The organism is Pseudomonas sp. UBA2684, assembly GCA_002354655.1.
Lineage (GTDB): Bacteria > Pseudomonadota > Gammaproteobacteria > Pseudomonadales > Pseudomonadaceae > Aquipseudomonas.
This window is the reverse complement of record DELY01000036.1, coordinates 261-57,931: the sequence shown is the minus strand read 5'-3', so window position 1 is coordinate 57,931 and position 57,671 is coordinate 261. Positions and strand designations below refer to the sequence as shown.

The following is a 57,671-nucleotide window of genomic DNA, read 5'->3' as shown; positions in this document are numbered from 1 at the left end:
ACGCCTGCTGTTGCTGCTGCGCGGCACCTTCCTGTTCGCGCGCCTGCTGCAGGCGGTTCTGTTCGGCACTGAGCTGCTCGATTTGCTGGCCGAGCTGCGCCTGCAAGGTGGCGATGCTGTCTTGCAACTGCTGCTGGCTCAGTTGCAGCTGGGCGATTTCCCCGGCCAATTGCTGGCGTGCCTTCAACTGCTCACCCCAACTGCCCAGTTGCTCACCCAGACGGCCATGCTGCGGCTGCGCGGCCAGTTGTTGCTGCAACTGTTGCAGGCGCTCGGCCAGTTGCTGACGTTGCGCCTGGCAATCGGCCAGCAGCAAGGCGCTGATTTCGCGGGCCTGCCAGCTGTGCTCGGCAATAGCCTGCTCAACCTGGCGCTGCTCGGCGGCATTCTGTTGTAGGCCTTGCTCGGTCTGCGTCAGGCTCTGGCGAGCCTGCTGCCAGTCATGGTGCAACGGTTGCAAACGCAGTGCCGGCTCGCTGGCGACCAGTTGCGCCAGCTGCGGCTGGGCCAGCTGTAAATCATCCTGCGCCGCCTGCTCGGCCTGCTGGCTGGCGTGCAACTGAGCCTGGATCTTGCCCAGTTCCTCGCACCAGCGGCGCTGGCGCTGCAACTCGGTTTGCTGGGTGCTCAGGGCGGTTTCATCAATAGCCAGTTGCTCGGCCTGCGCTTGCAACTCGGCGCGCTGTTCGTCGCCGAGCAACTCGACCCCTTCGGCGCGGGCGCGCAGCTGGTCAAGGCCGACCTTCACCTCGCGGGTCTGCTCGAACACCCGCTGAGAAATCTGCCCGTAGATCTCGGTGCCGGTCAGCTCTTCCAGCAGCTCGGCGCGCTGGTTGGCGTTGGCCTCGAGAAAAGCGGCGAAACCGCCCTGGGCCAGCAGCATGGATTTGGTAAAGCGCTCGAAATCCAGGCCGGTGAGGCGCTCGGTCTCGCGCAGCTTCTCGTTGATCTTGTCGGTGACGATCTGCCCGTCTGCCGCGGCCAGTTCGACCTTGGGCGCCTGCAACGCGCCATCGGCCTTGTCGCGGGCGCGGCGCTGGCTCCAGAAGGCGCGGTAGCCAATGCCCTTGACCTCGAATTCGACCTCGGCCAGGCAGTCGGCGGTGTGCCGGGTCATCAGCTCGTTGGCGCTGGCCGAGACCGTACTCATGCGCGGCGTGCGGTGATACAGCGCCAGGCAGATGGCATCGAGCAGCGTGGTCTTGCCCGCGCCGGTTGGCCCGGTAATGGCGAACAGGCCGTTGTCCTTGAACGGCTCGGCGGTGAAATCGATCTTCCACTCGCCTTTCAGCGAATTGAGGTTTTTCAGGCGCAGGCTCAGGATTTTCATGCCTCGCCCTCGCGCAGTTCACTGACCACCTGTTGATACAGCCCCAGCAGGCGTGTCTGCTCGGCGTCATCCAGGGCTTCGCTGCTTAGGCGTTGGGCGAACACATCGTCCACGCTCAGCTCATCCAGGGTTTCCTTGGCCTGGCCTTGCAGGCTGGCGCTGGCATTGCCGCGCTCGCGGCGGATACGCAGCACCTCCACCGGCAAGCCCTCGCACAGCGCGGCGATACGCAGTTGCAGGTCGCTCAGGTAATCGTCGGTGCCGACCAGCACTTCCAGCCACACCGGCTGCTCGGCACTGCCCTGCTCCGCCGCCTGCTTGATCAGGACTTCCAGCTCTTTAAGCGAACCGCGCAGCGATAACAGCGGCTGAAAACGCGGCACCGGCAACGCGCTGATCTGGCGCAAGCCGCAGCCATCCAGTTCCACCAGCAGCACTTCCTTCTGCTGCTTGGCCTCATCGAAACTCAGCGCAATGGGCGAGCCGCAGTAGCGGATATGCTCCAGGCCGCCCACCTTCTGCGGTCGGTGGATATGCCCCAGGGCGATATAGGCGGCCGGCGGAAAGGCGCTGGTGGGAAAGGCCTCCAGGCTGCCGACATAGATCTCGCGCACCGAATCGCTGGCGCTGGCCCCGACCGTGGTCAGATGGCCGGTGGCGATAATCGGCAGGTCACCGCCCAGCTCCGCGCACTTGGCTTCGGCCAGGGCATAGAGGTCCTGGTAGTGCTGCTGGATCGCCTGTTGCAGCGACTGCTGTTTGTCCTGGGCGCTCTGCCCGGCCTGGCTAAGCAAGACGTCGCGCGGGCGGATAAAGGGGATGCCACAGAGAATCGCACCGGGCGAACCATCGCGCCGATGCAGCACCAGCAGCTGCTCAGCCAGGTCTTCACAGACACCCGGAATCACCCGGGTGCCGAGCTGCGCCAGCAGGGTCTTGCTCTCGCCGAGCATGGCCACCGAATCATGGTTGCCGCCGAGCACCACCAGCTCGCAGCCGGTGGCGCGCAGTTCGACAATAAAACGGTTGTACTGCTCGCGGGCGTAACTGGGCGGCGCGCCGGTGTCGAAGATATCGCCGGCAATCAGCACGGCATCGACCGCCTGCGCGCGCACCTGCTCGATCAGCCAGGCGCAGAAGGCCTGATGCTCGGCTTGGCGGGTCTTGCCCATAAAGTGCTGACCGAGATGCCAGTCGGAGCTGTGCAAGATACGCATGGGCTGAGTCAAAAGGTCCAATCCTTGACCACCATATGGGTCTTCACTTTCTGCATACCGGGGAAGTTCTCGATTTCGCCGCGAATTTCGCTCAGGCGCTGCATCGACGCGGCCTCGATAACCACCAGCATATCGGTTTCGCCACTGATGCCGCTGCAACGGCGCACCTCGGGAAACACGCGCATTAGCTCGACATAGTGCTCGCAGCGCCCGCCCTGGTAGAACAGCTCCAGATAGGCCTTGATCCCGGCAGCGCCCGGCAGCGCCACTTGGGCGTGATAGCCGCTGATCACGCCGCCGTGTTCCAACTGGCGAATCCGCTCGCTGACCGCCGAACGCGACAGGTTGACCTCGCGGGCGATCTGGCTGACGGGTAAACGCGCATCGGCGCGCAACAGGGCGAGTATCTGCTGATCGAACTTGTCCACGCGGGGCTCTCGGAAAAGGCAGTTTGACGGGCAATAGCGCCAGATCGGCGGTAAAAGCCGACGCTTCGCCAGCAGCCTGCAACAGGTGGGCGATTTAACATGGCGAACGAAACGCCAGAGCATACAACATGAGCCGTCTGAACCAGGAATTGGGCCTGCTGCAAGGGATTGGCCTGCTGAGTACCTCACTGCTGGGCACCGGGATTTTCGTGATTCCGGCGCTGGCCGCCACCGCTGCCGGTGAGGCGTCGCTGTGGGCCTGGATGCTGCTGATCGCACTGGTGCTGCCGGTGGCTTTTACCTTCGCCCAACTGGGCCGCCACTTCCCCCATGCCGGTGGCGCGCCGCACCTGATCGGCCGCGCCTTCGGTGCACGGATGGAGCGCCTTAGCGCCCTGCTGTTTCTCGCCGTGCTACCAGTGGGTTTGCCCGCGGCGCTGAATATCGCCAGCGGTTTCTGGCAAGCGTTGTTCGATCTCAGCCGCGGCCAAGCCCTGGTCATTCAGCTGGCTACGCTCGTCGCCATGCTGTTGCTCGGCCAGCGTCCGGCCAAGGCCAGCGGGATGATTCAGGGCGCTATCGCCGTGGCGATTATCGCCACCATTGCGCTAATCTGGTGGGTCGGCGACCTGCCCGCCAGCAGCCAGCCGCTGCTGCCAGCGATCAGCGGTTCCTGGCACCTACTGCCAGCGGCACTGGGGGTGATGTTCTGGTGCTTTGTCGGCATCGAGGCCTTTACCCATATGGGCGAGGAGTTCAAAAACCCCGAGCGCGACTTCCCCCTGGCCCTGCTGTTTGGCGTGCTGCTGGCCGGCCTGGTGTACTGGGCCTGCTCGGTGGCGGTGCTGAGTTTTCAGGCCTACGGCGATGTGACAACAGATGCCGCATCGCTGCCGCGCATGCTCGACCTGCTGCTGGGCGACCAGGCGCGCTGGATCGCCGCCACTGTGGGCTATCTGGCCTGCTTCGCCTCGATGAACGTGTATATGCAGGGCTTCGCCCGGCTGATCTGGAGCCTGGCCGACGAAGGCAAACTGCCGGCTGCTCTGGCCCAACGCAACCAGCACGGCGTACCGGCCCGCGCGCTGTTGCTGGTGATCCTCAGCTGCGCCCTGTGCGCCGGCCTGGCCAACGTGCTCGACCTGACGGTGGACGACCTGATCCGCTACGCCAACGGCAACTTCGTGGTGATCTACCTGCTCAGCATGGCCGCCGGTTGGGTGCTGCTGCGCGGCATCTGGCGCTGGCTGGCCGGGCTCAGCACGCTGCTCTGCGCCGCGGTGCTGTCAATGCTCGGCAGCGATGCCGGCTATGCCTTGGGCCTGCTGGCGGTGATGGCGTTGCTCGATTACGCACGCATGCTGCACACCCGCAAACCGCTCGGCGAATCCGCTAGCCCGCAGGCTGGTAATCATTAGCTGGACGCGCGCCGTCAGCCTACACGTCGGCAACGCTGGGGTGACCGAACCCGCCGCCGGGTTCTATGCTTGGGGCGAACCCGCTGAAAGGAAGCCCCATGCGCCGCGTGCTCAACGACCTGAAAATCATGCTCCTGGCCAACCTGTGGATCGTCCCGGTGCTGGCCGCCTTGATTGGTGCAGTGTTCTATTTCGTCGCTCCGCCGCCGCCCATGCATGCGCGCATGGCCACCGGCCCGGAAGGCGGCGGGTACCGAGTGTTCGCCGAAAAGCTGCAAGAGGAGCTAAGCAAGCAGGGCTTCCGACTGGAGCTGGTGCCCAGCACCGGCTCGCGCGAGAACCTCGAACGCCTGCTGGCGGACGACCCCAGCGTCGAACTCGCACTGGTGCAGAGCGGCCTGGAGCGTCAGCTCAACGCCGCTGACAACGCACGCCTGCAAAGCCTCGGCGCGGTGTATCAGGAACCGCTGTGGCTGTTTTATCGCACGGGCATCACCCTCGATCGCATCGCCGACCTGCTGCCCTTGCGCCTCGCTGTCGGCAGCGCCGGCAGTGGCACCCACGCCGCCACCGCGGCCATTCTCAGCGCCAACGCGATCAATCCCGAGCAGTATCCGCTGCACTGGCACACCAGCGGCGGCAGTAAAGCGGCGGCGGCATTGATGGCCGGTGAACTGGATGCCGCCTTCGTCGTCGGCCCGGCGGAAAATGCGCTGGTACAACAACTCGCGGCACACCCTGCGCTGGCGCTGGCGACCTTCCGCCGCGCCGCGGCCTATGAAGCGCGCCTACCGTTTCTCACTCGCGTCGCGGTCGGCGAAGGCCTGCTTAATTTGGCGCAGAACAGCCCTCGGCAGGACATCGTCACCCTGTCGCCGGTGGCGATGCTGATCGTCAATCAGGCGTTTCACCCCGGCCTGGCGCCGTTGATTCTGCAAGCGGCGCGCGAAGTGATGAAGAGCGGCACGCTGCTCGACAAAGCCGGCGCCTACCCCAGCGCCGAACCGCGCACCCTGACGCTATCCAGCGACGCCGAGCACTACTACAGCAACGGCTTGCCGCTGCTGCAACGTTACCTGCCGTTTCGCATCGCCTCCCTCGCCGACCGTTACATCATTCTGCTGATCCCGTTACTGGTGGTGTTGATTCCCCTGTTCAAGGCCGTCGGCCCGCTGTACCGCTGGCGCATTCGCGCGCGCATCTACCGCTGGTACAAGTACCTGCGCGAGATCGACCGGCAGTTGGACGCCGGCACCCTGCCGGAGCGCCTGGATGCCGAAGTCGAGCGCCTGGAACAGCTGGAAGACAAGCTGGCCAAGGTTGACGTGCCGTTGTCGTACTCCAACGAACTCTACGAATTGCACGTGCATTTGCGCTATGTGATCGAGCGTTTGCAGGCGCTACAAAAGCGCCGGGCGACCCCGGGCGAGACTGTCGGGTAAACTGCGCGGCATTCACCACCGCATAGCCCGTTGCCACGCCCACAGCGCGCGGTTGCTTGCCACGGTCTGTTCACTGCTCACGATCTTCAAGAGAACGCGCCATGCCGATCCGCCACTGCATCGTCCACCTGATCGACAAGAAACCCGATGGCACGCCCGCCGTGCTGCACGCCCGCGACACCGAACTGGGCGCCTCGCAGGCCATCGAGAACATGCTCGCCGACCTCAACGAGAGCTACAACGCCAAGCAGGGCAAGGCCTGGGGCTTGTTTCACGCGGAGTCCGGCGCTTATCCGTTCAGCGGCTGGCTGAAAACCTACCTTGAGGACGGCCAGGATTTCGCCGCTTTCAGCCGCCAGGCGGTCGAGCACCTGCAAAAGCTCATGGAGGAGTCCAACCTGTCGGTCGGCGGCCACGTGCTGTTCGCCCACTACCAGCAAGGCATGACCGACTACCTGGCGATCGCCCTGCTGCACCACAGCGAAGGCGTGGCGGTGAACGACGCGCTCGACGTGACCCCGGCCAAGCACCTGGACCTCGGCCAGCTGCACCTGGCGGCGCGGATCAATATTTCCGAGTGGCGCAACAACGCCCACTCCAAGCAGTACATCTCCTTTATCAAGGGCAAGAACGGCAAGAAGGTCTCGGAATACTTCCGCGACTTTATCGGCTGCCAGGAAGGCGTCGACGGGCCGGGCGAGACCCGCACCCTGCTCAAGGCCTTCAGCGACTTCGTCGAAAGCGAAGACCTGCCGGAAGAACAGGCCCGCGAGAAGACCAAGACCCTGGTCAGCTATGCCGCAAACCAGGCTAAACAAGGCGAGCCAATCACCCTCGACGAGCTATCCGGACTGATCGACGAAGAACGGCCCAAGGCCTTCTTTGAGCATATCCGCAACAAGGATTACGGCATGGCCCCGGAATTTCCGGCGGACAAACGCACCCTCAGCCAGTTCCAGCGCTTCACCGGGCGCGCCGAAGGCCTGTCGATCAGCTTCGAGGCGCACCTGCTCGGTTCGAAGATCGAGTACGACGAAAGCAGCGACACCCTGGTGATTCGCAACCTGCCAACGCAACTGACCGATCAGCTGAAACGCCGCAAGGGCTGATCGGCCTGGCCAACGGCTGAGCTAGAGTCAGGAGAAACGCTCCATCGCCCACCGCGAGGGGTTGCGCATGAGCCTACTCCGCCTCCCGCTAGCCACGCCTCGGTTCTGCCTGCTGTGCCTGAGCCTGGTGCTCGGCACAGCGGCCTGGGCCTCGGATCAGCCGCCACCGGCGGCACTGCGCAGCGACAGTGGCCGCTTCGTTGCGGCCAACGCCGAGTTCACTCTGCTGCACGAGATGGGCCACCTGCTGATTGCCGAGCTGGACCTGCCGGTGCTCGGCCGCGAGGAGGACGCCGCCGATCAGTTGGGCTTCATCAGCCTGTTCCTGTCCTATGGGCGCCAACGCGACGCCGATTTCTACGCCAAGCTGTTGGACATCGCCGATTACTGGCGCCTGGAATGGCAACGGCCGAAACCCGACTATGAAGAAGTGTATGCCTGGGCCAGCCACGGTCTCGACGCCCAGCGCTTCTACAACCTGGCCTGTCTGATCTACGGCAGCGATCCGGATCAATTGGAATGGGTGCCCAAGGTCACCGGGTTGCCGGTGGAGCGCGCACTCTATTGCGATCAGGAATACACCCAAGTGCGCGAAGCACTGGCCTGGGTCGAACGGCAACACGGACGTCCGCCGCATGAGCCGCTCCGCCACCGCATCCAGGTGATCTACGAGCCGCCCAGCCTGCGCGTGGAAGATGGCCAGCGCCTACTCGAACAGATCCGCCGCTCCGGCGAAGTGGAAGCCATCGCCGCCCGCGCCAGCCAGGCCTACCGCCTGCCCCGCAGCCTGACGTTGCGCCTGGCCAATTGCGGCGCACCGGACGCCTGGTACAACCGCAACAGCGGTGAATTGGTGCTCTGTTACGAGCGCCTGGCGCACTTCCAAATGCTCGCCGAACAGCTGCCGCGTCTGCGGCAGGCGGCCTCACAGAGCTGTGAAACCTGCAGCAAGCCGTAGCACCCGAGGGTGCTACAACCCCGACTTAGCGCGCTTGGATGCGGAAGCCCAGGCGCGGGAAATGCACATGTACAGTGCCGGCGCGCGGGTCTTCACGGCGCAGGATCAGTTCTTCGCTGCCGCTGAAGAGCAACTCGCCTTCTACTGCATCGACACCGTAATCGATGGCCGAAATCGCCACCTGCTGACCTGGCTTGAAGCCATTCGGGTCGACCAAGGTTTCGCTCGGCAAGGCCACCGGCGTCGCCTCGCGGGCAATCGCCAGCGCCTCTTCGCCGCTCATCTCGCTGAGCGAGCCATGGCCGAAACCCAGCACGCGGGCCAACCAGGCCGCAACAGCCGGGTACTCGTCAACCAATGGCGCGGTTACCGGCGTGCCACGCAGGAACCACAGCGGGTGGGCCAGGGCAATGTCGGCCAACGACGGCTCGCCGAACAGGAAGTCGCCTTGCTCACGCTCAAGCTGTTGCTGCAAACGAGCTATCAATGTCGGCCACTGATGCTTGGCCTGCTCGGCCGGCAAACGGGTAGCCAGGCCACCGTTGAACAGGGTCGAACGGTCGGCGACAAACGCCTTGAGGAACTCCGGCGGCAACTTGCCGAAACGCGCGGCGATGGATTCCGGTTGGAACACCAGACTCACCGCATGCAGGAACACCACCGAGTCGGCCCACTGGGCAAAGCAGGCGACATTGAACTCCTGACCTTCGGGGAACAGCGTTGGGGTGGCTTTTTCCGCCTCCAGACGGCGGGCGATCAGCGCGGTATCGCAGTAGATGTCGGCCCCCACTTGCAGCACCGGGGTCTTGCGGTAACCGCCGGTCAGCGCGGTCAGATCCGGCTTGGGCATGATCGGCGGGATCGTCACCGAGCGCCAGGACAGTTGCTTGAAACCCAACAGCAGACGCGCCTTCTCGGCAAACGGCGAGGTTGGGTAATGGTGCAGGATCAACTCGTGCATGACTGGCTCCGCAACGGTGAAGGAAGCCGCCAGCTTAACCGCGCACGGCGCAGCGGCCTACCCGCTCAGCTTGATAGCTCGCTATCAACCACACCGATAAGGTCATGAGCCGCGACCAAGACTTCCTTGGCGGCCTTGCCCAGGCGCTTGATCGCCCGCTCGCGGCGCAGCGCATCGCCCTTGCCCGCGCAGGCCTCGATATAGACCAGGGCCACTGCGGGGCTGGAGTAGAAAAAGCGTGCGCCTTTACCGCTCTGGTGCTGGGCGAAGCGGCGCTGTGGGTCGTCGCTGATACCGCAGTACAGGGCACCGTTCTGTGCCCTCACCAGGTAGACGAACCAGGCTTTGCGCGCTGGCTCATTCATCGGCGGCAGCTCTCGTCAGGCCAACCATTCGCGGACGGTGCGCCACACGCACACGCCCACAAAATAAGCCGACGCCAGCAACCAGACCACCAGCAACCAGGTTGGGTGCAGCGGGTGCTGCAGGATCAGCACGGCACAGGCGAGCATCCACACCATGGTCGCTGCGATATTAAGCGGCATCAGCTCCTTGACCCGGAACGGGTGGAGGAACTTCATCTGCGTCAGGGTCAGCCCCGACAGCAGCAGGATGGTGGCAAACGTCAGCCAGGGGCCGAAATCGAGCAGGTAGAAATACACCACCACCACGTTCCACGCCGCCGGGAAGCCGACAAAGTAGTTGTCCTTGCTCTTCATGTTGACGTTGCAGAAACAGAACAACGAAGACAGGAGAATCAACCCGACCGACAGCAGCAGGGTGTACTCCGGCAGTGGGATAAAGCGATAAACGAAGATGGCCGGAATGAACACGTAGGTGAGGTAGTCGATCACCAGATCCAGGGTCGACCCATCGAACTGCGGCAACACGCCCTTGACGTCGAACTTGCGCGCCAGGGTGCCGTCCAGGCCATCCACCAGCAGCGCCAAGCCCAGCCAAAGCAGGCAAACCTGCGGTTGATTGTCGAGTACCGCGAGCAACGCCAGCAGCGCAAGAATCACACCGCTGGCAGTCACGGCGTGCACGCTCCAGGCTTTAGCCTTATTCATGGTTAGCAGCATTTCACTCACGGTCGGCTCCCTGAGGGACGCGGGTCTTATTCAACAAATAGTCCAGATTCGCACCTGGTGCCCATCGTCGATCACAGTTCAGACCCGAAAGCCTACCACTCCGTTCGCTGTTGCGGCTAAAAGCCTTGAAACTGCGGCTATCGGGCCGCCCGGAACTGCGCCAGCCCCTTGGCCGCCTGTCGGCGAATGGCGTTCTGCACCACTGGTGCCCAGCCGAGCAACAGCCCCTTCATGCCCAGGGCTTGCCGCGCCCAGCGCCACAGGTCGAAGTGGTCGTGGTGTTCGACGATCTTGCCTTCGCGAAAGATGAAAGCGGCCTCGATGTGGTTGACCACCGTGTTGCCGGTTTGGCTGAACAGATACGTCGCCACCCAGCGCGCGCGGCCTTGTCGATCGTCGGCCTGCACCGCATCGAAGGTCAGCGAGAATTGTTGCGCACGCGCGGCCAGCATCCGCCACATATCCGCCGCCTCGTCACCGCGCAGGTCCTGGAACACCGGGTCGCTGAAACGTACATCGCTGGCGTAACACGCCGCCATCGTCTCGGCATCCAGGTGCTGGAACGCCTGGTAGAAACGCGTGATCAACTCGGCATTGGGGTGGCTCATGGCAGCGCAACTCCGTAGGGAAGACAGTCACCAGTATTGCGCTAAAAACGCCGAACGACGATTGGCGTATACGCCAACTTTGTGTCAATAATCGCCAAACTTTCAGACGCTCGAGCCATATGCCTACCCTCGCACTTTACGTCTGCCGGCAAACGGTGTGCTCCAGCCTGAGCATGGCCTGCGATGCCTTTGCCCTGGCCAACCAAATAGCCGGACAACCGCTGTTCAGGCTGCTGCGTTTCAGCTTGGATGGCCAACCTGTCGAACTGGATTTTGCACGGTTTCAAGTGGACGGCGGCCTGGCGCTGGCCGAGCAGGCCGACATACTGATCCTGCCCGCCACCGGCAGCGCCATCGACATAAGCCTGGCGGCCAATGCCGCCCTGCTGCCCTGGCTGGCGCAACGCCCAGCCCATCAGCAAATCGCCAGCCTGTGCAGCAGCGCATGCTTGCTCGCCGCGGCAGGCATACTCGATGGCCGCCGAGCGACCACGCATTGGGCGCTGGCCCAGCAGTTCCGCCAGCGCTTCCCACAAGTACACCTGGCAATCGACGAGTTGCTGTGCCACGACGGCAACCTGCTCAGCTCCGGTGGTGCCCATGCCGGCGTGGATCTGTGCCTGCATCTGATCGGCCAGCAGGCCAGCGAACGCTTGGCGCAGCAGGTGGCCAATGCACTGGTGTTCGATACCCGGCGCGGCCGCCAATCGCGTTTCGCCCCGCTGCTGCCCAGCCATGCGGACGACGCTAAAATCGCCCCGCTGCTGCTGTGGATGCAGCGTCATCACGCCGAAGCGATCGACCTCGGCCGGTTGGCCGAACAAGCCAACTGCTCAGCGCGCACCCTGCTGCGACGCTTCAAGGCCAGCACCGGACTGACGCCCAACGATTACCTGCAACGCTTGCGCATCAGCCGCGCGCAAACCGCCCTGCACGACCCGGCGCGCTCTCTGCAGCAGGTAGCCGAACAGGTCGGCTACACGGATCGCGCCACCTTCGCCAAACTGTTCAAGCACCTGTGCGGCGAAACCCCCGGGGCGTTCCGCCGCCGCATGCGCCAGCCGCTCGATCACGCACGCTGAGCGCCGCCGGCCAGCGCATGGCACCGCATGGCACCGCATGGCACCGCATGGCGGACAAGCCTACGGCATATCCGCCCTACAACAGTCACCTCACCGATAACCCGCTCGACCAAGCGCTTTGTATGCCTATACCCGTTAAATGTTGATGCGCTCCAGCGCCGCATGCGGCTTTGATCGCGATAAAGCGGCAGATTAAATCCGCATGCAAAGGCCTTGCGGTAGCTGGCTAGCAGAGACCTTGGTCGCGAGCGCGCGGGCCTGCCTTGACGCGTTGCCTGGACAGCTCGCGATCAAGGCCGCGCCCAGAAAAATCTGACTGTTCATGCAACACCTCATAGGCACATAGCCATAAAAAAAGGAGCCCGAAGGCTCCTTTTTCAATGCACGCACACCTCAGTGGATGATCTGACTGAGGAACAGCTTGGTGCGTTCGTTCTGCGGGTTGGTGAAGAAGGCGTTCGGTTCGTTCTGTTCGACGATTTCACCTTTGTCCATGAAGATCACCCGGTTCGCCACGGTGCGGGCAAAGCCCATTTCGTGGGTTACGCAGAGCATGGTCATGCCGTCCTCAGCCAGACCGATCATGGTGTCCAGCACTTCCTTGACCATTTCCGGGTCGAGGGCCGAAGTCGGCTCGTCGAACAGCATGATCTTCGGCTTCATGCACAGCGCGCGGGCAATCGCCACGCGTTGCTGCTGGCCACCGGAGAGCTGACCCGGGTACTTGAGCGCCTGTTCCGGGATGCGCACGCGCTCGAGAAAGTGCATGGCGATTTCCTCGGCCTGACGCTTGGGCATCTTGCGTACCCACATCGGCGCCAGGGTGCAGTTCTGCAACACGGTGAGGTGTGGGAACAGGTTGAAGTGCTGGAACACCATGCCGACTTCACGGCGCACGGTTTCAATGTGCTTGAGGTCGTGGGTCAACTCGGTGCCGTCGACCACAATGCGCCCCTGCTGGTGTTCTTCCAGACGGTTAAGGCAGCGAATGGTGGTCGATTTGCCGGAGCCGGACGGACCGCAAAGGACGATACGCTCGCCGGCCTGCACGTTCAGGTTGATGTCTTTCAACACGTGGAACTGGCCGTACCATTTGTGCACGCCCTGCATCTGGATCATGCCGTCAGCAGGCGCAGGTTGCTTGTTTGCTTCGCTCATCGATTAGCTCCTAACGCTTGTGGCCAGTGTCCAGCTTGCGCTCCAAATGCAGGGAGTAGCGGGACATACCAAAACAGAAAATCCAGAACACCAGGGCCGCGAACACATAGCCTTCGGTGGCCATGCCCAGCCAAGCCGGGTCGGTGGTGGCTTGCTTGATGCTGTTGAGCAGGTCAAACAGGCCGATGATGATCACCAGGCTGGTGTCCTTGAACAGCGCGATAAAGGTGTTGACGATGCCGGGGATCACCAGTTTCAGGGCTTGCGGCAGAATCACCAGGCCCATCATCCGCCAGTAGCCCAGGCCCATCGCCGCGGCCGCTTCGTACTGCCCCTTGGGAATGGCTTGCAGGCCACCGCGCACCACTTCGGCGATGTACGCCGACTGGAACAGGATCACCCCGATCAACGCGCGCATCAGCTTGTCGAAGCTCATCCCTTCCGGGAGGAACAGCGGCAGCATCACCGAGGACATAAACAGCACGGTGATCAACGGCACACCGCGCCAGAACTCGATGAACGTCACGCAGATCACGCGGATCGCCGGCAGATCGGAGCGCCGACCCAGCGCCAGCATGATGCCCAACGGCAACGCACCGGCGATACCGACAGCGGCAATCACCAGGGTCAGCATCAAGCCGCCCCACTGGCTGGTCGATACCGTCGACAGACCGAAGAAGCCACCGTGCAACAGCCAGTAAGCCAGCAGCGGGTAGATCACCAGGAAGCCAAGGCCATACAGGGCCTTGCGCGGCATCTGCGGCACGAACAACGGTGCAGCACCGATGATCGCCAACCACAGGGTCAGGTCGACGCGCCAACGCAGTTCAGTCGGGTAGAAACCGTACATGAACTGACCGAAGCGCTGCTGCACGAACACCCAGCAGGCGCCCCCGGAGGTACAGTCGGCACGGGTGGTACCGACCCAGTCGGCATCGATAAGCGCCCACTGGATCAGCGGCGGTACGATCAGCCAGACCAGGTAAGCGGCGAACAGGGTCAGCAGGCTGTTAAACCAACTGGAAAACAGGTTGGCGCGCAGCCAACCAATCACCCCGACGCTGAGCGCCGGTGGCGGCAGATCGGGTTTGAACGTATGAATTTGCATGGCTGCTCCTTACCGCTCGATCAGCGCAATGCGCTTGTTGTACCAGTTCATCAGCATGGAAATACTGATACTGATCGCCAGGTACACGCTCATGGTGATGGCAATCACCTCGATGGCCTGGCCGGTCTGGTTGAGTACCGTGCCGGCGAACAGCGAGACCATGTCCGGATAACCGATACCGGCGGCCAGCGAGGAGTTCTTCGCCAGGTTGAGGTACTGGCTGGTCAGCGGCGGGATGATCACCCGTAGCGCCTGCGGAATGATCACCAGGCGTAGCGTCTTGCCAGCCGGCAGGCCCAGCGAACGCGCGGCCTCGGTCTGGCCATGGCTGACCGCCATGATCCCGGAGCGCACGTTCTCGGCGATGAAAGCCGCGGTGTAGATGGTCAACGCCAGGGTCAACGCCATCAGCTCGGGAATCAGTACCCAACCGCCACGGAAGTTGAAACCGCTCAGCTCCGGTATGCTCCATTGCAGCGGATTGCCGGTCAGCAAGACCGCCAGCCCTGGCAGCACGATCAGCAAGGGAATGGCGCCCAGGGAAATCGGGAAGAACTTGCCGGTCGCCTCGAAGCGTTTTTTCGACCAACGCGACAGCAGCACGATACCGATCACCGCCACCACAATGGCGCCGAAGAAGGGAGCAAAGTTCTCCGAGGGGATCGGCGACGGCATATACAGACCGCGGCTGTTGAGGAAGAAGCTGTCAGCGATGCCCATGCTCTGCCGTGGCCCTGGCAGTGAGAGCATCACCGCGAAGTACCAGAAGAAGATTTGCAGCAGCGGCGGGATATTGCGGAAGGTTTCGATGTAGATGGTGGCCAGCTTGCTGATCAGCCAGTTGGGCGACAGCCGTGCGACACCAAGGATAAAACCCAGCAGCGTCGCCAGCACGATACCGATCACCGACACCAGCAAGGTGTTGAGCAACCCGACGAAGAACACCCGCCCGTAGGAGTGACTCTCGTTGTAATCGATCAGGTGTTGGGCGATGCCAAAACCGGCGCTGTTATTAAGGAAGCTGAAGCCGGAAATGATGCCGCGCTTCTCGAGGTTGGTCTGGGTGTTGTCGAACAGGAACCAGCCGAGCGCCACGACGGCGATAACGGCGAGAATCTGGAATAGCCACGCACGCACCTTGGGGTCGGTCCAGACCGATCCACCTGGGCGCGGGGCATTTACAGTAGTTTGCATAAGAGCCCTCTTGGAACCCTCACGCCCGCATCGGCGGGCATGAGGTTCACATCAATCAGAACGATGCTAGCGCCCCAGGACGGGACGCTAGCAAAGACGGTCAGCGCACCGGCGGTGCGTATTGCAGACCACCTTTGTTCCACAGGGCGTTGAGGCCACGTTCGATCTTCAGCTCGCTGCCGGCACCGACGTTGCGCTCGAAGCTCTCACCGTAGTTACCCACTTGCTTGACGATCTGCACGGCCCAGTCTTTCGGCAGTTTCAGATCCTTACCGAACTCGCCTTCGGCACCCAACAGACGGGCGACATCGGGGTTCTTGGTGGATTTAGCCTGTTCTTCGACGTTCTTCGAGTCGACGCCCAGCTCTTCGGCGTTGACCATGGCGAACAGCGACCAGCGCACGATGTCGAACCACTCTTCGTCACCCTGGCGCACGACCGGGCCCAATGGCTCTTTCGAGATCACTTCCGGCAGCACCACGTACTCGTCCGGATTGGCCAACTTGATACGCTGAGCGTACAGCTGCGACTGGTCGGAGGTCAGCACGTCGCAACGGCCGGCTTCAACCGACTTGGCGCTCTCGTCGGAGGTATCGTAAGTGATGGGGGTGTACTTCAGGCCATTGGCGCGGAAGTAGTCGGAGAGGTTCAGCTCGGTGGTCGTACCGGCCTGGATGCACACGGTAGCGCCATCCAGTTCTTTAGCGCTGGAAACGCCGAGCTTCTTGTTAACCAGGAAGCCTTGGCCGTCGTAATAGTTGGTACCGGTGAAGTTCAGGCCCAGTGCGGCATCGCGCGAGCTGGTCCAGGTGGTGTTACGCGAGAGGATGTCGACTTCGCCGGACTGCAGCGCGGTGAAACGCTCTTTAGCGGTCAACGGGCTGTACTTGACCTTGGTGGCGTCGCCAAATACGGCTGCGGCTACAGCGCGGCACACATCGACGTCGAGACCCAGGTAGTTGCCTTTTTCATCGGCGTAGGAGAAGCCAGGCAGACCATCGCTGATACCGCACTGAACGAAACCTTTCTTCTGTACCGCGTCCAGGGTAGCGCCCGCTTGTGCGAAGCCGCTAACACCGAGAACAGCTGCGGTAGTGAGCATAGCCAGGGTGGATTTCACCATCTTCATTAAAACCTCCAGTTGCTTTTGTTGTGTTGGAGTCTCGGCCCTACCACCGTACCCTTATGGGGCACGTCGACCGCGTCGGCAGCAACGCGGTCAACCGGGGATCAGACCTCAGCGAGAGTTTAGTAGCCGATCGTTTTATCAGCCATTCACTCACGCCCGCCCATTGGTCGAATGGACTAGAGACGGTTAGCAATTTGCTAATCGCCAAGCATGCAGCGCCTGACGAACCTGTTGGAAACCCCCATCAAATTGGCTTCCCGTCTGCTACGTACCCGGTTTGATAATAGTGTTACCGCTACCGGGCACGTCATCAGTCCCGATTGGTTATAGCAAAGCCCATACCAGCACCTCGCTTTACGCACCATACGGACAGGTCAACAGCAAAACTTGTACCCTTGCGACATCTTCTTCACAGATTAGCCACCCCCTGGAAATTCAGGCGCCCTAAATAAGCGCGCCCGCACCACACTGGAGCCCCCTATGAGCGAGCCCTTGATTCTTCAGCCCACACTCAGCGCCGACGCGTGCGTCATCTGGTTGCACGGGCTGGGTGCCGATCGCTATGACTTCCTGCCCGTAGCCGAGGCGCTGCAAGCGCAGTTGCGCAGTACGCGTTTCGTTCTGCCACAAGCCCCGACCCAGGCAGTGACTATTAATGGCGGCTGGGCCATGCCCAGCTGGTACGACATTCTTGCCATGAGCCCGGCCCGGGCGATCAACCGCGACCAGCTGGAGGCCTCGGCCCAACAGGTCATCGGCCTGATCGAAGCGCAGCGCGACAGCGGCATCGACCCGGCACGCATCTTCCTCGCCGGTTTCTCGCAAGGCGGCGCCGTGGTTCTGCACAGCGCCTTCCTGCGCTGGCAGGGACCCCTCGGTGGCGTGCTAGCGCTGTCGACCTACGCACCGACCTTCAGCGATGAGCTGCAACTGGACCCAAGCAAACAGCAGTTGCCGGTGTATTGCCTGCATGGCAGCCAAGACGACGTGGTACTGCCGAGCATGGGCCGCGCCGCGCATGACTGGCTGGCCGAGCGTGGGGTTAATGTCGCGTGGCAGGAATACCCGATGGCTCATGAGGTGCTGCCGCAGGAGATTCGTGACATTGGCCTGTGGCTCGGCACACAGCTAGCCCGCTAGCCTCGCCCTCGGGGTAACAAGCACATAAGCAAAAGGCCGGGCGGGCAAAGCGGATCATCGCCAAGCCGTCCAGGTGATTTTTGTGACGGGGCAAGCAACTTCGCTCAACCATTGGTCGGCCGAACTTTTGGCGAGGATTGCCAGCCCCAACGCGCAGGAATACTGTCGTTCCAGGTGTTCGCCCACACGACAGGAAGCGTTTGCGATGCCCCCCACATGTCCTGATCAACGCCACGCGTGGTTGCAATGAAAAGCGCACAGTGGCAGGCAGACCTGCAACAAATTCGCCACCTGCGCCTGTTCAATAACGTGGCCGCCAGCAGCATCAATCAACTGCTCAAGGAATTTCGCGCCTGCGATCTGGACGCAGGCGAAGTGCTGCTCTCGCCCTTCAATCGTAACCAGTACCTCTACCTGCTGCTCAAAGGCCAGTTCAAGGTCTATCTCGGCTCGCTGGACAACCAGCCCGTCAGCACCCTGAAAATGGGCGACTGCGCCGGGGAAGTCAGCTTCATCGACAACGAGCACCCTTGCGCCTACGTGGTCGCGAGCGAACCGAGCAGCGTGCTACGCCTGCACCGCGAGTCACTGCTCAACCTGTTCCAGCAATCGCCGCAGCTGATGCACAACCTGCTGGAATTGCTCTGCGAGCGGGTGCGCCAAGGCAACCGGCTGATTCTCGACAGCGAACAGAACGCCAATATCGACACCCTTACCGGCTCGTTCAACCGGCGCTGGCTGGAGCACGTGTTCGAGCGCGAAAGCACCCGCTGCGCGTTCAACCAACAACCGCTGTGCATGCTGATGCTGGATGTCGATCACTTCAAAGCCTACAACGACCAACATGGCCACCTCGCTGGCGACTATGCGCTGTGCCTGGTTGCCCACACCCTGCGCAACCAACTGCGCCCCAAAGACAGCCTGGTGCGTTTCGGCGGCGAAGAATTTGTCATCGTGCTGCCGGAGCTTGCCGACGAGGAAGGCCGCCGTATTGGCGAACGCCTACGCCAGAGCCTGCAGCAAATCACCTCCTTCTATTCACCGCTCGGCGTATTGCCGGGCGTGACGGTCTCCATCGGCTTAGCGCAACTGCACGCCAACGACAGCCTGCACAGCCTGATCGCCCGCGCCGACAGTGCCCTCTACCAAGCCAAGCAACAAGGCCGCAACTGCCTCTGCTAGCAGGCCGGTTTTAACGCCGTATCGGTAGCCTGCTAGAGTCGATTCATACCCACAACGCCCGGTAGGCACTGTATGCGCAAGCCCCTGCTCGCCCTGCTGATCCTGATCGTGATTGGCGCGGGGCTTTTCTTCAGCCTGCCCAACCTGCTCGACCGCTACATGAACAGCGTCGAAACACCGCCGCCCTACCCCGCCAGCCCCGCGGCGCAACAGGTTCACAACCACCTGTTTATCGCCGACCTGCATGACGACGCGCTGCTCTGGGAGCGCGACCTGCTCAACCGCTATGGCTACGGCCACTCCGACCTGCCGCGCCTGCTCGAAGGTCGCGTTGGCTTGCAGGTGTTCTCCACCGTGACCAAAACCCCGCGCGGCTTGAACTACCAGAGCAACGCCGCCGACAGCGACAACATCACCCTGCTGGCAATGGCCCAGCGCTGGCCACGCGCGACCTGGAGCAGCCTGCTGCAACGGGCGTTGTACCAGGCTGAAAAACTCCAGCAGGCCGCTGCCGGCGGCGCAGGTCGCCTGCGGCTGATCAGAACCCGCAGCGACCTGGCGACGTTTATCCAGGCCTGGCAGCAAGATCCACAACAGCTCGCCGCGCTGCTCGCCACCGAAGGCCTGCACCCGCTGGAAGGCCAACTGGAGAATGTCGACCGGCTGTATGACGCCGGCTTTCGCATTGCCGGCCTGACCCACTTCTTCGATAACGAAGTCGGTGGCTCGGCCCACGGCCTGGAAAAAGGCGGCCTCACACCGTTTGGCCGGCGGGTGATCAAACGCCTGGAAGATAGAGCCATGCTGATCGATCTGGCCCACGCCTCGCGTCGCTTGATCGACGACGTACTGGCCATCGCCAGCCGACCACTGCTGGTTTCGCACAGTGGAGTCGAAGGCACCTGCGCCGGCCCGCGCAACCTCAGCGACAGCCACCTCAAGGCCATCGCCGCGACTGGCGGGGTGATCGGCATCGGCTACTGGGATGCGGCGGTATGCGCCACTTCGGTCACGGCCATCGTCCAGGCGATCCGCTACAGCGTCGACCTGATCGGCGTCGAACACGTTGCCCTGGGCTCGGATTTCAACGGCACCGTGCATACGCCGTTCGATGTCACCGGCCTGGCGCAACTGACCGAAGGCCTGCTCAACGCCGGCTTCACGCAGCCCGAAATCGCCGCAATCATGGGCGGCAATGTCCAGCGACTACTGCTCGCCAGCTTGCCGCAAGGCTGATGAATGCTGGGGCGGCGCTCGCTAAACACGCCAGATCGCGCCTGCCGGCCGCGGCACTTCGCCGCGCCGGCTTCTTGCTTTACACTGGCTGCCGTTCACTCCTTAACCAATTGACGAGATGACCGTGCTCAAAGCACTCAAAAAAATGTTCGGCAAAGCCGACGGCGAGCAGCCCGGCCCAATAAGCCAGCCTGCTACGCCAGCAACGCCTCGTAGCAGCGACGTCAACAGCGAAAAACGCAGCCGCAAGCCCAAACCGCGTGCCCCGGCCAGCGCCACGGACAACCTGCCGGCAGCCGCCAGCGCAGAACCAAGTGCAGCGCGCAGCGACCTGAGCAAAACCGAGAAACCCCGTCGCGAACGGGCGCCCAAGCCCGTCGACACCTGGCAACTGGCGGATTTCGCGGTCGCACCGGCCGAAGGCAAGACCCGCTTCCACGACTTCAAACTGGCCCCCGAGCTGATGCATGCCATCCATGACCTCGGCTTCCCCTATTGCACGCCCATCCAGGCCCAGGTGCTCGGCTTCACCCTGAACGGCCAAGACGCCATTGGCCGCGCCCAGACCGGCACCGGCAAGACCGCCGCCTTCCTCATCTCGATCATCACCCAGCTGCTGCAAACCCCGCCGCCGAAAGAGCGCTACATGGGCGAGCCGCGTGCGCTGATCATCGCGCCGACCCGCGAGCTGGTGGTGCAGATCGCCAAGGATGCCGCGGACCTGACCAAATACACCGGGCTCAACGTGATGAGCTTTGTCGGCGGTATGGACTTCGACAAACAGCTCAAGCGCCTGGAATCGTGCTTCTGCGACATTCTGGTGGCCACTCCAGGGCGTTTGCTGGACTTCAACCAGCGCGGCGAAGTGCACTTGGACATGGTCGAAGTGATGGTGCTCGACGAAGCCGACCGCATGCTCGACATGGGCTTCATCCCGCAGGTGCGGCAGATCATCCGGCAAACCCCGATGAAGGGCGAACGGCAGACCCTGTTGTTCTCCGCGACCTTCACCGACGACGTGATGAACCTGGCCAAGCAATGGACCACCGAGCCGGCCATCGTCGAGATCGAGCCGGAAAACGTCGCCAGCGATAGCGTCGAGCAGCATGTCTACATGGTCGCCTCCAGCGACAAGTACAAGCTGCTGTACAACCTGATCGCGCAGAACGACTGGATTCGCGTGATGGTCTTCGCCAACCGCAAGGACGAAGTGCGACGCATCGAGGAACGCCTGACCCGTGACGGCATCAGCGCCGTCCAGATGTCCGGCGATGTGCCGCAACACAAACGCATCCGCGCCCTGGAAGGCTTCCGCGAAGGCAAGATCCGCGTGATGGTCGCCACCGATGTCGCCGGCCGTGGCATCCACGTCGACGCCATCAGCCACGTGATCAACTTCACCCTGCCGGAAGTGCCGGACGACTACGTCCACCGCATTGGCCGCACCGGCCGGGCGGGCAGCAGCGGCACCTCGATCAGCTTCGCCGGCGAAGACGACGCCTACGCCTTGCCAGGCATCGAAGCACTGCTCGGGCGCAAGATCGACTGCGAAATGCCGCCGGAAGAACTGCTCAAGGCCGTTCCGCGCAAGCACTAAACCGAGCGCGAGAGAAACAAGGCGAAGCCGCCCCGCTTCGCCTTTTTTCTGCCCGCGCGTTCGCCGAGCCTAGCGATGGGCACGTCGCACCGGCGTATCAAGTTGCCGCCTCGGCGCTTGCTGGAAAATACCTAAAAGTCCAGAATGGACTATAAAGTTTATTTCCAGCTGGAGCGTCCGCATGCCCAACGTCACTCCCTATGTTCTGCAGCATGCCGAAACCGAGCAATTGCTCGCTCAGATCGACGTGCACCAGGCGCTGCTCGCCATGTTCCGCGACCTGGCCGCCGGCAGCGCGGTGCAACCGGCGCAACAACTGGTCGAGTTCCCTGGCGCGACCGGCGACTTTATCAACTACCTCGGCGTGCTGGCCGACGCGGGCGTGTACGGGGTGAAGACCTCGCCCTATATCGTGCGCCAGCAAGGCCCACTGGTCAGCGCCTGGACCCTGCTGATGTCCATGCAAACCGGCCAACCCCTGTTGCTCTGCGATGCCGGCAGCCTGACCACCGCGCGCACCGCAGCCACCACCGCAGTGGCCGTGGATGCCCTGGCGCCGACACAGGCCACGCGCCTGACGGTGATCGGCAGCGGCGCGGTGGCGCGCGCCCATGTGCAGTACGCGAAGGGCCTGCGCGAATGGCAGAGCATCCGCCTTTACTCGCCGAGCCTGGCCGGCAAAACTGCGGCGCAACGGCTCGCGCTGCAACAGCTCGACCCGCGCGTACAGCTCTGCGCCAGCCAGGCAGAGGCCATCGCCGATGCCGAGGTGATCATGCTCTGCACCTCATCCGCTACCCCGGTACTGGACCCCGCCCAGTTGCGCACACCGGCGCTGATCACCTCGATCAGCACCAACGCGCCACGCGCCCACGAAGTACCGCCGCAGGCGCTGGCCCAGCTGGACGTGTACTGCGACTACCGCGCCACCACCCCAGGCAGCGCCGGCGAAATGTGCCTGGCCAGCGAGCAACACGGCTGGGACCGCGCGCAGATCCGCGGAGACCTGCCGGAACTGCTGAGTGGCCAGGCGCCGCAGCCGGACTATCGCCGGCACGTGTTCTTCCGCTCCATCGGCCTGGGCCTGGAAGATATCGCCCTGGCCAATGCCCTCTACCACCTCAAACACGCGCACAGCGCCTAGGAGCCCCGCCATGCACCAGGCCGACTACCTGATCATCGGCGCCGGAATTGCCGGCGCCTCCACCGGCTACTGGCTGGCGCCGCACGCCCGGGTCATCGTGCTCGAACGCGAGCCACTGCCCGGCTACCACGCCACCAGCCGCTCCGCCGCGCTCTACACCGTGGCCTATGGCACGCCGCAAGTGCGCGCCCTGACCGCTGCCAGTCGGGCCTTTTTCGACGCGCCGCCAGCCGGTTTCGCCGATCACCCGCTGCTCAGCCCGCGTGGCGAACTGGTGGTGGACTTCACCGGCGACGCCGAGGAACTGCAGCGCCAATATGCAAGCAGCAAGGCCAGCGTGCCAGACATGCGCCTGCTGAATGCCGACGAAGCCTGCGCCCTGGTGCCGGTGCTGCGCCGCGACCAGGTGCAGGCCGCCATGCTCGACCCCAGCGCCGCCGATATCGACACCGACGCCCTGCATCAGGGCTACCTGCGCGGCATCCGCCAACACGGCGGGGAAATCCACAGCAACCGTGAAGTGCTGAACATCCAGCGCGACGGAGACGCCTGGCGGGTGGACTGCGGAGCCGAGCACTACCGCGCCAAAGTGCTGATCAATGCCGCCGGCGGCTGGTGCGATCAAATCGCCCAACTGGCTGGGGTGGCGCCCATCGGCCTGACTCCCAAGCGCCGTGCGGCGTTCACCTTCACTGGCCCGGAAGGTATCGACTGCCATGCCTGGCCCTGCGTGGTCAGCCTCGACGAGTCGTTCTACTTCAAGCCGGATGCCGGCCTGCTGCTCGGCTCGCCAGCCAATGCCGACCCGGTCGAGCCGCATGACGTACAACCGGAAGAGCTGGACATCGCCATGGGCATCTACCAGATCGAGGAACACACCACCTTGCGCATTCGCCGCCCGCAGCACAGCTGGGCCGGGCTGCGCTCCTTCGTTGCCGACGGCGACCTGGTCGGCGGCTACGACAGCCGCACGCCAGGCTTCTTCTGGGTTGCCGCGCAAGGCGGTTATGGCATCCAGACCTCCGCGGCGATGGGCCAGGCCTGCGCCGCCCTGGCGCGCGGCGAACCGTTGCCCGAACATTTGCGCCAGTTCGGCCTGAGCGCCGAGATGCTCTCGCCCGCCCGCCTGGGCTAACCGACCACGCCGCCCGCAAAGCCCCCGAGGATGACGCCCCAGGCGCTTTGCGGCACACTCGCAGCGCCACCCAAATCGAAGAGCCTCGCATGCCGCCGCCCCGCCACGACCCTGCCCTGGATAATTACCGGGCCATCGCCGACGCCATCGCCACGCTGTTCTTTCCCCACGCCGAGGTGGTGCTGCACGACCTGCGCACACAAAAAGTCGATTACATCGCCAACAACATCTCCAAGCGCGAAATCGGCGACGATGCCGCGCTGGAAGACTTACTCAGCGGCGACGGCGACGAGCGCAGCATCGGCCCCTACGAGAAGCTCAACTGGGACGGCCAAAAAATCCGCTCGGTCAGCAGCGTGCTGCGCGACGCGGCCGGCACGCCCATCGCGGTGCTGTGCATCAACCTGAATATCTCGCTGTTCGAGACCGCCAAGCAGGCGCTGGACCTGTTCCTCTCGTCGAGCAAACTGGTGCCACAGCCCGACGCGCTGTTTCGCGACGACTGGCAGGAACGCATCAACACCTTCCTGCACAGCTGGCTGCGCCAGCGCCAACTCGGCCTCAACCTGCTGACCCGTGAGCACAAGCGCGAACTGGTCGAAGCCCTGCACGCCGAAGGTGCCTTCAAGGGCAAGAGCGCCGCCAACTACGTGGCCAACGTACTCAACATGGGCCGCGCAACGGTGTACAAGCACCTGAAAGAGATCAAGGCCGACTAAGCAACCCGAACGGGATCGCTGCCGTTACTTCTGGCTGTAGCTCTGGATCAGGTTGGCATAGGCCGGCAGGTGACCGCCAAGGATGCCGCCGAACCCCTCAATGTCGTTGCGCCAATCGCGGTGCAATTCGCAGCCGACACTGAACCAGTTGAGCAGCTGCGCCCCGGCGTGGGCCATGCGCATCAGGGCAGCATCACGCACGCTGGTGTTGAAGGTGCCCGAAGCATCGGTCACCACGAACACCTCGTAACCCGCCTCCAGCGCCGACAGGGTCGGAAAGGCCACGCACACGTCCGTCACCACCCCGGCAATGATCAGTTGCTTGCGACCGGTGGCCTTGATCGCGTTGACGAAGTCCTCGTTATCCCAGGCGTTGATCTGCCCTGGGCGGGCGATATAGGGCGCATCGGGGAACATAGCCTTGAGTTCGGGCACGATTGGCCCGTTGGGGCCGCTCTCGAAGCTGGTGGTGAGGATGGTCGGCAGGTTGAAGAACTTGCCGATATCAGCCAGCGCCAACACATTATTCTTGAACTCATCCGGGCTGTAGTCACGCACCAGCGAGAGCAGGCCAGCCTGATGATCGACCAGGAGCATGACGGCATCGTCCTTGTTCAGCCGCTTGTAGGTGAACGACATGGTGAACCTCCTATGGAGAGGGTAGATAAACGCAGACACTGGATAGTTGTTGCTGCGGATATACAGCCTAGTCCGCGGCGCACCACCTGACCTCCCGGCACAAAACGAAATAGCTCTTCACTAGACGCGAACAATCCATGCTGGCGTTAGAATCCGACGGACGACCCGATTTACGCCCTTCCAGCCGCGCCTCACGCAAGGTTTCTCCAGCCGGCCTTGAGCGCACAACCCTGAGCCCTGTACCGGCGGCTATCGCGCACCGTTACACTGCGGCTTTGCTCGGGAGTTCGGCCCATGAGTCACCCACCCATCTACGGTGTAGGCGATGCCTCCTATCGGGCTGCTGGCGGTATCGATGGCCTGCGGCGTTTGGTCGACGACTTCTACCGGTTGATGGACGAACAGCCTGAAGCCGCCGACCTGCGCCGCCTGCATGGTGAAAGTCTGCAGCTGGCGCGCGACAAGCTGAGCTGCTTTCTCAGCGGCTGGCTTGGCGGCCCTCGGCTGTTCAGCGAGAAGTATGGCGCCATCGCCATCCCTGCCTTTCACGCCCAGTGGCCTATCGACGAGCGCTTGAGCGAAATCTGGCTCAACTGCATGGCACAGGCGATTGCCCTGCAACCTTATCCAGCGGATTTTGCCGACTACCTGCTGAGCCAACTGCGTGTACCGGCGCACCGCATCGTGCAGGCCTGCGGTAATCGTCACGGCATAGCACGCCCCGGTTATTGAGCGAGTCGCATGCGCTGCAAAACCGCGCTACCTTGGTGCCGATTCGGGCTTGCATGGAGTAGACAGATTGCAAGGATGGAACCTTGACTGGCAACGACTCAAAGAAAACGACCGGGCCTTCCTGCCGCAGTTGCGCGAACAGAATATGCGGCGTTTGCTGTTTGCCGCGCCCTTGATCCCGCCCATCAACCTGCTGCACCTCTGGCTGTTCTGGCACACACAACCGGCGTCGCCTGCCGAAGCCTTGTGGCGCGAGGGCATTCTGCTGGCGCATGCCGGCATGCTGGTGTTTTTCACCCTGCTGGCGCTGGCTGCCTGGCAGTTCAAGCGCCACGCATTGCCACGGCCAAGTCAGGCCTGCATCACGCTCGGCATGCTCGGCACCCTGAGCTTCGCCGCCTTGGTCAGCGCCATCGATCAACTGGTAACCAGCAACATCACCCCGTTATTGCTGGGCTGCACCCTGGTGGCCCTGATTTTCCTGCATCGCCCGCTATCGGCCCTGCTGCTGTTTAGCTTTACCCTGGCGCTGTTTCTTCTGGGCATTCAGCAAACCCAAAGCGATGCGGCTCTGTTGATCAGTAACCAGGTCAATGGCCTGTCCACCTGCGCCATCGGCCTGGCTCTGGCCTGGTTGCAGTGGCGCAACTTCGTCCAGTTCAGCACGCAGAAGCAACGCCTAGAGGATCAGCAACTGCTGCTGGAGGAACAGAATGTCAGATTGAGCTACCTGGCGGACCACGATCCACTTACCGGCCTGCTCAACCGTCGCGCATTCAGCGACATCATGCAGCGCGAACTGCTGCGCTGCCAACGCAGCCAGCAGCCGCTGTGCCTGCTGATGCTCGACCTTGACCACTTCAAAACCATCAATGACCGATACGGCCATCCCGTAGGCGATGCGCTGATCCAACAAACCGCTCGCTTGCTCGGCAGCCAGGTGCGCAACATCGACAGCCTGGCGCGGATTGGCGGTGAAGAGTTCGTCTTGTTACTGGTCGATTGCCCCCAGGAACAGGGCCGGCAGATCGCCGAGAAGCTGCGCCAGCTGGTGGAACAGCAATTGTGCACAATCGATGGCCACGAGCTGCGGATGACCGTCAGCATTGGCCTGAGCACATTGGCCAGAGGCCAGCAGAGCAGTTATGAAAGCCTCTACACGGCCAGTGATCGCGCGCTCTATCAGGCCAAGCACAACGGGCGTAATCGCGTGGAAACGGTACGGCTGGACTGAGGCAGGACAAGCAGAGCTGCGCATTGCGCGGCTCTGCCATGTCGGCCCGGGGCGATCACTCGCCGTAGATGTCGAAGCTGAAGTAGTTGTCCTGGATCTTCTGGTACGCGCCATTACCGCGGATCGCCTGAATCGCCGCATTGAGCTTGCCGAGCAGCTCGCTGTCGCCCTTGCGCACGGCGATACCGGCGCCTTCGCCGAAGTAGGCGGGGTCGGTGAACGCCGGGCCGACGAAGCCAAAGGCTTTACCGTTGTCGGTTTTCAGGAAGCCCTCGTCCACCGGGATAGCGTCGGCCAGGGTGCCGTCGAGGCGACCGGACAGCATGTCCAGGTAGATTTCGTTCTGCGAGCTGTAGCGCACCACTTCCACGCCCTTGGCCGCCATCACTTCGCTGGCGAAGCGGTCGGTGGTGGTCGAACGCTGCACGCCGATGCGCTTGCCCTTGAGGTTGGCGAAATCCGCGTCGACCTCGGTGCCGGCCTTCATCACCAGACGTGCCGGGCTGTAGTAGTACTTACCGGTGAAATCCACCGATTTGCGCCGCTCGTCGGTGATGGTCATGGACGACAGAATGGCATCGACCTTCTTCACCTTGAGCGACGGGATCAGACCATCGAACTCCTGCTCGACCCACTGGCACTCGACCTTCATCTCGGCGCACAGGGCGTTGCCGATGTCGTAGTCGAAGCCGGCGATCTGGCCGTCGGCGGTTTTGAAGGCGAACGGCGGATAGGCCGCTTCGATGCCCAGGCGCAGCGGTTTTTCGGCGGCGAACAAGCTGCTGGCGATCAGGCCCAGGGCAAGGCTGCCCACTAAGGCGATTTTCTTCATTGGAGTGATTCCTGCTGGGTGAGTGAGATCCCCCACGCCACGGGCGTAACGCCGTGGGCAAGCGGGACACGGGCGGTTGCGGCAAGACAGAAGAAAGGCGCGCCAGGTGTGCACCTGAGCGAAAGGCGGTTGCTGAGTAACACGCAGGGACGGGTCATCGGCCAGTCTCGTTTTGTACTTTAAAATCCATACTGGACTTAAATGTACATATCGTCAACCGACCATGCGTCGCCTGCAACGGAGCATCGGTGTGCCCTTAAACCGCGCGAATCGTCGCGGCTAGTGCCACGTTACTGGGTCAGGGCTTTTCCCAGCGCTCGGCCGCCATCTGGTCGCTGCTGCGGCCTTCGACCCAGCGAGGACCGTCGTGGGTGTCTTCTTTTTTCCAGAACGGCGCGCGGGTTTTCAGGTAGTCCATGACGAAGGCGCAGGCGTCGAACGCCGCCTGGCGGTGAGCGCTGCTGGTGCCGACGAAGACGATCGGCTCGCCCGGTTCCAGGCGGCCGATGCGGTGGATGATCTGGATATTCAGCAACGGCCAGCGCTGCCCGGCTTCGACCGCGATCTTGCCCAGGGCCTTCTCGGTCATGCCGGGGAAGTGTTCGAGGAACATGCCGCCGACCTCGCGGCCCTCGTTGAAGTCGCGCACGTAGCCGACGAAGCTGACCACCGCGCCGATGCCTAGGTTGGCGGCGTGCAGGGCGTTGAGCTCAACGCCCGGATCGAAGGGTTGCGACTGGACGCGAATGCTCATGCAGAAGTTCTCTGTGGGAAGGGCTTTAGCCGCGACGACACCCGACTCAACCGCCGGTCACGGTGGGAAAGAACGCCACTTCATCGCCGGCCGCCAACGGCTCATCCAGGCTGCAGAGTTCCTGATTGCGTGCACACATCAGGTTCTGCTCGGCCAGCACCTCCCACACACCGCCACGGGCGAGCAGATGCAGGCGCAGGTCGTTGAGCGTGGCAAAGGCCTGGCTGTCGCTCAACTGCTCGCCATCGAGCCCCAGCGCCTCGCGGTAACGGGCGAAATACTGCACGCGAATCATGCTTGCTCCTCGGCAGTGAAGTGGCCGCTCTTGCCGCCCAGTTTCTCCAACAGGCGCACGCCTTCGATGGTCATGCCACGGTCCACGGCCTTGCACATGTCATAAATGGTCAACGCGGCGACGCTGGCGGCGGTCAACGCCTCCATTTCCACGCCGGTCTGCCCGGTCAACTTGCAACGTGCACGAATGCGCACGGCGTCGCTGCCTTCAGCCGTCAGTTCGACTTTGACGCTGGTGAGCATCAGCGGGTGGCACAACGGAATCAGGTCGCTGGTCTTTTTCGCCGCCTGGATGCCGGCAATGCGCGCCACGGCGAATACATCGCCCTTGGGGTGCTCGCCCTCGACGATCATCTGCAAGGTTTGCGGGCGCATGCGCACCAGGGCTTCGGCAGTCGCTTCACGGACGGTCAGGGCTTTATCGCTGACATCGACCATATTGGCGCGGCCTTGGGAATCGAGATGGGTTAACACAGGCATGCTCCAGGCGGGTATCCGGCGATTGTAAACCCGCGGGTCAGCTTCCGGCACCTGTGCGGCGAGAAATGACGGCAAACAAGGCAACGCCGCCCTGCTGGCTTGAGAGCCAGCAGGGCGGACGCCAGTAGCGTGGCGTTACATGTGGGTTTCGGCGTATTCGGCGAGGATCGAGCGCGGCACGCCTTGCAAGGTGATGTGCACACCGTGCGCGAAGTCCTTGAAGCGCTCGGTGAGGTAGGTCAGGCCCGAGCTGGGCGCCGACAGGTAGGGCGTATCAATCTGCGCCAGGTTACCCAGACAGACCACTTTCGAGCCGGTGCCGGCGCGGGTGATGATGGTCTTCATCTGGTGCGGCGTAAGGTTCTGGCATTCGTCGATGAGAATCAGGCTCTGCTGGAAGCTGCGCCCACGGATGTAGTTGAGGGATTTGAACTGCAGCGGCACCTTTTGCAGGATGTAGTCGACGCTGCCGTGGGTGTTCTCGTCGTCCATATGCAGGGCTTCGAGGTTATCGGTGATGGCACCGAGCCAGGGCTCCATCTTCTCCGCCTCGGTGCCGGGCAGAAAGCCGATCTCCTGATCCAGGCCCTGCACGCTGCGGGTGGCGATGATGCGCCGATAGCGCTTGCTGACCATGGTTTGCTCGATGGCCGCCGCCAGGGCCAGGATGGTTTTGCCGGAACCGGCCGCGCCAGACAGGTTGACCAGGTGAATATCCGGGTCGAGCAAGGCGAACAGCGCCAGGCCCTGGTAGATATCGCGTGGCCGCAGGCCCCAGGCTTCCTGGTGCAGCAGCGGCTCCTGGTGCAGGTCGAGGATCAGCAGCTCGCCCTCCTGAATGCCTTTGATCCAGCCGACAAAGCCCTGCTCGTCGAGGATGAACTCGTTGACGTGCACCGCCGGCAGGTTGTCGGTGAGTTGCACGCGGTGCCAGGTGCGGCCGTGGTCCTGGCGGGTTTCGACCTTGCTCACGCGATCCCAGAACGAACCGCTCATGTTGTGATAGCCCTGCGACAGCAGGGACACGTCGTCGACCAGTTGATCGGTGTGGTAGTCCTCCGAATCGATACCACAGGCGCGCGCCTTCAGGCGCATGTTGATGTCCTTGGTCACCAGCACCACGGACATGCCCGGTCGCCGCGACTTCAGCTCGACCAGTTGGTTGATGATTTTGTTGTCGTTGAGGTCTTCCGGCAGCCAGGTGATCGGCGCCGCGCTTTTGCTCATGAGGATCGAGAGAAAACCACAAGGCCCGCTTTTATCGCGCTGGATCGCGACGCCATGCTCCACTTCTTCAGGTGTTGCGCCCCCCAGAATCTTGTCGATCAAACGAATGGCCTGACGGCATTCGGCCGCCACACCCTGCTTACCGGTTTTCAGCTTGTCCAATTCCTCCAGTACGGTCATCGGGATGGCGACGTGGTGTTCCTGGAAGTTCAGCAAGGCGTTGGGATCGTGGATCAGTACATTGGTGTCGAGGGCGTACAGGGTTGGGGCGGTGGGCTTGAAGCGTCCGTGGTCATCCATACTCGGTCACCTTCTTGTAGGAACCAAGCGACGGAATGCCTGAGCAGCGCTCCGCCGCGGGAAGAGCCGCCGACCTCTCAGACGGGGGGCTGAGAAGGTGCAAGCAAGGTGATGGCCAAAGGTCGCCACCTGTCTGCAGGGTTCGGCGGTCTGTCTTTTAGATACTCCAAAAAACGTGACAGGCGAACGTTTTTTTCAGCTTTTTCAAGTTTATTTATCGCCTCGACGAATAGCGCTTGGCGACCTGCCCAGGCCCCGTTACAGTCAGAAGTCCTACCGGCGCTCCAGCCGAAAAAATCCCGCCCCAGTTGTACATTCCCTCGCCATTTTCCGCGCCGCGCGTAGCCGTGGACAGTCACTGAGCCGCGCCAGCCGCGCCTCGGCTCATGCCAACCCGCGGCGGACAAGCCTGCGGCATGTCCGCCCTACGTGTGCTGGCGTTGCGTAGGGTGGACATGGCGAAGCCTTGTCCACCGCCGTGTCTCAGAACCGCGGCCAGCCGAACTTGAGTGAACCAACTAACCGTACAGGCCACTAGAGCCATGGGCACCGCTCGGCCTAGAATCGCGCCCAGACTTTCAGGAGCAGATCTCTATGCTGATGGTGATTTCCCCGGCCAAGACCCTCGACTACGAGACCGCGCCGGTGACCGCACGCTATACCCAGCCCGAACACCTCGACCATGCCCAGGACCTGATCGCCCAGTTGCGCGATTTCAGTCCGGCGCAGATTGCCGAGCTGATGCACCTGTCGGACAAGCTCGCCGGCCTGAATGCCGCGCGTTTCGGCAGCTGGACGCCGACCTTCACCCCACACAACGCCAAACAGGCGCTGCTGGCGTTCAAGGGCGACGTGTACACTGGGCTCAACGCCGAGACCTTCGAGGAGGCCGATTTCGACTTCGCCCAACAGCACCTGCGCATGCTTTCCGGCCTCTACGGCGTGCTGCGCCCGCTGGACCTGATGCAACCCTACCGCCTGGAAATGGGCACCAAACTGGCCAATCCGCGCGGCAATAACCTCTATGACTTCTGGGGTGAGCGCATCAGCGGCTGGCTCAACCAGGCATTGCTCGCGCAGGGCGATGACGTGTTGCTCAACCTGGCCTCCAACGAGTATTTCGGTGCAGTAAAGCGTCAGGCATTGCAGGCGCGGGTTATCGACACCGAGTTCAAGGACCTGAAAAACGGCCAGTACAAGATCATCAGCTTCTACGCCAAGAAAGCCCGCGGCCTGATGGCGCGTTATGTGATCAAGGAGCGGCTGAACGATCCAGAGGGCCTCAAGGACTTCGTCGAGCAGGGTTACCGCTACTCGGCGGAGCATTCCAAACCGGACAAACTGGTCTTCCTGCGCGGCCATCCACACGACTGATAACACCCCGCCGCCCCGCGATAACGGGCCGATAACACGGCCCGTTCGCGCCCTATACATTCCCGCCTACTCCCGCGCAATACCTCATTTTAATTACCCGGCAACAGCCACATAGAACTTTTTCGTGTTCTTACCTACCGCGCAAGTCGCCCGATAAAGTGCCATCAACGTGCAACTAGTGGCCACTATCGACAACTTTATAAGTCGCCACAAAAGAGGACGAACGGTAGGAACTATCGGAAAAATCCCACACTCTTACCCGGCGTAACATATTTCTTCATGTAACTTTCTGCATGAGCCAAAACTGCCCCTAACTGTCGGACAAACGTTCGCGGGAGAGTTTTGCCCACGCGAAAGTTACCGCGAAATTACAGGAGAACTTCCACTGCGCAGATGACCGACTAAAACCCAAGCGCCAGAGCCTTCAAGGCCACGGCCCAGGACAGCAAAGGGCACGTTTGATAGTTACAAGCCCGTTTAGGCGCCCCGCGTGGATGCCGGATATTTGTCATGCCTAAATTAACTAACTCCGCTCAGCGAGAGACAAGTTAAACGAACGCCAGTGGTCAATACGCCACTATTAATTGCGCAATAACGGACGAGGTGAATGCGATGCGAATCAGCATCTTTGGTTTGGGTTACGTGGGTGCAGTATGTGCTGGTTGTTTATCGGCGCGCGGCCACACTGTGATCGGCGTGGATATATCCGCGAGCAAGATTGATCTGATTAACCAAGGCAAATCGCCAATTGTCGAACCGGGTCTGCAAGCCCTGTTGCAACAGGGCCTGAGTTCCGGCCACTTGTACGGCACCACCGATGTTGCAACGGCGGTACGCGATACCGAAGTGTCGTTCATCTGCGTCGGTACACCGAGCAAGAAAAACGGCGACCTGGCGCTGGATTACATCGAAGGGGTGTGCCGCGAAATCGGCTTCGCCCTGCGCAACAAGGCCGAGCGCCACACCGTGGTGGTGCGCAGCACCGTACTGCCGGGCACCGTGAAGAACGTGGTGATCCCGCTCCTCGAAGACTGCTCCGGCAAACGCGCCGGGATCGATTTCGGCGTCGCGGTAAACCCGGAATTCCTCCGCGAAAGCACCGCGATCCAGGACTACGATTTCCCGCCGATGACCGTGATCGGCGAACTGGACACGGCCTCCGGCGACCTGCTGGAAAGCATCTACAGCGAGCTCGACGCACCGATCATCCGCAAGGCCATCGATGTCGCCGAGATGATCAAGTACACCTGCAACGTCTGGCATGCGGCCAAGGTCACCTTCGCCAACGAGATCGGCAACATCGCCAAAGCCGTCGGCGTCGATGGCCGCGAAGTGATGGACGTGATCTGCCAGGACCACAAGCTCAACCTGTCCAAGTACTACATGAAGCCCGGCTTCGCCTTTGGCGGCTCGTGCCTACCCAAGGACGTACGCGCCCTCGCCTACCGCGCCGGCTCCCTGGACGTCGATGCGCCGCTGATCGGCTCGCTGATGCGCAGCAACGCCAATCAGGTGCAGAAAGCCTTCGACATCATCTCCGGCTACGACAAACGCAAAGTCGCGCTGATGGGTTTGAGCTTCAAGGCCGGCACCGACGATCTGCGCGAAAGCCCACTGGTGGAGTTGGCCGAACTGCTCATCGGCAAGGGTTTCGAGCTGAGCATCTACGACAGCAATGTCGAATATGCGCGGGTCTACGGCGCCAACAAGGACTACATCGAATCGAAGATTCCGCACGTTTCTTCACTGCTCGACAGTGACTTCGATGCGGTCGTCGATAACGCCGAGATCATCGTGCTCGGCAATGCCGATGCGCACTTTGCGCACCTGGCGCAGCACGCCCTCGTCGGCAAGCACGTGGTCGACCTGGTCGGTTTCATGCCAACCGCCTCGCGCGCCGGTTCCGAAGGAATCTGCTGGTAACCCCAGCCTTTAACAGGCCGTTGAAAAATGTAGGCGAGGCAGCCGAGACAAGGCAAAAACGGCCGAAAAAGCGCAGTTTACTGGTGTAAATGAGCATTTTGACTGGGCTCGCATTCGAGGCCGTTTTTAACGCCGTATCGGCAACGTAGGTAGTTTTTCAATGGCCTGTTAGCCAGTCGGTGCCCCCTTGGACGCGCGACCGCCAAAGCAGCGTCCTCGTCCGAGAGGCCCGGCGAACACGATGGATATGTCTATGCACACGCTAAAGAGCGGCCTGAACCAGGCCGCAGGTTGGTTGTTCTACCTATCGCTGCTGATGCTGCTCGCGTTGGCGCTGCCCAGGAGCGTGTTCGACCCCGAGTCGCGCGACTACCTCCTGCTGATCGGCGCAGTGGGCATCTGGCGCTATTCCATGGGCGCCATACATTTTCTGCGCGGCAGCCTGTTTCTCTATGTGGTTTACCCCTATTACCGCCGCAAGGTGAAAAAACTCGGCAAGGACGCCGACCCTTCTCAGGTGTTTCTGCTGGTCACCAGCTTTCGCATCGACGCGTTGACCACCGCCCAGGTGTACCGCTCGGTGATTCGCGAGGCGATTGACTGCGGTTACCCGACGACGGTGGTGTGTTCCATCGTCGAGCTGTCCGATGAACTGTTGGTGAAGAACCTCTGGGCGCGGATGAACCCGCCGCCGCAGGTCAAGCTGGACTTCGTGCGCATTCCCGGCACCGGCAAGCGCGATGGCCTGGCCTACGGCTTTCGCGCCATCTCCCGGCAGATGCCGGATAAGCATGCGGTGGTCGCGGTGGTCGATGGCGACACCGTGCTCGGCGAGGGCGTGGTGCGCAAGACGGTGCCCTGGTTCAAGCTGTTCGCGAACGTCGGCGGCCTCACCACCAACGAGTTCTGCGAGGTGCGCGGCAGCTACATCATGAGCGAGTGGCACAAGCTGCGCTTCGCCCAGCGCCACCTGAACATGTGCTCGATGGCGCTGAGCAAGCGGGTGCTGACCATGACCGGGCGCATGTCGGTGTTTCGCGCCGAAGTGGTCACCAACCCCGAGTTCATCGCCGACGTGGAAAGCGATCACCTCGACCATTGGCGTCTGGGGCGCTTCCAGTTCCTCACCGGCGACGACAAATCCAGCTGGTACAGCCTGATGCGCCTGGGCTACGACACCTTCTACGTGCCGGACGCAGCGATCAACACGGTCGAACACCCGCCGGAAAAGAGCTTCCTCAAGGCCAGCCGCAAACTGATGTTCCGCTGGTACGGCAACAACCTGCGGCAGAACTCGCGCGCCCTGCGGCTGGGGATGCAGCGCCTGGGCGGCTTCACCAGCGTGGTGCTGTTCGACCAGCGCGTGTCGATGTGGACCAGCCTGCTCGGCCTCAGCGTGGCGCTTATCGCCAGCCTCAAGTACGGCGCGGGCTTCCTCCTCGCCTACCTGCTGTGGATCGGCCTGACCCGCCTGGCGTTGACCCTGCTGCTGAGCGTCGGCGGCCACCGCATCGGCCCGGCCTATCCGCTGATTCTTTATTACAACCAGATCGTCGGCGCGATGGTGAAGATCTACGTGTTCTTCCGCCTCGATCAACAGTCCTGGACCCGCCAGAACACCAAGATCGATCGCGGCTTGCTGAGTTTCCAGCGTTGGTTCAACACCTGGTCGTCACGCGCCATGACTTTTTCTGCCGCCAGCGTCTTCATCGCCACGCTTCTGGCGTTGGTCTGACCGGAACTCGATTCGAAGAGGAATTTGCAAGTATGAACACAGCCGTCAACGTCAACGTGGTCCATGAGTCCGAAGCCCAGCGCCAGCATGCGCGGGTCAAAATCCCCGCAGTGTTGCGCTACCTGACGAAAGCCCGCGAGCGCGTCGAACAACCGATCAGCGACCTGTCCGCCGGGGGCTTCAGCTTCAGCGCCGGCAAAGCGCCGGTACGGATTGGCGACTATCACAAGGGCCGCCTGCAATTTCAGCTGGAAAGCCTCGACCTGGGCATCGACATCGAGTTTCAGGTGCGCTCGGTCGACCCCGACAGCCAGCGCGTCGGCTGCCAGTTCCACAACCTCAAACCACGCGAGCAAGCGACCCTGCACCAGCTGATCAGCGCTTACCTGAGCGGCGAACTGGTTGGCGTCGGCGACCTGCTCAACACCCTGCAACGGGAAAACTTCACCAAGGCGCGCAAGAACGGCGCAGGGGGCGCCGGCATGGGCGTGCTCGCGCGGCTCAAGGCGGTGACCTTCAGCCTCGCGGTGTTCCTGGTGGGGCTGGCCGCCTTCGGCTTTATCTTCAAATCGCTGTACGGCCTGTACTTCGTCACCCACGCCCAGTCCGGCCTGGTCAGCGTGCCCAGCCTGCAAGTGACCATGCCGCGCGAAGGCACGGTTAACAGCCTGCTCGGCCCCGATGCGACGGTGGCCAAGGGCGCCCCCATCGCCTCGTTCTCCGCCAGCATGCTGGAGATGCTCAAAGGCCACCTCACCGATGCACAGCTGACCCCGGCCAACATCGAAGAGCTGTTCGGCAAACAGATGAAGGGCACCCTGACCAGCCCGTGCAACTGCAAGGTGGCGCGGCAACTAGTGGCCGACGGCCAATTCGCCAACAAGGGCGACGTGATCTTCGAGCTGGTGCCGCAGGACACCCACGCCACGGTGCTGGCCAGCTTCCCGTACCGCAACTTCGCCCAGGCCCGCCCCGGCACCCGTGCCAGTTTCTGGGTGGCCGGCGAAGACACGCCGCGCTACGGCAAGATCGTCAGTAGCAGCCTGCACGAAGGCGGTTTGTCCGCGGACATCCGCGTGGTGATCGAGCCCGAGCAAACCCTCACCAGCAACCTCGCCGGGCAACCGGTGGAAGTCACCCTCGACCGTGGCCCGTCGTTCGACTGGATGATCGACAAAGCCCTGGCGGCTGGTCTCTAGGGAGGACGCGGCATGCCGACTATCGACTTCCCCACGCGGCCGCCGAGCGCGCTCGCCGCGCCCCTGCTGGCGCTGTCCCTGGCCACGGTCCTGGCCGGTTGCGCCGGCCTGCCGGACGAGCGCCTGGCCGCCGCAGCGCTGCAACGCGGCGACAGCGCCACCGCCGAGCAGAACTTCCGCCAACTGGCCGAGCTCGGCTACGTCAACGCGCAGATCGGCCTGGCTGACCTGCAACTGGCCAGCGGTACGCCCGCGGACCTGGCCAAGGCCGAGCAGACCTACCGCCAGGCCCTCGACCAATCGCCACGGGCCCAGGCGCGCCTCGGCAAGTTGCTGGCGCGCAAGCCCGCCGCCAGCGCTGCCGAACGCCGCGAGGCCGCGCAATTACTGAATGACGCCTTCACCGCCGGCGAGCCCAGCAGCCTGTTGCCGCTGGTGATGCTCTACCTGCAATACCCACAGGACTTTCCCGGTATGAACGTGCAACAACGAATTTCTACCTGGCGCCAGCAAGGCCACAGCCAAGCCGAGCTGGCACAAATCCTCTTCTACCGCACCCAAGGCACCTACGATCAGCACCTGACGGAAATCGAGCGCATTTGCCAAGGCCTGCTCGCCGAGGCGGATGTCTGTTATGTCGAACTGGCCACCGTGTACCAGAAGCAAGGTCAGGAGGCGAAACAGAAAGCCCTGGTGCAGCGCCTGATGGCCGGCTACCGCAGCGGCGCCGTGCCGGCCCAGCGGGTCGATGCGGTGGCCCAGGTGCTGGCCGATGCCGAGCTGGGCACCCCGGACGAAAGCCAGGCCCAGGAGCTGCTCGAAGCCATCGCCCCGAGCTACCCGGCCGCCTGGGTCAGCCTCGCCCGCCTGCTCTACGACTACCCCGGCCTGGGCGACATCGAGCAGATGATGAGCTACCTCGAACACGGCCGCGCCGCCGCCCTGCCGCGTGCCGAGCTGCTGCTCGGGCGCCTGTATTACGAAGGCAAACTGGTGCCGCAAGACCCGCAAAAAGCCGAAGCGCACCTGCGCAAGGCCGCGCCCAGCGAACCCAGCGCCAACTACTTCCTAGGGCAGATCTACCTGCGCGGCTACCTCGGCGACATCTACCCGCAGCAGGCCCTGGATCACCTGCTCAGCGCCGCGCGTGGCGGCCAGATCAACGCCGACCTCGCCCTTGCGCACCTGTACTCGCAGGGCAAAGGCATCCAGCCCAACCTGGTCAACGCCTTCGTCTTCAGCCAGCTGGCGCTGCCGAAGAACACCGCGCCGGTCAGCGAACTGGCGCGCAGCATCGAACAGCAACTGCCACCCGCACAACGCGCCCAGGCCGAACAACTGCTGCGCGAAGAACGCCAGCTGCGCGGCAACGCCTGGCAACAGCAGGCGCCATTGCAGGCGCAGCAGCCATGAGCAAGGACTTCCCGATGAAACTGAACCGGATCGCCGCCGGCCTGGGTTTGAGCGTATCGCTGCTGTCCGCCAGCTCGGTGTGGGCGGTGCAGATGAGCGACGACAACTTTGGCCTCGACGTCAAAATCACCGCGCAATCGGAAGACGACCGCGACCTCGGCACCCGCGACGGCGGCGACATCAACGGCATCGGCCTCGACCTGCGCCCCTGGGTGTACGGCGAGCGGGGCGACTGGAGCGCCTTCGCCCTCGGCCAGGCGGTGACCGCCACCGACATCGTCGAAACCGACACCCTGCAAGCCAGCGACACCGACAGCCAATCCAGCCAGCGTAACGACGCCCGCGTGGCGGACAAGAGCTACCTGGCCTTGCGTGAGTTCTGGGTCGACTACAGCGGCTTCACCGCCTACCCCGGCGAACACCTGCGCTTCGGCCGCCAGCGCATGCGCAGCGACGAAGGCACCTGGTGGGATACCAATATCGAGGCGCTGCGCTGGAGCTTCGACACCACCCTGCTGCGCGCCAACGTCGGCGTCGCCGAGCGCTTCTCCGAGTACCGCACCGACCTCGACGAGCTGGCCCCGGAAGACCAGGACCGCCGCCATCTGTTCGGCGATATCGCCACCCAGTGGCAACCCGGCCACTGGGTCGGCCTCAAGGCCCACCACAGCCGCGACGACGGCGACCTGGCGAACCCTGGCGAGCCGCTCGACGAACTGAGCAAACGCTACACCGGCGACCTCACCTGGCTGGGCATCAACGCCGACGGCGACTTCTTCAACCACCGTTCGCGCATGCCGCTGAACTACTGGGCGCAAGCCACCTGGCTGAGCGGCAACACCGAACAGCTGGAGCAAACGCTGATCGGCGACCAGCGCTTCGCCAGCGGCTCGCGCAACCAGGACGTGAATGCCTGGGCACTCGACCTCGGCCTGCGCTGGAACATCGACGAGCAGTGGCGCGTCGGCGGCGCCTATGCGCGCGGCAGCGGTGGCGGTGACGACGACCAGTCCGAGCAGTTCATGCAGACCGGCCTGGAGAGCAATCGCTCCAACTTCACCGGCACCAACGCGCGCCTGCACCGCTTCGGCGAGGCCTTTCGCGGCGAACTCTCCAACCTGCAAGTGGCCACCGCGTTCACGTCCTGGCAGCTGCGCGACGACTACGACGCCAGCCTGGTCTACCACCGCTTCTGGCGCGTCGACGACAACCAGGACATCGGCGAGAGCGGGATCATCGCGCCGCTACAGGCCGGTGAAAAGGAGGTCGGCCAGGAGCTCGATCTGGTGGTTACCAAGTACTTCAAGCAGGGCCTGTTGCCCGCCGCCATGAGCGAGCACCTCGACGAACGCTCGGCGCTGGTGCGCTTTCGCGGCGGCGTGTTCAAGCCCGGCGCTGCCTACGGCAGCGGCACCGACGCGTTGATGCACCGCGCCTTCGTCGACTTTATCTGGAGATTCTGAGGGCATGCCCATGCACGCACAGACATCCACCGCGCCCTCCTGCCCGTACACCTGCAGGCGCCAGCTGGCTGGCGATCCGGCCCACCGGCGGAGCATCGCCAGCCAGCTGGCGCCTACACAAAACGTGCTCGCCAAGCGCCCAACGCTGGGCCTGCGCCTGCTCTGCGGCAGCGTGCTGCTCGGCCTGCTGCAACTGGCCGAAGCCACTGCGGCGGAGCCGACCCAGGAGCTCAAGGAAACCAAGAACTACACGGTGACCAGCGCGCCAATCGCCCCGTTGCACCTGGATAAACCCAGCCTGCCGGATCTCAGCGGCTACACCGGCGCCGCCGTGCAGGCGAAGATCCAGCGCAGCCCCGGCGGTAAGGTGGTGGTGCGGCGCATGCTGCAACAGGACGCCCTGAAGGACTTCATCGGCGGCAACGAACGCCTGCGCGAATGGGTGCAACGGCAGAACGGCATGCCCCATGCGATCTTTATCGAAGGCGGCTACGTGACCCCCGCGGACCTCGCCCGCAGCCTGCCGGACCAGCAGTTCCGCGAAGTCGAGCCGGGCGTCTACCTGGCGCGCCTGCCGATTGTCGTGGCGCAAGGCGCGACCCTGCATGTGGACCAGGCCACCAAGGAACTGCGCCTGTCGCAGGAGCGCGGCAGCTTCATGGTCAACGACGGTCAGCTGTTCTTCACCGACACCAAGCTCACCGCCTGGCGCGAAGCCGACAACGGCCCGGCGAGCTTTCGCCAAGCCGACGAGTTCCGCCCGTTTCTGGTGTCCTGGGGCGGCAGCGAGCTGTACATCGCCGGCAGCATATTCACCAGCCTCGGCTACAACACCAGCAAGTCCTACGGCGTCTCCATCACCCAGTACACGCCCGGCATGCAGGCCCGCCTGAAACGCCCGGAGCCGACCGGCTGGCTGATCGATTCGGAGTTCGTCGACCACTGGTACGGCTTCTACTGTTACGAAGCCGAGAACGTGGTGATCAAGGGCAACACCTACCGCGACAACATCGTCTACGGCATCGACCCGCACGACCGTTCGCACGGCCTGATCATTGCCGAAAACCGCGTACACGGGACCAAAAAGAAGCACGGCATCATCATCTCCCGCGAGGTCGACGACAGCTGGATCATCAACAACCAAAGCTACGACAACAAACTCTCGGGCATCGTCATCGACCGTAACAGCGTCAACAATCTGGTGGCCTACAACGAGGTGTACCAGAACCACGCCGACGGCATCACCCTGTACGAAAGCTCGAACAACCTGCTGTGGGGCAACAAAGTGCTGAGCAATGCCCGCCACGGCATCCGCCTGCGCAACAGCGTGAATATCCGCCTGTACGAAAACCTCGCGATAGCCAATGGCCTGAGTGGCGTGTACGGCCACATCAAGGACCTCTCCGACACCGACCGCAATATCGAACTCGACCCCTTCGACACCCAGGTGTCGATGATCGTGGTCGGCGGCAAGCTCGCCGCCAACGGCTCCAGCCCGCTGTCCATCGACTCGCCGTTGTCCGTGGAGCTGTACCGCGTGGAAATGCTCGCGCCGAGCAAGAGCACCGGCATCAGCTTCGCCGGCATCCTCGGCGAAAAGCAGGAAGAGATCCTTGACCTGATGGTGCGCCGCCAACTGGCGGTGCTCATCGACCCCGTCGAAAGCCAGGCCGAACTCCAGGATTGAGGGAATACACCGTGATCAACCGTCATTTTCAGTTTCGCCAGCTGGCCCTCGCCAGCGCCCTCCTCGCCGCGGCCAGCAGCCAGGCGATGGCGGCACCGCAGTACCAGGTGCAGCGCCTCGGGACGCTGTGCCCGGCCGCCCAGGACCCCAGCCAGTACACCAGCAAGTACCTGAGCTTCTTCACCGCACTGGTGCAGGGCCAGGGCGACTGGCTGTTCCGCAGCCGCTACGATCTGCGCACCGATTTTGGCACCACGCCTTACGGCTACAGCCAGTTCAAGCGCCTGCGCGATACCTTGAAGCGCAAGGGCATCGAGCTGATGGTGGTCTACCAGCCGACTCGCGGCCTGGTCAACCGCGCGCAGCTCACTGCCGAGGAGCAACGCCAGTTCAACTTCGCACTGGCCAAGCAGAACTACCTGCAAGCCGTGGCCGATTTCCGCAAGGCCGGGATCTGGGTCACCGACCTCTCGCCGCTGTTCGACGAGCCAGCCGCGGACACCGCTTACTACTTCAAGGCCGACCACCACTGGACCCCGGCCGGCGCCGAGCGCACCGCCAAACTGGTGGCCGAGACGCTAAAGCAGATCCCCGCGTTCGCCGATATCCCGCAGCAGCAATTCGAGAGCAAGGTGGTCGGCCTGCTGCCCAAAGCCGGCACCCTGCACAAGACCGCCGCCAACTTCTGCGGCACCAGCTACGCCACCCAGTACGTCGAGCGCTACGCAACCGAGCCGGTGGGCGAAGCCGACAGCGACAGCCTGTTCGGCGACGCGGCCAGCCCGCAGATCGCCCTGGTCGGCACCAGCAACAGCGGCCCGGCCTACAACTTCGCCGGTTTCCTCCAGCAGCACAGCAGCACCGACGTGCTCAACATGTCAGTCAGCGGCGGCGGCTTCGACAGCGCACTGCTGCAATACATGAGCAGCCAGGAATTCCACGACAACCCGCCGAAGATCCTGATCTGGGAGTTCGCCACCCACTACGACCTGGCGCAGCAAAGCTTCTACCGCCAGGCCGTGCCGCTGGTGAACAACGGCTGCGCAGGCCGCCCGGCGGTGATGAACAACACGATCACCCTCAAGCCCGGCGCCAACGAGGTGCTGGTCAATGGCGCAAACAACGCGCTGCGCGACCTGCGCGGCCGCGATTACCAGGTCGACCTGACCTTCAGCGACCCCAGCGTGCACGCGTCTCAGGCGACCATCTGGTACCTCAACGGCCGCCGCGAAAACTTCAAGATCGAACAGAGCGACCGCGTCGACACCGGCGGCCGTTATGTCTTCGAACTGCGCAATGACGCCGACTGGGCCGATCTCAACCTGCTCGCCCTGGAAATTCACAGCCCGGAAGACATGCCGGCCAACCTGAGTGTCGAGGCGACCCTGTGCAAACGCCCTGGCGCCGGGGACCAACCCCTCACGGCCCAGGCTCGCTGAGGATGGAGGTAATGATGAAGCTCGCCCCCTGCCTGCTCGCCGCCGCCCTGCTCGCCCAGCCGGCCTTCGCCGCCAGCCTAGTGCCGCCGGCTGGCTATTACGCCGCCGTGCCGGTCACCGGCAAACCGGCGCAAACCTGCAAGACGCCACCGCACCCCTACACCGCCAAACTGGAGTTTCGCAGCAAGTACGAAGGCTCCGGCAAGGCCCGCGCCACCCTCAACCGCGAGTCGGAACGCGCCTTCCGCGAGAAAACCGCCGCCATCACCGAGATGGAGCGCGAGATCAACCAGCAGGTCATGCACTACATGCGCGACGGCCAGCGCGAACAGCTCGAATGCACCCTGCAATGGCTGGGCAACTGGGCCCAGGCCAACGCCCTGCTCAGCAGCGAGTACAACCACACCGGCAAATCGGTGCGCAAATGGGCGCTGGGCAGTTTGTCCTCGGCTTACCTACGGCTGAAATTTTCCGCATCGCAGCCGCTGGCGCCGTATCGCCAGCAAAGCCAGTTGATCGAATCCTGGTTCGTCAAACTGGCCGAGCAGACCGTGCACGACTGGAGCGATCTGCCGCTGAAGAAGATCAACAACCACAGCTACTGGGCCGCCTGGTCGGTGATGGCCAGCGCCATCGCCAGCGACCGCCGCGACCTGTTCGACTGGGCCGTGGCGCAGTTTCGCGTGGCCGCCAACCAGGTCGACGACGACGGCTACCTGCCCAACGAGCTGAAGCGTAGCCAGCGTGCCCTGGCCTACCACAACTACGCCCTGCCACCGCTGGCGATGGTGGCCGCCTTCGCCCAGGCCAATGGCGTCGACCTGCGCGAGGAAAACCATGGCGCGCTGCAACGCCTGGCCGAACGGGTGCTCGACGGCGTCGACGACCAGCAGGCATTCACCCGCAAAACCGGCGAGAAACAGGACATGGAAGACCTCAAGAAGCGCGCCAAATTTGCCTGGCTGGCGCCCTACTGCACGCTCTACAGCTGCTCGACCGACACCGAGCAGTTCAAACAGCAGATGGCGCCGTTCAAGACGTTCCGCCTCGGTGGCGACGTCAGCCAGGTATTCGACCCGCAGAAGCCCAGCGATGGCTGAGAGGAACGCTTTACGTAGTTCGTAGGGCGGACATGCCGCTGCACGGCTTGTCCGCCGTTAACCCTCACAGGTGGCGGACAAGGCTTCGCCAGGACTGCGTGGGGATGCACCCGTCTACGGACGCTGAAACACCCTCCCGCTCGCGGGGGGGAAAGGGGGGGCTTGCGAGCCCTGGATGAGTGGCTATTCAACGGAGAGAGGCGGATGGTTTTTTCATCCAATGTGTTTTTGTTTTTGTTCCTGCCGATCTTTCTCGGCCTGTACTACCTGAGCAGCAACCGCTATCGCAACCTGCTGATCCTGATCGGCAGTTATGTCTTCTATGCCTGGTGGCGGGTGGATTTCCTCCTGCTGTTCGTCGCGGTCACCTTGTGGAACTACGGCTTCGGCCTGCGCATCTACCGCGCTGGGGTACGCAGCAAGGCGGCGCAGCGCTGGGTGATTTGGGGCGTGGTCGGCAACCTGGCGACCCTGGCTTACTTCAAGTACGCCAACTTCGGCGTGGCGAACCTCAACAAGGTGCTGGAAGGCGCCGGCTTCGAGCCGTTCCTGCTGACTCAGGTGATCCTGCCGATCGGTATTTCCTTCTACATCTTCCAGTCGCTCAGCTACCTGATCGACGTGTACCGCGGCGACACCAAGCCCACGGAAAACCTGATCAACTTCGCCGCGTTCATCGCCCTGTTCCCGCAGCTGATTGCCGGGCCGGTGCTGCGCTACAAGGACCTCGCCGACCAGTTCACCGACCGCACGCACAGCCTCGACAAATTCTCCGAAGGCGCCACGCGCTTTATGCAGGGTTTCGTCAAGAAGGTGTTTATCGCCGACAGCCTGGCGCCGCTGGTCGACCACTGCTTCGCCCTGGACAACCCCAGTACCGGCGATGCCTGGCTGGGCATGATCGCCTATACCGCGCAGCTGTATTTCGACTTCTCCGGCTACAGCGACATGGCCATCGGCCTCGGCCTGATGATGGGCTTCCGCTTTATGGAGAACTTCAACCAGCCCTATATCAGCCAGTCGATCACCGAATTCTGGCGGCGCTGGCACATCAGCCTCTCCACCTGGCTGCGCGACTACCTGTACGTGCCGCTGGGCGGCAACCGCAAGGGCACCTTCAACACCTACCGCAACCTGTTTCTGACCATGCTGCTCGGCGGTTTCTGGCACGGCGCCAACTGGACCTTCCTGATCTGGGGCGCCTGGCACGGCATGTGGCTGGCCATCGAGCGGGCCTGTGGCGTGAATGCCGCGCCCACGGTGATCAACCCGCTGAAGTGGGCCTTGACCTTCTTCCTGGTGATGCTCGGCTGGGTGATCTTCCGTGCCGAAAACCTCGACGTGGCCTGGCGCATGTACAGCGCATTGTTCGGCTTCAACGGCTGGCAGCTCAGCGAGCTCAACCGCGCCAGCATCAGCGACTTGCAGATCGCCACCCTGGTGCTGGCCTACGCCGTGCTCGCCTGGTGCGGCCTGCGCCAGTTCTACCGTAGCCAACAAGCGCGCGACGCAGACGGCCCAGCACGGTTGCTCACGGCAGGTGCGGGCGAGACCCCGGGCCTGCTCGGCGCTGGCGCTGGCGTGCGGAGCTGGAGCGCCGCGCTACCGCGCTATGTGGTGCGTGGTGCGTTGCTCCTGCTGTTCTGCGCCTCGGTGCTGAAGCTGTCGGCACAGAGCTACTCACCGTTCCTGTACTTCCAATTCTGAGTGAGGCCGAGCATGACGCGTCCATTACGCACACTCTATGTCGCGCTGTTTCTTGGCGTGCTGGTTCTGTTATTTCTCTGGTCGATGCGCGGCGTGCTGAGCTATCAGCCGCCCAACCAGTTCAGCGTGCTCGACGGTGGCCTGGCGAAGACCTTCGAGAGCCATTACGACAAGCAATTTCCGGTCAAGGAGATCGGCACCAATGTCTGGGCCGCAATCGACTACCTGCTGTTCGACGCAGGCCGCCCCGGCGTAGTGATCGGCGAGCACGATTGGCTGTACTCGGATGAAGAGTTCAAGCCGGTGGCCAATGGCCCGCAGCAGCAACGCGACAACCTGGCGCTGATCCGCGGCGTGCGCGACGAACTGGCGCAACGCAACGTGCTGCTGCTGCTGGCGATCGTGCCCGCAAAGTCGCGGGTCTACCCGGAGCACATCGGCGCGCATCGCCCCAGCGCCTTGCGCAGCGACCTCTACCAACGCTTCCACCGCGCCGTGCGCCGTGCCGACATCGCCGCCCCGGACCTGCTCGCCACACTGCGCGCCGCCAAGCACAACGGGCCGCTGTTCCTGCGTACCGACACGCACTGGACACCGCTGGGCGCCGACCTCGCCGCGCAGCAGTTGAGTGCAGCCGTGCGCCGCGCCATCACCCTCGACGGCGCGCCGCAGCAGTTCATCACCGAAGCCAGCGGACAAGAACGTTACCAGGGCGACCTGACCCGCTTCCTGCCGCTCGATCCGCTGTTCGCCGCGTTGATGCCCGAACCCGACCCGCTGCACAAGCGCGCCACCCGCGCCGCCAACCCGGCAGAAGGCGCCGATGCACTGTTCGCCGCCAGCGAGATGCCGGTGGCGCTGGTCGGTACCAGTTACAGCGCCAACCCCAGCTGGAATTTTGCCGGCGCGCTGCGTCAGCACCTGCAACGCGACCTGAGCAACCACGCCGAAGACGGCCAGGGACCGATCCTGCCGATGCTCAAGTACCTGCAGAGCGAGGAACTGAAAAACACCGCACCGCAGCTGGTGATCTGGGAATTCCCGGAGCGCTACCTGCCGATGGCCAGCGACCTCAGCGACTTCGACCCGGCCTGGATCGCCGAGCTGAAAAGCAACAGCAGCAAGCAACGCCTGGCCAGCAGCAACAGCCATTGAATGCAAAACCACTTCGTAGGATGGGTTGAGCTTGCGATACCCATCACAAAGCAGCATGGGTATCGCTTCGCTCAACCCATCCTACGGAGCTGCCCCTTGGGCAGGAAAGGCCTCACCCGTACCGGGTCGACAGACCCTTTGGCTAAATCCTATGGAGCACTACCCATGAACAGAACAACCAAATGCAGCTGGACGTCCTACGCCTGTGCCCTCGCCCTGGGTATCGGCGCCCTGCATGCGCAGGCCGGCGAAGGCGGCCTGTACGCGCCGAACGCACCCAAAGGCTCGGCCTTCGTGCGCGCTTACAACGCCGGCAACAGCGAACTGAGCATGAGCGTCGGCAACACCGACCTCAACGACATCGCGCCGCTGGCCTCCAGCGACTTCAGCTTCCTGCCGGCCGGCAGCTACAGCGCCCAGGTCGGCAGCGCCAACCTGCCGGTGCAACTGGACGCCGACCACTACTACACCCTGGTCAGCCAGCCCGGCGCGGCACCCAAGCTGGTGGAAGAGGCGCCGTTCACCAACAAACAGAAAGCCCTGCTGCGCGTACAGAACCTCTCCGGCAGCACGCTCAGCCTGAAAACCGCCGACGGCAAGGCCGCGGTGGTCGATGGCGTGGCCCCGAATGACAGCGGCCAGCGTGAGGTCAACCCGGTGAAAGTGAGCCTGGCGTTGTTCGACGGCCAGCGGAAAGTCAGCGACCTGAAACCGGTGAGCCTGGCGCGCGGCGAAGTGGTTTGCCTGTACATCACCGGCACCCCCGGCCAGCTCTCGCCGGTCTGGGTCAAGCGCCCGGCGAAGACCGACTAGCAGGCCATTTTTAAGGCTATGTCCCAGTTACGTATTGCAAGAGAAGCAGCGCTTTTGTGGAAGCGGATTTATCCGCGAAAGTCTTTGCAAACTGAAGATCTTTCGCGGCTAAAGCCGCTCCCAAGTGACGGCGGTCTGCATCAACAGTTAACGGGTACAGAGCCGTTTTTAACGCCGTATCGGCAGCGTAGGTGACTGCTAAGCACCTGGGCACGAGCGTTTCTCAGGCCCATGTTCGTCACAGACAACAACCCCAGACCGGCGACAAAGCCGGCATGCATACAGCGTCTTCGGCAGGAGATGCGTTGGATAAGTCCCGCCACTGGTGCTTCGGCAACAGCGCAGCAAGCTTCCCGCACGAGTGCGGGAAACACTCAACCCAATAGCATCAACGCTTCAGGAGAACAGACATGATTCCAGTAATTCTTTCCGGTGGTAGTGGCTCGCGTCTCTGGCCCCTTTCGCGCAAGCAGTACCCCAAGCAATTCCTCGCCCTGACCGGCGTCGACACCCTGTTCCAGCAGACCATCAAGCGCCTGGCCTTCGAGGGCATGCAGGCACCGGTGCTGGTGTGCAACCAGGAACACCGTTTTATCGTCCAGGAACAATTGCAGGCGCAGAAGTTGGTTACCCAGGCGATCCTGCTCGAACCCTTCGGCCGCAACACCGCGCCGGCGGTGGCGATTGCCGCGCTGAAACTGCTGGCCGAAGGCCGCGACGAATTGCTGCTGATTCTCCCCGCCGACCATGTGATCGAGAACCAGCAAGCCTTCCAGAACGCCCTGGCACTCGCTGCCAAAGCCGCCAACAAAGGCGAAATGGTGCTGTTCGGCATCCCCGCCACTCGCGCGGAAACCGGTTACGGCTACATCAAATCGGTGGCCGACGCTGGTCTGCCGCAGGGCGTGGTGCGCGTGCAGCGTTTCGTTGAAAAACCCGACGAAGCCCGCGCCCGCGAATTCGTTGCCGCTGGCGACTACTTCTGGAACAGCGGCATGTTCCTGTTTCGCGCCAGCCGCTACCTGGAAGAGCTGAAGAAACACGACGCCGATATCTACGACACCTGCCTGCTGGCCCTGGAACGTAGCCAACACGAAGGCGACCTGGTGAATATCGATGCGGCCACCTTCGAGTGCTGCCCGGACAACTCGATCGACTACACGGTGATGGAAAAAACCACGCGCGCCTGCGTGGTGCCGCTGGATGCCGGCTGGAACGACGTCGGTAGCTGGTCGTCGATCTGGGACGTGCACCCCAAGGACGAGCACGGCAACGTGATCAAAGGCGACGTGGTGGTGCACGAGAGCCACAACTGCCTGGTACACGGCAACGGCAAGCTGGTTTCGGTGATCGGCCTGGACAACATCGTCGTGGTGGAAACCAAGGACGCCATGATGATCGCCCACCGCGACCACGTGCAGGACGTGAAGAAGGTGGTCAACCAGCTCGATGCCCAGGGCCGCAACGAAACCCAGAACCATTGCGAGGTCTACCGGCCGTGGGGCTCGTACGACTCGGTGGACATGGGCGGGCGGTTCCAGGTCAAGCACATCACCGTCAAACCCGGCGCGCAGCTGTCCTTGCAGATGCACCATCACCGCGCCGAACACTGGATCGTGGTCTCCGGCACGGCCCAGGTGACCTGCGGCGAGAAGACCTTCCTGCTCACCGAAAACCAGTCCACCTACATCCCCATCGCCTCGGTGCACCGTCTGGCCAACCCGGGCAAGATCCCCCTGGAAATCATCGAGGTGCAATCCGGCAGCTACCTCGGCGAAGACGACATCGAACGCTTCGAAGACGTCTATGGGCGCAGCAACGTGACGCCACTCAGCGTCGTCGCCCGCTGAGAACACGCCGGCCCTCGCGCAAGGAGGGCCGGCGCTTCCCGTGCGCACAGCGCCAACACGGCGCATCGCCGCGCGAGCTTGTGTAGGATAAAGCCCTGATTTATCCACCAAGGCCCTTGCCCATGCTATTTGGCGCAATTCTGGTATTGAGCTGGCTGATCCTGCTGATCCGCTACCCCAGTAAAGCCCTGCCCATTTCCCTCGCCGCGCTGCTCGGCCTGGGTCTGCTCGCCAGTTGGGTGTTGTGGCAGGAAAGTCGCGAAAAACGCCACCTGGCGCACCTCGAACTGCGCCTCAGCTATGCCCCGCAGCGCTGCCCGGCGGATCGCCCGCTGGCGCTCGACCTGAAGAACGGCAGCCAGGCCGCCCTGCTCGAACTGCGCTGGCAGATAGCCGCCTACCGCCCCGGTAGCAGCGTCAACCTCGCCGAACGCCTCTACGAATCGCCCCGCTACAGCGGCCCCGGCGAACTGCTGCCCGGCGCCAGCTGGCGCGACTGCCTGCCACTGCCGACCCTGCGTAGCGGTTACCGCGCCAGTACCCTGGAGTTTCGTGCCGAGCGTTTGCAGGGCAGCTTCAGCCAGTGAACACCATAAAAAGGATGCCCGCATGACCCAGCCCACTGTCCTCATCACCGGATGTTCCAGCGGTATTGGCCGTGCCTTGGCCGAGGTATTCAAAGCTGCCGGCTACCAGGTATGGGCCACCGCGCGTAAAGCCGAAGACCTCGCCGCGTTGCAGGCCGCCGGGTTTATCGCCGTGCCGCTGGATGTCAACGATGGCGCTTCGGCGGAGCAGCTGGCCACGCGCATGAGCAACGAGATCGGCGGCCTCGATGTGTTGATCAACAATGCCGGTTACGGCGCCATGGGGCCGCTGTTGGATGGCGGCGTCGAGGGCATGCGCCGGCAGTTCGAGACCAATGTCTTTTCGCTTGTCGGGATCACCCGTGCGCTGTTTCCGCTACTGCGCCGCAGCAAAGGCCTGGTGGTGAATATCGGCAGCGTGTCCGGGGTGCTGGTCACCCCGTTCGCCGGCGCCTACTGCGCCTCGAAAGCCGCCGTGCATGCGTTGTCCGATGCGCTGCGCCTGGAGCTGGCACCCTTCGCCATCGAATTGATGGAAGTGCAGCCGGGGGCGATTGCCTCCAGCTTCGGCGCCAATGCCAGCCGCGAAGCCGAACAACTGATCGCCGAAGGCTCGCCCTGGTGGCCGCTCCGCGAGGGCATCCGCGCCCGCGCCACTGCCTCGCAGGACAACCCGACGCCCGCCAGCCACTTCGCACGCAATCTGCTCGCCGCCGTGCAAAGCCCCAAACGCCCGCGCCTGCTGCGCCTGGGCAATGGCAGCCGGGCCCTGCCGCTGATCGCCGCGCTGGTGCCCAAAGGCCTGCTGGAGGCTGTATTGAAGAAGCGTTTTGGCTTGAACCGGGCCTTGTGAACAGGCCCGAACTGCCGATGAGGAGCATTGCATGAGCGCAACCCCGGTCTCCATGACCCGCTACGCCCTGAGCGGCGTAGTCGCCGTGGTGCTGCTCAACCTGTTGCTGCGCAGCTTCGTCAAACTCGGCGGGGTGCTGGCGACCCTGCTGATTGCCGCGCTGGTCGCCGCCGCAATGGCGCTGTGCTTTGCCTGGCGCACCCGTCGTGCACCACTGCGCGGCGAGCGACGCCGCCTGGTCTGGCTGTACGGCGGCCTATTGGCGTTGCTCTACCTCGGATTGCTGGCGATGATGACGCTGCAGGACGAACCCAGCCCGATGGGCATGCTGATCTTCAGCGTGCACTACCTGTGTTATCCGCTATTCGCGCAGGTGTTTTTCTCCGAGCGCTTCTTCAGTCGCCTGTCCTAACAGGTCAGTTGCATAGGCTGCGCTTGCCACCGTCTTATTTCACACAACCCCGTGAAGAACCTTTATCTAGAGGCTGCCCACCAGATGATCGCCCGTTGCCACTAATCTACACTCGCCATAGGTCACCGCGGCCGCCCACCCCGCGTGGTTATCCACGCGTGCCGCACTCACGGATCGACAGCATGTCAGGGACGCGTTGATGAGCAATCACAGCAACAGGCACTTTCGTGCTTACGAGCGCCGCATCATTTATGTGCTGTTGAGCGCGTTGTTGACGATCCAGATACTGGCCTACCAGATCAGCAGCGAGGCCAACCGGCGTATCGCCGAGAACAACCTGCACGCGCAACTGCAAACCGGCGCACAGGTGTTCTACCAACTGCTCGAACTACGCCAGCGCCAGTTGCTGCAAACCGCCGAAGTACTGGCCGCCGACTACGGTTTGAAAGAAGCCACCGCCACCCGCGAACGGCCGACCATCGAGTCGATGCTGCTCAACCACAGCAAACGCATCCAGGCCGATATCGCCCTGCTCAGTGACCTCGACCAACAGCTGATCGCCAGTGTTCCCATGCACGTGCAAGCCAGCGATATCGCGCCACTGCTGAAGGCCCCGGCCAGCGCCAACGCAGAGGATCGGACAGCCCCGATCGAAACGCTGGAAACCCGTGAAGGCGCGCTGTACCAGTTAATCCGCAGCACCGTGCACATGCCCAGACCGCAAGCCGAACTGACCCTGGGCTTTGCCATCGACGATCACTTCGCGCAGGACCTGCGCCGGGTCACCGACGCCGAGTTCATCTTTGCCTCGCGAGCCGCGGACGGGCGCTGGCGCCTGCACGGCAGCACCCTCGATGGCAACGCCGAACAATTGCTGGCGCCACCCCAGACGCTTACCACACAGAGCAGTTGGACCCTGCACGGCCGCCACGATGCCTACCTGATGCTGTCGCTGCCGTTGCAACGCGAAGCCACGGCAACCCGCGGCGAGGTCATGGTGATCATGGGTAAATCGCTGAACCAGGCGATGGCGCCCTACCAGCAGATCGAACAGACGCAGCGCTACCTGATTCTCGCCAGCCTGCTGTTGTCGGCGCTGGCGGTGCTGTTCATCACCCGGCGCATGGTCGCCCCGCTGAATGCCATGGCGCACCAGGACCCGCTGACCGGGCTGGCCAATCGTCGCTTCTTTGACCTATGCCTGCGCCGCGCCATGGCCGACCTCGGGCGCAAGCGGGTGCCGTTCTGCGTGATGATGATCGACCTCGACCAGTTCAAGCAGATCAACGACCGTTACGGCCACGCCGCCGGCGATGAGGTGCTCAAGGTCACCGCGCAGCGCCTGCGCGCCCTGCTGCGCAAAACCGATACCCCGGCACGCCTGGGCGGCGATGAGTTCGCCGCCTTATTGCCGGGGGCCGAGCGCGGCACCGCCGAGCACATCGCCGAGAAAATCCAACGGGTGCTCAGCGAGCCAATCCTGTTCGCTCAGCAGCCGTTGCAGGTCGGCATCAGCATCGGCCTGGCCATCGCACCGCAAGACGGCGACAGCCCCAGCGAACTGCTGAGGGCCGCCGACGAAGCGATGTACGCGGCCAAGCCCACCGTCCTCAACGGCGACTCGCTGGTTTAACAGGCCTTCGGCACCGGCAGCGGCTTGGGCTTGCGAAACACCAGCACGTTGCCGAGCATCACCAACAACAGGCCGAACAGCGCCGGCGCCGTCCACTGATAGCCCTCGGCGAACACCGAGATATTCAGCGCCACCACCGGGAACAGCACGGTGCAATAGGCCGCGCGCTCCGGGCCCATGCGCCCGACCAGGGTCAGGTAGGCGGTGAAGCCGATCACCGAACCGGGAATCGCCAGGTACAGCAGCGAGCCGACATAGCGCGCGCTCCAGTCGAAACCGAACGGCGTGCCATTCACCAGGCAGATCGCCGCCAGCATCAACGCGCCGTAAAGCATGCCCCAGGCGTTGGTGGTCAGCGGCTTGAGGCCGGCTTTCTGCTGCAAGCTGGAGAGCAGGTTGCCGGCGGAAAAACACAGGGTGCCGAGCAGCGACAGGCCGATACCCAACAGGGTTTCCCGGCTGGCCGCCTGGCCGGCCAACTCGGGCCAGAACAGCAGCCCCAGCCCGGCCAAGCCCAAGGCACCGCCGGCCAGCACATTCGCCGCGATCTTGTGCTTGAAGAACACGCGCGCATTCAGCGCATTCCACAGTGTCGCGGTGGAAAAAATCACCGCGATCAGCCCGCTGGGTATCCATTGGCTGGCGGTGTAGAAACACATGAAATTGATGCAGAACAGGCACAGCCCCTGAACCAGGCAAATCAGCTGAGCGCGGCGATCGAGCGTTTGCAGGCGTCCGCTGAGCAGCAGCACGAGAAACAGCACGGCGGCGGCCAGAGCAAAGCGGTAGGCAATCGATGCGGCAATCGCCACCTCGCCCATCTGCAGTTTGATGGCGATCCAGGTGGTGCCCCAGATCAAAACGGTCAACAGGTACAACGACAGGTTCATCAGACGACTCCCGGTGGATGGCCGAAGTCTGCACCGCGCCGGGCCTCGCCACTTGCATAAAGTTGCGGGTTTTATGCCTGCGGCGGCTGTCGAGTAAACACCAAGGCCTTCAACCCGCCATCGGGACGGCTATCGGCAAACTCTGGCGGGTTGTCCAGGCGCTGCTGAAAGCGCAGGCTAGGCGCCTCGTTGGCGACGCCCTGGATAAGAAAGTCCGGGCCGATGGCCGGGTCATTGGTGCACGCCAGCACTGTGCCTTGCGCGCTCAGCAGTTCCGGCAGACGACGGAGGACTTTTTGATAGTCCTGGGTCAGCACGAAGCTGCCCTTCTGGAAAGACGGCGGGTCGATGATGATCAGGTCATAGGGGCCGTACTTGCGCACCTTGCTCCAGGACTTGAACAGCTCATGCCCCAGGAAGCTCACACGGTCGAGGTCATGCTGATTAAGCCGGTGGTTGTCGCGGCCACGGCTCAAGGCCGCCTTGGCCATGTCCAGATTCACCACATGCGCGGCGCCACCGGCAAGCGCCGCCACCGAGAAGCCGCAGGTATAGGCAAACAGATTCAGCACCCGCTTGCCCTGAGCCTGGGCCTGAACCCAGCGCCGGCCATAGCGCATGTCCAAAAACAAACCGGTGTTTTGTTTCTTGCCCAGATCCAGCTTGAAGCGCAGGCCATGCTCCGTGACCAGCCACTCATCGACAGGCTCGCCCAGCAGCCATTGCGTGGGGCTGTCCGGGAGGTAACGGTGTTGCAGCAACAGCGCCTGCGCTTGGGCGTGCTGCCACACCGGCGCCTGCGTCAAAGCCATCAGCAGGCGCTGCAACGCCAGCAACTGCGTCTCGCTCGGCGCGCTGAACAGTGACACCAACAGCACGCCCTGCAACCAGTCGACGGTAATCTGCTCAAGCCCCTCCCAGCGCCGCCCCCGCCCGTGAAACAAGCGCCGCGCCTCAGCGGGAGCGGTGCTCAGGGCAACGCGTAGATGCTGATCCAGGGTGGCGAGGGCGGGCGCGTTCATGGCTGAGTCCAGGTGGGCGAAACGGCCTATGTTAAGGCTAAAGACCTGTTAACTGTCGACGCGCTCCAGCGCCTCATGGGCGGCCTTGACCGCAAAACAGCGGCAGATTGGGACGATGTTCGCGGATCAATCCGCACTCAGCCGCCGTGCGCTGCTGACAATGCGCCACCTCACGCCTGGCGCCCTTCACCAGCGCGCCCGCATGGCCTGGACTACGGCCCTCTTGCCACTTGTCAAAACTTGCGCTTTTTCAGCGTGCGGGGCTGGCAGCCGCACCTGGGCGGCGTAGCATGATCGGCTTGGCAGGCCGGTTTTAACGCCGTGTCGACAACCCGGGTAGTTTTTCAACGGCCTGTGAGAGGGCACATCGATGGCGCAACTCGAACAAAGCCAAGTGTTTCAGGCCATGGGCCAATCGCCGAACGCCAGGCTGCTGCACAGCGCCGAGCTGGGCGATGGCCTGGCCGCGGCCCTGTGGCGCAACAGCCACGACACCCGCGACTACCAGGCACCGACCCACCACACCCTGTCCTGCTACCTGACCGGCGGCACCGGCACTTTTCGTCGCGAACGCCCGCAGAGCAAGGGGGCGCCGGACAAACTGTGCATCTTGCCGGCCGGGCATCAGTCGGCCTGGGTAATCAACGGCGAGATCCACCTGGCGCACCTGTATGTCAGCCAGGAGCAATTCGCCCTGGGCGCCGTCAGCCTGCTCGACCGCGAGCCGCGCGAGCTGCAACTGCGCGAAAGCACCTTCCTCGACGATCCGCAGCAAGCCCAGCGGTTTCGCCAGTTGAGCCAGCTGAATTGGCACGAACCCGCCGAGCGCCTGCTCAGCAGCAGCCTGGCGCACGCCCTGCTCGACCACGCGTTACTGTCGCAGGTCGGCCGCCGTGACGGCCTGCGCCTGACCGGTGGCCTGGCTCCGGTGCAGCGCCGACGCCTGCGCGAATTCATCGACAGCCACCTGGCCGACCCTCTGAGCCTAGGCCAACTGGCCAGCCTCTGCGCGCTGTCCGAATACCACTTCGCGCGCATGTTCAGCCTGAGCTTTGGCGTGCCACCGCACCGCTACCTGCTCACCCGCCGCCTGGCACACGCCCAGGAACTGCTGCGCCATAGCGCCCGCCCACTCGGCGAGATCGCCCTGGCCTGCGGCTTCGCCAGCGCCAGCCACTTCAACAACCGCTTCCGCCAGGCCTTCGGCGCCACCCCAGGACAATATCGGCACAGCCTCGCCCACTGACTGGCGCTGCCCTCCCGCCACTTGGCGAACCGACACCCCAGCGCGCGGCCTGCTAATCCAGCGCCAGCTGTGCCACTATCATCGGCTGTTCAGCCGTTCGGCAGCGCCATGCCAAGACTCGACCTTTCGCCTGCGGGGCTCGCCCGATGACCCTGGATATTCTGCGCCTGCGCCAGGAACACTGGCGCGCGGATTTCGGTGCCGGGGATCTCCAGCGCGGCATCGGCTATGCCGAGCAAGGGCGCAGCACGCTGCTCAGCCTCAAGGACCATACGCTGCTGGCCAGCTGTCGCGGCTCGGGCGCGCAGACCTATCAGCAGCGCATCACCTTGTACTCCACGGGTCGCCAATGGAACGTCAGCGGTCGTTGCAGCTGCCCAGTGGGGTTCAATTGCAAGCATGTGGCCGCCGCCCTGCTGACCCTGGAAACCCAGCAACAGGCCGGCGTCGATCTGAGCCCGCTGATCGTGCCGAGCGCGGATGTCGCCGAACGGCGCATCGAGGGCGTGCAGCCGCAGGCCGTGCTGACCCTCGGCAGCCATGTGCGCGTGCACTTCGACGCACGCAAGGGGCGCATGCACGAACAGACCCAGCACCGCGCCGCGCTGGCGTTCGACTACCAGGGCCATCTGGCCTACGGCAAAGCCACCAAGGATCTGCTGGTGCGCCCGAACCCGGCCGAACAACTGCGCATCGTGCGCGACGCGGCCAGCGAGGCGCAGTTGCGCCAACGCCTGGAAGACAGCGGCCTGTATGTCGCCTTGCGGCAAAGCGAAGCACTCGCCCAGCACCCAGGCGAACATTTCGAGCTGGTCAACGAAGTCGCCTGGCTGGCGTTCGTCCAGCACAGCGTGCCGCAGCTGCGCGAGGACGGCTGGCGGGTGCAGATGCAGCCGGAGTTCCAGTACAACCTGGCGCGGGTCGATGACTGGTACGCCGAGATCGAGGAGACGCCCGAGCGCGACTGGTTCGACCTGGAGCTGGGCATCGAGGTCGAGGGCCAGCGCCTCAGCCTGCTGCCGATTCTGTTGCAGGCGATTCGCCGCACGCCTTGGCTGCTGACCGGCGACAGCCTGGCCCAGCGCCCGGATGAAGACCTGTTGCTGGTCAATCTGCCGCAGAGCAGCCGGCGCATCGCCCTGCCCTTTGCCCGGTTGAAACCCTTGCTGGCAACCCTCGGCGAGTTGTTCTTCCAGGACCCCAGCGACGCCAACCCGCGCCTGCGCCTGCCGCGTGCCGATGCCGCGCGCCTCGGCGGCCTGGAGCAGGGCCCGCCGCTGAAGTGGCAGGGT

At 63.3% G+C, this 57,671-nt stretch carries 52 protein-coding genes (1 of these 52 only partly in view); 33 read left to right on the top strand and 19 right to left on the bottom strand.

What is annotated here, in order from left to right:
- The 3 genes in view from B3M58_RS12085 to B3M58_RS12075 are tightly spaced (at most 8 nt apart) and all read right to left on the bottom strand, a layout consistent with a single transcriptional unit that may run on beyond the window.
- Positions 1–1,330: the start of an AAA family ATPase gene (locus B3M58_RS12085; RefSeq protein ID WP_296219415.1), read on the bottom strand. The gene continues 2,096 nt to the left of window position 1, outside the view; 1,330 of the gene's 3,426 nt are visible here — the first part of the coding sequence; it begins with the start codon at positions 1,328–1,330; its stop codon lies beyond the left edge, outside the window.
- Positions 1,327–2,547, bottom strand: coding sequence for an exonuclease subunit SbcD (gene sbcD / locus B3M58_RS12080; protein ID WP_296219414.1), 1,221 nt, complete (start codon positions 2,545–2,547; stop codon positions 1,327–1,329). Before sbcD ends, B3M58_RS12085 begins: the two co-directional genes overlap by 4 nt.
- Positions 2,548–2,555: 8 nt before the next feature.
- Positions 2,556–2,975: an Lrp/AsnC family transcriptional regulator gene (locus tag B3M58_RS12075; RefSeq protein WP_296219413.1), complete on the bottom strand. Its 420-nt coding sequence runs from the start codon at positions 2,973–2,975 to the stop codon at positions 2,556–2,558.
- Positions 2,976–3,103: 128 nt separating this feature from the next.
- Between B3M58_RS12075 and yjeH the strand changes: the two genes are divergently transcribed.
- The 4 genes from yjeH to B3M58_RS12055 all read left to right on the top strand — a co-directional run bounded on the left by yjeH (position 3,104) and on the right by B3M58_RS12055 (position 7,902).
- Positions 3,104–4,393, top strand: a complete 1,290-nt coding sequence (gene yjeH / locus B3M58_RS12070; protein WP_296219412.1) for an L-methionine/branched-chain amino acid transporter — start codon at positions 3,104–3,106, stop codon at positions 4,391–4,393.
- 98 nt (positions 4,394–4,491) lie between these two features.
- A complete protein-coding gene (locus tag B3M58_RS12065) occupies positions 4,492–5,835 on the top strand; it encodes a TAXI family TRAP transporter solute-binding subunit (protein ID WP_296219409.1) in 1,344 nt (447 codons plus the stop codon).
- 101 nt (positions 5,836–5,936) lie between these two features.
- Positions 5,937–6,944, top strand: coding sequence for a nucleoid-associated protein YejK (gene yejK / locus B3M58_RS12060; RefSeq protein ID WP_296219408.1), 1,008 nt, complete (start codon positions 5,937–5,939; stop codon positions 6,942–6,944).
- Between the two features lie 67 nt (positions 6,945–7,011).
- A complete protein-coding gene (locus B3M58_RS12055) occupies positions 7,012–7,902 on the top strand; it encodes a DUF4344 domain-containing metallopeptidase (RefSeq protein ID WP_296219407.1) in 891 nt (296 codons plus the stop codon).
- Between the two features lie 25 nt (positions 7,903–7,927).
- On the opposite strand, the gene B3M58_RS12050 is transcribed toward B3M58_RS12055, so the two are convergent.
- From B3M58_RS12050 to B3M58_RS12035, 4 genes are all read right to left on the bottom strand, one after another.
- Complete coding sequence (locus tag B3M58_RS12050; RefSeq protein ID WP_296219405.1) at positions 7,928–8,863, bottom strand: glutathione S-transferase family protein; 936 nt, start codon at positions 8,861–8,863, stop codon at positions 7,928–7,930.
- A gap of 65 nt (positions 8,864–8,928) precedes the next feature.
- Positions 8,929–9,228, bottom strand: a complete 300-nt coding sequence (locus B3M58_RS12045) for a GIY-YIG nuclease family protein (RefSeq protein ID WP_296219403.1) — start codon at positions 9,226–9,228, stop codon at positions 8,929–8,931.
- A 15-nt stretch (positions 9,229–9,243) separates the two neighbouring features.
- Entirely contained in the window at positions 9,244–9,945 is a 702-nt protein-coding gene (pcsA, locus tag B3M58_RS12040) for a phosphatidylcholine synthase (protein ID WP_414704081.1), read from the bottom strand.
- Positions 9,946–10,091: 146 nt separating this feature from the next.
- Positions 10,092–10,562, bottom strand: a complete 471-nt coding sequence (locus B3M58_RS12035) for a nuclear transport factor 2 family protein (RefSeq protein ID WP_296219400.1) — start codon at positions 10,560–10,562, stop codon at positions 10,092–10,094.
- 119 nt (positions 10,563–10,681) lie between these two features.
- On the opposite strand from B3M58_RS12035, the gene B3M58_RS12030 reads away from it, so the two are divergent.
- Positions 10,682–11,644 carry a GlxA family transcriptional regulator gene (locus B3M58_RS12030; RefSeq protein WP_296219398.1) on the top strand — a complete coding sequence of 321 codons (963 nt, stop codon included), beginning with the start codon at positions 10,682–10,684 and terminating at the stop codon, positions 11,642–11,644.
- A gap of 393 nt (positions 11,645–12,037) precedes the next feature.
- Here the strand turns inward: B3M58_RS12030 and B3M58_RS12025 are convergent, their stop codons facing one another.
- From B3M58_RS12025 to B3M58_RS12010, 4 genes are all read right to left on the bottom strand, one after another.
- Complete coding sequence (locus B3M58_RS12025; RefSeq protein WP_296219396.1) at positions 12,038–12,802, bottom strand: amino acid ABC transporter ATP-binding protein; 765 nt, start codon at positions 12,800–12,802, stop codon at positions 12,038–12,040.
- Between the two features lie 10 nt (positions 12,803–12,812).
- On the bottom strand, positions 12,813–13,910 hold the full coding sequence (locus B3M58_RS12020; protein WP_296219394.1) for an amino acid ABC transporter permease: 1,098 nt from the start codon (positions 13,908–13,910) through the stop codon (positions 12,813–12,815).
- A 9-nt stretch (positions 13,911–13,919) separates the two neighbouring features.
- Positions 13,920–15,104 carry an amino acid ABC transporter permease gene (locus B3M58_RS12015; protein WP_296219392.1) on the bottom strand — a complete coding sequence of 395 codons (1,185 nt, stop codon included), beginning with the start codon at positions 15,102–15,104 and terminating at the stop codon, positions 13,920–13,922.
- A 100-nt stretch (positions 15,105–15,204) separates the two neighbouring features.
- Entirely contained in the window at positions 15,205–16,233 is a 1,029-nt protein-coding gene (locus B3M58_RS12010; protein ID WP_296219390.1) for an amino acid ABC transporter substrate-binding protein, read from the bottom strand.
- Positions 16,234–16,713: 480 nt separating this feature from the next.
- Between B3M58_RS12010 and B3M58_RS12005 the strand changes: the two genes are divergently transcribed.
- From B3M58_RS12005 to B3M58_RS11975, 7 genes are all read left to right on the top strand, one after another.
- Entirely contained in the window at positions 16,714–17,373 is a 660-nt protein-coding gene (locus tag B3M58_RS12005; RefSeq protein ID WP_296219388.1) for an alpha/beta hydrolase, read from the top strand.
- Between the two features lie 246 nt (positions 17,374–17,619).
- Complete coding sequence (locus B3M58_RS12000; protein ID WP_296219387.1) at positions 17,620–18,555, top strand: GGDEF domain-containing protein; 936 nt, start codon at positions 17,620–17,622, stop codon at positions 18,553–18,555.
- A gap of 72 nt (positions 18,556–18,627) precedes the next feature.
- Complete coding sequence (locus B3M58_RS11995) at positions 18,628–19,791, top strand: dipeptidase (protein WP_296219386.1); 1,164 nt, start codon at positions 18,628–18,630, stop codon at positions 19,789–19,791.
- A 124-nt stretch (positions 19,792–19,915) separates the two neighbouring features.
- On the top strand, positions 19,916–21,388 hold the full coding sequence (gene rhlB / locus B3M58_RS11990) for an ATP-dependent RNA helicase RhlB (RefSeq protein WP_296219384.1): 1,473 nt from the start codon (positions 19,916–19,918) through the stop codon (positions 21,386–21,388).
- A gap of 181 nt (positions 21,389–21,569) precedes the next feature.
- Positions 21,570–22,532, top strand: a complete 963-nt coding sequence (locus B3M58_RS11985) for an ornithine cyclodeaminase family protein (RefSeq protein WP_296219383.1) — start codon at positions 21,570–21,572, stop codon at positions 22,530–22,532.
- Positions 22,533–22,542: 10 nt separating this feature from the next.
- Positions 22,543–23,667, top strand: a complete 1,125-nt coding sequence (locus B3M58_RS11980) for an NAD(P)/FAD-dependent oxidoreductase (protein ID WP_296219382.1) — start codon at positions 22,543–22,545, stop codon at positions 23,665–23,667.
- 89 nt (positions 23,668–23,756) lie between these two features.
- Positions 23,757–24,386: a helix-turn-helix transcriptional regulator gene (locus B3M58_RS11975; protein ID WP_296219381.1), complete on the top strand. Its 630-nt coding sequence runs from the start codon at positions 23,757–23,759 to the stop codon at positions 24,384–24,386.
- A gap of 24 nt (positions 24,387–24,410) precedes the next feature.
- Here B3M58_RS11975 and ycaC read toward each other — a convergent pair whose 3' ends face one another.
- A complete protein-coding gene (gene ycaC, locus B3M58_RS11970) occupies positions 24,411–25,025 on the bottom strand; it encodes an isochorismate family cysteine hydrolase YcaC (RefSeq protein ID WP_296219379.1) in 615 nt (204 codons plus the stop codon).
- A 294-nt stretch (positions 25,026–25,319) separates the two neighbouring features.
- Here ycaC and B3M58_RS11965 point away from each other — a divergent pair, with 294 nt between their 5' ends.
- A complete protein-coding gene (locus B3M58_RS11965; protein ID WP_296219377.1) occupies positions 25,320–25,757 on the top strand; it encodes a group II truncated hemoglobin in 438 nt (145 codons plus the stop codon).
- 67 nt (positions 25,758–25,824) lie between these two features.
- Positions 25,825–26,991, top strand: coding sequence for a GGDEF domain-containing protein (locus B3M58_RS11960; RefSeq protein WP_296219375.1), 1,167 nt, complete (start codon positions 25,825–25,827; stop codon positions 26,989–26,991).
- A gap of 55 nt (positions 26,992–27,046) precedes the next feature.
- Here the strand turns inward: B3M58_RS11960 and B3M58_RS11955 are convergent, their stop codons facing one another.
- The 5 genes from B3M58_RS11955 to B3M58_RS11935 form a co-directional block, all read right to left on the bottom strand.
- Entirely contained in the window at positions 27,047–27,823 is a 777-nt protein-coding gene (locus B3M58_RS11955; RefSeq protein ID WP_296219373.1) for an ABC transporter substrate-binding protein, read from the bottom strand.
- A gap of 298 nt (positions 27,824–28,121) precedes the next feature.
- Positions 28,122–28,577 carry a molybdopterin synthase catalytic subunit MoaE gene (moaE, locus tag B3M58_RS11950; RefSeq protein WP_296219372.1) on the bottom strand — a complete coding sequence of 152 codons (456 nt, stop codon included), beginning with the start codon at positions 28,575–28,577 and terminating at the stop codon, positions 28,122–28,124.
- 46 nt (positions 28,578–28,623) lie between these two features.
- Positions 28,624–28,872 (bottom strand): MoaD/ThiS family protein, encoded by a 249-nt coding sequence (locus tag B3M58_RS11945; protein WP_296219370.1) that lies wholly within the window; start codon positions 28,870–28,872, stop codon positions 28,624–28,626.
- Positions 28,869–29,345, bottom strand: a complete 477-nt coding sequence (moaC, locus tag B3M58_RS11940) for a cyclic pyranopterin monophosphate synthase MoaC (RefSeq protein ID WP_296219369.1) — start codon at positions 29,343–29,345, stop codon at positions 28,869–28,871. The genes B3M58_RS11945 and moaC overlap by 4 nt, the downstream gene beginning before the upstream one ends.
- Positions 29,346–29,486: 141 nt before the next feature.
- A complete protein-coding gene (locus B3M58_RS11935; RefSeq protein WP_296219367.1) occupies positions 29,487–30,878 on the bottom strand; it encodes a PhoH family protein in 1,392 nt (463 codons plus the stop codon).
- 594 nt (positions 30,879–31,472) lie between these two features.
- Here B3M58_RS11935 and yaaA point away from each other — a divergent pair.
- From yaaA to B3M58_RS11850, 17 genes are all read left to right on the top strand, one after another.
- Positions 31,473–32,252, top strand: coding sequence for a peroxide stress protein YaaA (gene yaaA / locus B3M58_RS11930; RefSeq protein WP_296219366.1), 780 nt, complete (start codon positions 31,473–31,475; stop codon positions 32,250–32,252).
- Positions 32,253–32,864: 612 nt separating this feature from the next.
- Positions 32,865–34,175 carry a nucleotide sugar dehydrogenase gene (locus tag B3M58_RS11925; RefSeq protein WP_296219364.1) on the top strand — a complete coding sequence of 437 codons (1,311 nt, stop codon included), beginning with the start codon at positions 32,865–32,867 and terminating at the stop codon, positions 34,173–34,175.
- Positions 34,176–34,428: 253 nt separating this feature from the next.
- Entirely contained in the window at positions 34,429–35,910 is a 1,482-nt protein-coding gene (alg8, locus tag B3M58_RS11920) for a mannuronan synthase (protein ID WP_296219363.1), read from the top strand.
- A 32-nt stretch (positions 35,911–35,942) separates the two neighbouring features.
- Complete coding sequence (locus B3M58_RS11915) at positions 35,943–37,109, top strand: PilZ domain-containing protein (RefSeq protein WP_296219361.1); 1,167 nt, start codon at positions 35,943–35,945, stop codon at positions 37,107–37,109.
- Between the two features lie 12 nt (positions 37,110–37,121).
- A complete protein-coding gene (gene algK / locus B3M58_RS11910) occupies positions 37,122–38,522 on the top strand; it encodes an alginate biosynthesis TPR repeat lipoprotein AlgK (RefSeq protein ID WP_296219360.1) in 1,401 nt (466 codons plus the stop codon).
- Positions 38,523–38,536: 14 nt separating this feature from the next.
- Positions 38,537–39,985 carry an alginate export family protein gene (locus B3M58_RS11905; RefSeq protein WP_296219572.1) on the top strand — a complete coding sequence of 483 codons (1,449 nt, stop codon included), beginning with the start codon at positions 38,537–38,539 and terminating at the stop codon, positions 39,983–39,985.
- Positions 39,986–39,989: 4 nt separating this feature from the next.
- Positions 39,990–41,672, top strand: coding sequence for a mannuronan 5-epimerase AlgG (algG, locus tag B3M58_RS11900; RefSeq protein WP_339628909.1), 1,683 nt, complete (start codon positions 39,990–39,992; stop codon positions 41,670–41,672).
- 11 nt (positions 41,673–41,683) lie between these two features.
- Entirely contained in the window at positions 41,684–43,111 is a 1,428-nt protein-coding gene (locus tag B3M58_RS11895; RefSeq protein ID WP_296219357.1) for an alginate O-acetyltransferase, read from the top strand.
- 14 nt (positions 43,112–43,125) lie between these two features.
- The gene (locus B3M58_RS11890; protein WP_414704079.1) at positions 43,126–44,211 is read left to right on the top strand and encodes a mannuronate-specific alginate lyase; all 1,086 of its coding nucleotides are present in this window, start codon (positions 43,126–43,128) and stop codon (positions 44,209–44,211) included.
- Between the two features lie 204 nt (positions 44,212–44,415).
- A complete protein-coding gene (locus B3M58_RS11885) occupies positions 44,416–45,918 on the top strand; it encodes an MBOAT family O-acyltransferase (protein ID WP_296219355.1) in 1,503 nt (500 codons plus the stop codon).
- Between the two features lie 12 nt (positions 45,919–45,930).
- Entirely contained in the window at positions 45,931–47,073 is a 1,143-nt protein-coding gene (locus tag B3M58_RS11880; protein ID WP_296219354.1) for an alginate O-acetyltransferase, read from the top strand.
- Positions 47,074–47,238: 165 nt separating this feature from the next.
- Entirely contained in the window at positions 47,239–47,886 is a 648-nt protein-coding gene (locus tag B3M58_RS11875) for an alginate O-acetyltransferase AlgF (protein WP_296219352.1), read from the top strand.
- Between the two features lie 410 nt (positions 47,887–48,296).
- Positions 48,297–49,736, top strand: coding sequence for a mannose-1-phosphate guanylyltransferase/mannose-6-phosphate isomerase (locus B3M58_RS11870; RefSeq protein WP_296219351.1), 1,440 nt, complete (start codon positions 48,297–48,299; stop codon positions 49,734–49,736).
- Positions 49,737–49,858: 122 nt separating this feature from the next.
- Positions 49,859–50,323 carry a multidrug transporter gene (locus B3M58_RS11865; RefSeq protein WP_296219349.1) on the top strand — a complete coding sequence of 155 codons (465 nt, stop codon included), beginning with the start codon at positions 49,859–49,861 and terminating at the stop codon, positions 50,321–50,323.
- A gap of 22 nt (positions 50,324–50,345) precedes the next feature.
- Positions 50,346–51,176, top strand: a complete 831-nt coding sequence (locus B3M58_RS11860; RefSeq protein WP_296219347.1) for an SDR family oxidoreductase — start codon at positions 50,346–50,348, stop codon at positions 51,174–51,176.
- 31 nt (positions 51,177–51,207) lie between these two features.
- The gene (locus B3M58_RS11855; protein WP_296219345.1) at positions 51,208–51,588 is read left to right on the top strand and encodes a hypothetical protein; all 381 of its coding nucleotides are present in this window, start codon (positions 51,208–51,210) and stop codon (positions 51,586–51,588) included.
- A gap of 199 nt (positions 51,589–51,787) precedes the next feature.
- Positions 51,788–53,221, top strand: coding sequence for a GGDEF domain-containing protein (locus B3M58_RS11850; RefSeq protein ID WP_296219344.1), 1,434 nt, complete (start codon positions 51,788–51,790; stop codon positions 53,219–53,221).
- Here B3M58_RS11850 and B3M58_RS11845 read toward each other — a convergent pair.
- Positions 53,218–54,111 carry a DMT family transporter gene (locus B3M58_RS11845; RefSeq protein WP_296219342.1) on the bottom strand — a complete coding sequence of 298 codons (894 nt, stop codon included), beginning with the start codon at positions 54,109–54,111 and terminating at the stop codon, positions 53,218–53,220. The genes B3M58_RS11850 and B3M58_RS11845 overlap by 4 nt on opposite strands.
- Before the next feature lie 71 nt (positions 54,112–54,182).
- Positions 54,183–55,133, bottom strand: coding sequence for a class I SAM-dependent methyltransferase (locus B3M58_RS11840; protein WP_296219341.1), 951 nt, complete (start codon positions 55,131–55,133; stop codon positions 54,183–54,185).
- 370 nt (positions 55,134–55,503) lie between these two features.
- Here B3M58_RS11840 and B3M58_RS11835 point away from each other — a divergent pair, with 370 nt between their 5' ends.
- Entirely contained in the window at positions 55,504–56,379 is an 876-nt protein-coding gene (locus B3M58_RS11835) for an AraC family transcriptional regulator (RefSeq protein ID WP_296219339.1), read from the top strand.
- 146 nt (positions 56,380–56,525) lie between these two features.
- Positions 56,526–57,671 (top strand): SWIM zinc finger family protein (locus tag B3M58_RS11830; protein WP_296219338.1); only part of this gene is annotated, 1,146 nt, incomplete at its 3' end.

Excerpts from the sequence above, each read along its gene's own strand:
- sbcD (WP_296219414.1), bottom strand. The coding sequence starts at position 2,547 with ATGCGTATCTTGCACAGCTCCGACTGGCATCTCGGTCAGCACTTTATG.
- yjeH (WP_296219412.1), top strand. The coding sequence starts at position 3,104 with ATGAGCCGTCTGAACCAGGAATTGGGCCTGCTGCAAGGGATTGGCCTG.
- B3M58_RS12065 (WP_296219409.1), top strand. The coding sequence starts at position 4,492 with ATGCGCCGCGTGCTCAACGACCTGAAAATCATGCTCCTGGCCAACCTG.
- yejK (WP_296219408.1), top strand. The coding sequence starts at position 5,937 with ATGCCGATCCGCCACTGCATCGTCCACCTGATCGACAAGAAACCCGAT.
- B3M58_RS12055 (WP_296219407.1), top strand. The coding sequence starts at position 7,012 with ATGAGCCTACTCCGCCTCCCGCTAGCCACGCCTCGGTTCTGCCTGCTG.
- B3M58_RS12050 (WP_296219405.1), bottom strand. The coding sequence starts at position 8,863 with ATGCACGAGTTGATCCTGCACCATTACCCAACCTCGCCGTTTGCCGAG.
- B3M58_RS12045 (WP_296219403.1), bottom strand. The coding sequence starts at position 9,228 with ATGAATGAGCCAGCGCGCAAAGCCTGGTTCGTCTACCTGGTGAGGGCA.
- pcsA (WP_414704081.1), bottom strand. The coding sequence starts at position 9,945 with ATGCTGCTAACCATGAATAAGGCTAAAGCCTGGAGCGTGCACGCCGTG.
- B3M58_RS12035 (WP_296219400.1), bottom strand. The coding sequence starts at position 10,562 with ATGAGCCACCCCAATGCCGAGTTGATCACGCGTTTCTACCAGGCGTTC.
- B3M58_RS12030 (WP_296219398.1), top strand. The coding sequence starts at position 10,682 with ATGCCTACCCTCGCACTTTACGTCTGCCGGCAAACGGTGTGCTCCAGC.
- B3M58_RS12025 (WP_296219396.1), bottom strand. The coding sequence starts at position 12,802 with ATGAGCGAAGCAAACAAGCAACCTGCGCCTGCTGACGGCATGATCCAG.
- B3M58_RS12020 (WP_296219394.1), bottom strand. The coding sequence starts at position 13,910 with ATGCAAATTCATACGTTCAAACCCGATCTGCCGCCACCGGCGCTCAGC.
- B3M58_RS12015 (WP_296219392.1), bottom strand. The coding sequence starts at position 15,104 with ATGCAAACTACTGTAAATGCCCCGCGCCCAGGTGGATCGGTCTGGACC.
- B3M58_RS12010 (WP_296219390.1), bottom strand. The coding sequence starts at position 16,233 with ATGAAGATGGTGAAATCCACCCTGGCTATGCTCACTACCGCAGCTGTT.
- B3M58_RS12005 (WP_296219388.1), top strand. The coding sequence starts at position 16,714 with ATGAGCGAGCCCTTGATTCTTCAGCCCACACTCAGCGCCGACGCGTGC.
- B3M58_RS12000 (WP_296219387.1), top strand. The coding sequence starts at position 17,620 with ATGAAAAGCGCACAGTGGCAGGCAGACCTGCAACAAATTCGCCACCTG.
- B3M58_RS11995 (WP_296219386.1), top strand. The coding sequence starts at position 18,628 with ATGCGCAAGCCCCTGCTCGCCCTGCTGATCCTGATCGTGATTGGCGCG.
- B3M58_RS11985 (WP_296219383.1), top strand. The coding sequence starts at position 21,570 with ATGCCCAACGTCACTCCCTATGTTCTGCAGCATGCCGAAACCGAGCAA.
- B3M58_RS11980 (WP_296219382.1), top strand. The coding sequence starts at position 22,543 with ATGCACCAGGCCGACTACCTGATCATCGGCGCCGGAATTGCCGGCGCC.
- B3M58_RS11975 (WP_296219381.1), top strand. The coding sequence starts at position 23,757 with ATGCCGCCGCCCCGCCACGACCCTGCCCTGGATAATTACCGGGCCATC.
- ycaC (WP_296219379.1), bottom strand. The coding sequence starts at position 25,025 with ATGTCGTTCACCTACAAGCGGCTGAACAAGGACGATGCCGTCATGCTC.
- B3M58_RS11965 (WP_296219377.1), top strand. The coding sequence starts at position 25,320 with ATGAGTCACCCACCCATCTACGGTGTAGGCGATGCCTCCTATCGGGCT.
- B3M58_RS11955 (WP_296219373.1), bottom strand. The coding sequence starts at position 27,823 with ATGAAGAAAATCGCCTTAGTGGGCAGCCTTGCCCTGGGCCTGATCGCC.
- moaE (WP_296219372.1), bottom strand. The coding sequence starts at position 28,577 with ATGAGCATTCGCGTCCAGTCGCAACCCTTCGATCCGGGCGTTGAGCTC.
- B3M58_RS11945 (WP_296219370.1), bottom strand. The coding sequence starts at position 28,872 with ATGATTCGCGTGCAGTATTTCGCCCGTTACCGCGAGGCGCTGGGGCTC.
- B3M58_RS11935 (WP_296219367.1), bottom strand. The coding sequence starts at position 30,878 with ATGGATGACCACGGACGCTTCAAGCCCACCGCCCCAACCCTGTACGCC.
- yaaA (WP_296219366.1), top strand. The coding sequence starts at position 31,473 with ATGCTGATGGTGATTTCCCCGGCCAAGACCCTCGACTACGAGACCGCG.
- B3M58_RS11925 (WP_296219364.1), top strand. The coding sequence starts at position 32,865 with ATGCGAATCAGCATCTTTGGTTTGGGTTACGTGGGTGCAGTATGTGCT.
- alg8 (WP_296219363.1), top strand. The coding sequence starts at position 34,429 with ATGCACACGCTAAAGAGCGGCCTGAACCAGGCCGCAGGTTGGTTGTTC.
- B3M58_RS11915 (WP_296219361.1), top strand. The coding sequence starts at position 35,943 with ATGAACACAGCCGTCAACGTCAACGTGGTCCATGAGTCCGAAGCCCAG.
- algK (WP_296219360.1), top strand. The coding sequence starts at position 37,122 with ATGCCGACTATCGACTTCCCCACGCGGCCGCCGAGCGCGCTCGCCGCG.
- B3M58_RS11905 (WP_296219572.1), top strand. The coding sequence starts at position 38,537 with ATGAAACTGAACCGGATCGCCGCCGGCCTGGGTTTGAGCGTATCGCTG.
- algG (WP_339628909.1), top strand. The coding sequence starts at position 39,990 with ATGCCCATGCACGCACAGACATCCACCGCGCCCTCCTGCCCGTACACC.
- B3M58_RS11890 (WP_414704079.1), top strand. The coding sequence starts at position 43,126 with ATGAAGCTCGCCCCCTGCCTGCTCGCCGCCGCCCTGCTCGCCCAGCCG.
- B3M58_RS11885 (WP_296219355.1), top strand. The coding sequence starts at position 44,416 with ATGGTTTTTTCATCCAATGTGTTTTTGTTTTTGTTCCTGCCGATCTTT.
- B3M58_RS11880 (WP_296219354.1), top strand. The coding sequence starts at position 45,931 with ATGACGCGTCCATTACGCACACTCTATGTCGCGCTGTTTCTTGGCGTG.
- B3M58_RS11875 (WP_296219352.1), top strand. The coding sequence starts at position 47,239 with ATGAACAGAACAACCAAATGCAGCTGGACGTCCTACGCCTGTGCCCTC.
- B3M58_RS11870 (WP_296219351.1), top strand. The coding sequence starts at position 48,297 with ATGATTCCAGTAATTCTTTCCGGTGGTAGTGGCTCGCGTCTCTGGCCC.
- B3M58_RS11865 (WP_296219349.1), top strand. The coding sequence starts at position 49,859 with ATGCTATTTGGCGCAATTCTGGTATTGAGCTGGCTGATCCTGCTGATC.
- B3M58_RS11860 (WP_296219347.1), top strand. The coding sequence starts at position 50,346 with ATGACCCAGCCCACTGTCCTCATCACCGGATGTTCCAGCGGTATTGGC.
- B3M58_RS11855 (WP_296219345.1), top strand. The coding sequence starts at position 51,208 with ATGAGCGCAACCCCGGTCTCCATGACCCGCTACGCCCTGAGCGGCGTA.
- B3M58_RS11850 (WP_296219344.1), top strand. The coding sequence starts at position 51,788 with ATGAGCAATCACAGCAACAGGCACTTTCGTGCTTACGAGCGCCGCATC.
- B3M58_RS11845 (WP_296219342.1), bottom strand. The coding sequence starts at position 54,111 with ATGAACCTGTCGTTGTACCTGTTGACCGTTTTGATCTGGGGCACCACC.
- B3M58_RS11840 (WP_296219341.1), bottom strand. The coding sequence starts at position 55,133 with ATGAACGCGCCCGCCCTCGCCACCCTGGATCAGCATCTACGCGTTGCC.
- B3M58_RS11835 (WP_296219339.1), top strand. The coding sequence starts at position 55,504 with ATGGCGCAACTCGAACAAAGCCAAGTGTTTCAGGCCATGGGCCAATCG.